Genomic DNA, 56,781 nt, shown 5'->3' on the forward strand with positions numbered 1-56,781 from the left:
TTCATGAAGGTCCTGAGGGATGAAGTATCCCCGTTCATCTGCTTTGCCATGAAAAGCCTTATTGGGGCTTCAGCCTTCGTATAGGCTTCCTGAAGGGTGATTTCATTATCAGACAAAGGCTTGAAGGCATCATCGTAGACAGTCCTGAAGGTAGGCCACATGCAGAACAAAGTCATGAAAAGCGCAATGCCGTTAAGGACTGCCGTTGGAGGAACCTGCTGAAGTGACAGTGCCCTCTTAATAAAATCAAGGACAATGGAGAATCTCAGGAAACAGGTTGCAAGGATGAAGAATGTAGGAGCAAGTGTCAGCAAAGTAAGGAATAGCAGAAGCTGGACACTGAATGCTACCTGGGAACCGTTTCTAGGAGAAGTTGCGCTCAAGGTGATGTTAGGAAAATCTATGCCAGTAACATTATGTCCAAGTTCAGTATTACCTCTTGTGCTCCCCTGAGGAAATGAACTTTGAGAAGACAACGGAAATGCACATGCAAGGGAAATTAAAGCTGCTATTACTGCTCTAAGGATTTTTTTTCTCATTGTTCTTCTCCACTACCATTGTCCGATTCATCATCAGCAATTCTTTTTCTTCTCAAGGAATTGATAAGATCCTGAGTAGATGTATCGAAAACTTTACCTGCCGCAGTCCTTTCCTGAGCACCAGGCGCAGAATTGCCGTTGTCTTTTCGTGGCATGAACATTTCAAGAACTTCAGCAAAATTCTTTGCCTTGAACTGGTTTGTCGTCTTGTCGGAATGAAGGTTCATTGCGTTGATCAATTCCTTGTCATCAACTTCTGCAATGAGATTGACTGAATCATCTGAAACACCAAGGATATAGCATTTGTCTATAAGGGTGACTATCTGCACAGATTTACCAGGGCCAAGGGTTATTCCTGCAACCTTTCTGAGGAAAGGATCATTATCTGCACCAGGCTCTATGGTCTTTTTCATAAGCCGAAATATGAAATAGATTACAGCAACAACCAGACCAAGAACAAGGATCATCCTTACAAAAGCCCAGAATCCGCTGACAGGCCTAGGAGCAGAAGCAGCAGGACCATCAAGGTTACCGTCAAAGGTGAACTGGGATTCCTCTATCTGAGACTGTGATAAATTCTGTGTGTCTTGAACTGTATCTGAAGAAGCATTCTGTGCAAAAAGCAATCCTGCACAAAGCATGAAGACAGCAAAAACCGCTGTAAACCTTACTTTTGAGTAATTCATTTTCCCACCCATCTGCTGAAATTAGCTAGTTTTTTATGGACCCGCTATCCCCATATCAAATCCATAAAAATTTGGGCTCAACTGACATCATCAGCGAGCCCTTTAATATTACATTGAAGATGCAACGTGTTCAAGTGACGGAAGGATTTCTGTAACACGAACACCGAAGTTTTCATCGATAACTACAACTTCACCCTTTGCTATCGGCTTGTGGTTGACAAGGATATCAACTGGTTCACCAGCAAGCTTATCAAGCTCGATGATTGTACCTTCACCAAGTCCAAGAATGTCCTTGATAGTTTTCTTTGTGCGACCCAGCTCTACAGTCATTTCCATGAAAACATCCATGATAAGACTGGTGTTTCCCTGTTCTGCAGAAGAGATTCCCTGAACAAAGTTAGGGAACTGCAAAGACTGAACATTTGGAGGTGTCTGCATTGGCATTCCACCCATCATCTGTGGCTGAGCCATACCCATTCCGCCCATCATAGCGCCTCCCATTGGTTGCTGCATGCCCATCTGCATCTGTGGCTGAGCCATACCCATACCCCCCATCATCTGTGGCTGAGCCATACCCATTCCACCCATCTGCATCTGAGGCTGTGCCATTGCTGGAGCTGCGTTCATTCCACCAAGATCCATTGCTGGAGCCGCAGCCTGAACGCCACCACCAAGAGCCTTTGCCATACCGTCGGCAACAGGTCCAGAAACAGCCTCCCAGATTGTATAGCTTTCACCAGCCATGGTAACTGGATATGTAAAGAGAGCAAACGTGCCCTGTGGCATTCTGATCATAGCCTTTGGCTGATTTACAGCCTCAGGAGGATTTGTTGCAAGTCCTGGAAGTTTACCAGATTTGCTGAGTTCTGTGATTTCTGAACCAGAGAAAGCAGAAACTACTTCTGAGATTACAGATAGTCCCATGTCATCAAGAGCTGGGTTTTCTTCCTGGTTGATGAAGCCAACAAGCTTTGTTGCCATTTCGGAAGACATGAGGAAAAGGTGATCTCCACCAAGACCAGCATTGTAATCTGCCATGACAGCGATGACAACTTCAGGAACCTTTGCAAGGAGCTGATCACGGCCAGCAGTTTCGACTGTCGGTGCTCCGCAAGAAATTTCCTGCTGTGTCATGTTCTTGATTACTTCAGCAAGTTTATCTGTCATTCCATTTGCAAAATTCTGCAAAGTTGGAACATCAATGCTAACTTCAGGTCCGGATGAAAAAGAACCGCCTGAACCAATACCACCTACGTCTACGCCAGACAAAAGTGCGTCAATTTCTTCCTGTGATATAGAACCTTCGCTCATAGGTTATCATCTCCTTCCGGGGTTAATTCTTCAAATTCTTCTGTATCCTGCTCATCAATCTTACCGATGATCTGAACAGCTATTTTTTTACCTACATTACCAGCCTGACAGTAGAATTTCTTCTGGCTGCCAACGCTTAAAGTCAGCGGCTCGCCGACCTTGATCGTATTCAACCTTACAACATCACCGCATCTAAGGTTGAGGACATCCCTGATTGGAACATTGATTGAACCGATATCAGCAACAAGCTCCATTTCAACATCAGAAAGCTTTTCCTTGAGTGTACCAAGGTACTGTGTGGTTGAGCTTCTGCGAACAGAAGAGAACCAGAATGATGATGAAAGCTTTGAAACAATCGGCTCAATAGTAATATATGGAATACAGATATTCATCATACCTGCTTCTTCACCAATTTTAACTTCAAGTGTAATAAGGATAACCATTTCGTTCGGTGGAACGATCTGAGCAAACTGAGGGTTTGTTTCAATCTGCTGCAGACGAGGACGAAGGTCGATTACCTGTGTCCATGCCTCGCGCATGTTGGCAAGGATACGAACAATGATGCCTTCCATAACCGACTGCTCGATATCCGTAAGGTCACGGTTAACCTTTCCACCTGTATCACCCTTTCCTCCAAATAGGCGGTCGATGATGATGAAGGTGATTTCTGGAGCGATTTCAAGAACAGCATTGCCCTTCAAAGGGTCCATGTTGATGACAGCAAGTGTTGTCGGTGTTGGAATGGAACGAATGAATTCCTCATATGTAAGCTGGTCAACAGAGGCTACATGAACATGAACCAAGGTACGAAGCTGTGCTGAAAGGCTTGTTGTCGTAAGACGGGCAAAAGATTCATGCATGTTGGAAACTGTACGAATCTGTTCCTTAGAGAACTTGTCCGGTCTGCGGAAGTCATAAATCTTAATGCGTCGGGTGTCGGTGACTGGCTTGAACTCATCGGCTTCGCTTTCGCCTGTGCTTATAGCCTGGAGGAGCTGGTCAATTTCATCCTGTGACAGAACTTCATTCATGTCTTATCCCACCTTAAAAATCAGCGTTACTGCTGAACTACGTCTTTTCCTGTAAAGCGAACATCACGGATTCTTGAGTTGCTCAAGATATCATCGTTGATCTGATCGCGAATCTGCTGTCTAAGCAGCTCCTCGTTCTGAGGCTTGAGATCTTCAACAGTCTGTTCCGAGAAGAAACGGCGAAGGAAGTCGATGATTTCGATGCGTCTTTCTGTGATTTCAGAAGAAGCTGTCTTGTCATCCTTCTTGTAACCGAGGGCAATAGTAACGCTTACGCTTGCTGGCACTGGGTCACTTGTTGAAGTTCTGATCTGATCGAGGGAAGTATACCAGTCATAGGATTCACGCTTAACTGTGTATTCTTCGCTCACTGGAATGGAAGTCTGCTTGCTTCCACCTTTATTAAGGATTGCAGTTGTAACTACTACGATTGTAACAATGAAAATTACAGCAGCAACACCAATAAGAATCATCTTGAGCAACTGTGGGAATGCACCCTTTACACCGCCCTTCTTACCTGCTGGTGCGTCACCTTCGAGACCGTCACCAAGGTCGTTTGCGTTGTCTTCGTCTGCCATAACATCCTCCCGAATTTATAAATATTCACTCACTTTTTATATCGGTAAATGAAAAATATTTCTTAGTATTTTTTTATTTTTAACGATCCCTTGAACTCGAGAAAATTAAAAATGTCCGTCATCAAGAATTATGACGTCAACCCTTCTGTTTCCAGCACGTCCTTCAGCAGTGTCATTGCTGTACTTAGGTCTTGTATCCGCGTAACCTGCAATGGAGAACTGCTTTTCATCCACGCCAAAATCAGCAAGATAATGAAGTACATTTGCAGCTCGAGCAGCGGACAGTTCCCAGTTGCTTGGGAAAACCCCACCGCTGACGACAGGTCTGATGTCAGTATGTCCTTCAATACGCCATCTGCGACCCGCAACCTCTGGAGCTTCAAAGAACTTTGAAAGCCTGAGCAAAGTCTCGCGTGATTCCTCGATGTTCAAATCTGCACTTCCTTCCTCAAAGAACGAATCGGAAGCAAGGGAAATGATGATACCACGCTCATCGCTTGTGATGGTTATCTTGTTTGACTTAACTTCTGGAGCAAAACTTGAAATGGCCTTCTTCATGGCAGGTCCAAGGGCCTTTCCCTTCTCCATTGAAGGAAGAGCGCTTACGACATTACCAAGGTCTGCAAGGCTACCAGGGCTGACAGAAATTCCACCACCTGGATTATTGTTTGAAAGAGAAGCAGACAGTGCAGCCATCTGGACCGCATCAGATTCCGATGGGTCATAGAGCATAACGAAGAAGCAGAGCATGAGTGTGATCATGTCTCCGTATGTACCTTGCCACGCGGTACTTGGCTTCTCCGGTTCTTTCTTTTCTTTTGCCATAATTAGTCCTTAAGAATGTCAGCTTCAATAGCCTTGCGTGATTTTGGATCAAGGTATGTAAGGAGCTTCTGTCCAAGAACACGAGGGTTGTCACCCGCCTGGATCGAAAGGATTCCTTCAAGAACCATTTCCTTTGAATTCATTTCGCGGCTGTTCTGTGCAAGAAGCTTTGTAGCAAGAGGTCCGAAGAGCCAGTTGGCAAGCATGGATCCATAAAGTGTTGTAATCAAGGCAACGGCCATGTTAGGACCAAGGGATGACTTGTCTTCAAGGTTGTTCAACATACCGATAAGACCGATAACTGTACCAAGCATACCCCAACCTGGAGCGTAACCTGCCCACTGATTAAGGATACCTGCCCACTGCATATGACGGGCTTCAGTCTGTGCCATTTCATTTTCAAGGATTGCGCGGATTGCGGAAGCATCATTACCGTCGACCATGAGACGAAGACCTTCCTTCAAGAACGGATCATCAAGATCATCAAGACCTTCTTCAAGGGCAAGGATACCTTCACGACGAGCCTTTTCCGCAAGGGAGACAAGGTTCTGGACAATATTCTTTTCACCGTAATCAAAGACCTTCATTGTTCGACCAATGATTCCCCAGATTCCGATAACCATGTTCAAAGGAGATGAAATGAACAAAGCCATGTAGGAACCACCGATAACGATGATAACAGACGGAATATCAATAATACCACCGACAGAAGAACCTGATGAGAAAACACCAAGCAAAACCATGGCAATACCACCAATGAAACCAATTATTGTCGCCAAATCCATTTAGATTCCTCCCAAAACAAACAGAAACGGTCCAGTCTTCTTATGGAAGCTAAAGTTCCTGCATGCCTATTTTTTTTCTGTAGGATACGATTCTTTCAATGATTTCTTCAGGAGTTTCGTGAACTACAACTTTTTTTCCTGACAGAAGAGTAATCGTAAGATCTGGGTTTTCTTCCATAGATTCAACCTGATGAGGATTAATCCAGTACTTTTTCCCATTCAAACGAGTGACTTCAATCATAGTTCTACAATAATGAACTGTAAACACCGAATCGTCAAGTATATTGTCGGATAAATTCAGTACTATCTTAAATACAAGCGGTAAATTGTACCTTCAAACTTCTTCTTTTAACAAATTTTTTGTTATAAATATAACAAAGACCAGAATTTCTATTGCAAATATGGGACTTTGAATTTAAAGTTATTTTCATGAAAACACAGATACTTGTAATTGAAGATCTCCCAGACATGTCACAGCTTATTTGCCTGTATATGACAAATGCAGGATATGAAACGACAGCCTTTGAAAAAGCCGAGGATGCGCTCGTAAAGATGCAGGAAGGATATATCCCTGACCTTGTGCTCCTTGACCTCAATCTTCCTGGGATGAGCGGCTTCGAATTCCTTAAGAAATTCAGAAGCGAATACAAGCCTACAATTCCTGTCATGATCGTATCTGCAAGAGATGCCGACGATGATATCATAGAAGGACTTGGCCTTGGAGCCGATGAATTTGTCACAAAGCCTTTCAGTCCTAAGGTTCTGGTCGCCAAGGTACAGGCTAGACTTGCACGTCTCAGCGCTACCGAAGCATCCGTGGAAGAAACAATCAAATTTGGTCCATATACCCTATTCTGCAACAGCTGCGTCCTTAAGAGAGGATCTGAAAAGATCGCCCTTTCCGCAAAGGAGTACGAGGTCCTCGAATACCTTGCACGCAACAGTGAAAAGCCTATTACTCCAGAGCAGATATACAACGCTGTATGGAAATCCCAGTTTGGCGACATGACTGCAGTCGGTGTCTACATCCAGAGGCTCCGTAAAAAGATAGAAGACGACCCATCAATGCCAAAACACATCGTCACAATGTTCGGCATGGGTTACAAATTCAACGCATAGAAGTTCCATCTTGAACGAGACATAAAAGATGCAGATAAAAAAACAGATTTCCCTGCTCATAATCACCGTCCTGCTGCTGCCTTTTGCCTGCATCCTTCTCGTTCCTATGTTTGTCTACATCCATTCATCGGATTCAACGCTGATGAAAAGGTATCTGGATGAAAGACAGAAGAATCCAAACACTTTATCCACCCACAACTGGAATCAGATACAGGAATACATTAGCACCACTCCCCACGACGTTGAGATATTACTGGTGCACCATAAAAAAATCCTGTTCTCAACTTTCCCAGATTTTCCAAAGGGAAATGAGGTGACACTTGAAGAGTTCTTTCCATATATGAGGGACACGTTTTCAAGCTACAACTATCAGATCCAGTCCTTCTACATAGTTGACGACGAGCTTTACCTTACGGACCAGGCTAAAATCAACATGGGGAAAGACATAATGAACAACAGCGGATTCATCATAACCCGCCGAAACATCAATTCAAGACCAAAAAGCAGGCTTGTAAAATCAAGATTCATGATTCCGTTCTATTTTTTGATAGTCACGATGGAAATCATATTCATCGTATTTGGAATCCAAGTCATAAGGACCATATCAAACTCGGTGATCAGGTTGAAATTCGCAACTGAAAACATCATCAGCGGAGACATGGAAACTCCTGTAGACACATCCTTAAAGAAGTCGGAGGCAGAGGAAATTTCAGGTCTGGCAGAGAACCTGGAAAAAATGAGGATTTCCCTCAAGGAAAGCAAGGAACGAAGAACCAGATTCATCATGGGAATAAGCCACGATTTAAGGACCCCAGTTGCCCTAATAAAGGGATATTCTGAAGCCATTGAGGACGGAGTAATCACAGGAAAGGATCTTACAAAATCTGCATGCCTCATAAACCAGAATGCAGTCCGCCTTGAGGAAATGATCAATGATCTTATCAATTACGTTAAGCTGAACAACTCGGACTGGAAGCAGAAGCTCGAATTAATTGAACTGAAACCAGTGCTTGAAACATATCTATGCAACATGCGGTGCGCCGCAGACATGTACAGAAGACAGGTTTCTGGAAATCTAGACATACCTGAGCACATCAAGGTAAAGATGGACACGAATCTCCTTCAGCGCGTAATAGAAAACCTGTTTACAAATGCTCTTCGCTACACAAAGGAAGGAGATTCCATATCGCTTAATTCTTATTTGAACAAGGAAGGTCATCCTGTAGTAACAATAAAGGACACAGGCAGCGGAATTGCAAAAAAAGACCAGCAGAAAGTATTTGAACTTTTTTACAGAGGAACAAACTCAAGACGAGAGGATGGAATGGGCATTGGACTCGCCGTAGTAAAAACCATCATCGACAGCCACGGTTGGAAAATAGACATCAAGTCAGAACTCAAAAAAGGTACGGAATTCATCATAACACTGAGCTGATGAATTTTCCCACCAGGGCTACTACGGTTTCAACATCGTCAGCGTCAACTGTCACAGCTCCTGGTATTCCACGCATGAAGGTATATTGCTTCTTTGCATAATGATGGCTGTCATTTTTTATCTTTTCCTTTATCTGATCGATTGAAAGACCTTCAACAAAAAATTCACTGTAGCCTATTGCCTTCATGGCAGGAGTATCCTTTGCATACCCCATGGATTTCAGACGCTCGATTTCTTCAGCCAACCCTTCATCAAACATTCTATCAACACGACGGTCGATTCTATCATAAAGTTCTTCCTTGTCTCTGTTGAAAATAAGTGTAAGGAATTCATACTGTTTTCTTGGAGCTTCTGGCAAAGCAAAGGAGCTTAAAGGCTTACCTGAAGCGTAGAAAACCTCAAGAGCCCTGCATATCCTGTATTCATCATTTACATTGATTTTTCCAGCACTGACAGGATCTATGACCTTGAGTTCAGCATGAAGGGATTCTTTTCCGACCTGTGCAAGGCGTTCTTTTATCTGCCGCCTGATATTTTCATCGCTTTCGGGAGTTTTGGGAGAGCCAAGAATGAAGTTTCGCGCATAAAAGCCTGTTCCTCCGCAAAGAACAGGAACTTTCTTTCGTGACCATATTTCATGACAAAGGGAATCTGCCATTTCCATGAATTCTCCGAGACCAAACTGTCTGTCTGGCTCCACAAAATCAATCAAATGGTAAGGAACGGCGTTCCTTTCTTCTGCAGTAGGCTTTGCAGTGCCGATGTCAAAATATCTATAGACTGCCTGGCTGTCACAGCTTAATATCTCTGCCTTGTCTTTAAAATCAAAAAGACTGCCCCTCCCAAACAACTCAAGAGTCAAGGCAGTCTTTCCTGTGGCTGTAGGTGCAAAGAATACGATAACTGGAGTTCTTGCAGAATCAGCCATGAAAGTTAGTTTTTCTTTTCTTCGATAGCGTACTGAACTTCACCAGTAAAAAGCTGACGTGCAGCAAGGCTGACAACCTTACCATCGTTCTCATCAACAATGCTGGAAATATCTGGATCATTATACATTGCAAGGTTAGCAAGCTGAAAGGCACGGCGGCTTGCAGCCACTGTGATTCCATACATTCCACCCTTGAATTTTGAAAGTTCTTCTAATGGAAAAATCATCGGTAACACCCCTCAAATAAAGTAATTCATTATAAGATTTATTTAGACCTATTGCAATACAAAAAATATCATCATATATAAAAAAGCGGCACAAACGAGGGTTCATCTGTGCCGCAAAGGTTGGGTATATCTAAAAACAGTTGATACTATTGTTTAGCCGTTATTAGCGCTTGAGGCTGAGGACTGTCTCAAGGAGGCTGTCTCCAGTCTGGATTGTCTTAGCGTTTGATTCAAATCCACGCTGTGTAACAATCATGTCTGTAAGCTGTTCTGTAAGGTCAACGTTTGACATTTCGAGAGTACCGGCAATAATCTTACCCTTACCCTGTGTCGAGCTTTCGCCTACATTTGCCATACCAGAGTTGATTGATTCTGCGTATGTATTGTCACCCTTCTTTTCAAGACCACCCTGGTTTGTGAAGGATGCCATTGCAACCTGACCGATTGTGCGTACAGAACCATTTGAGTAAACGCCTGTGATTACACCGCTCTGATCAATCTTGAAGTTGTCAAGGTAACCGAGCTTGTATCCGTCCTGGAAATTAGCCTTTGTTGTAGACTTAGAAGCAGCCTGTGTGATTGTGTTTTCCATGCTGCCGATTGTTCCAAGGTTAAGGTTGAATGTCTGGCGGTATGGGTTTCCATCAGCATCTGCATTTGAATCTGCTACTGTGTAAGAAGCCTGGAGAACGATTTCACCTTCTGGATTTGACTGGTTTCCTGCGCTGTCTGTAACAGAAGCAAGCTTGCCTGTGTTGTCAAAGTTAAGGATGTATGTGTTTTCCATTCCGTCTGTTCCACCGAAACCGATTCTTGTCTGTGTGAATTCAGCGTTGTCTGGATCTACATTTACTGTAACTGACCACTGGTTAGGATTTCCAGGAACCTTTGCAAAGTTCATCTGAACCTGATGTGCGTTACCGTAGCTGTCGTAGATGTTGATTTCTGTCTGCCATGTTCCTTCGAGAACCTGATCTGCTGTTGGGTTCTCAGGAATTTCTGGAGTATTCTTGTTAAGGTTGCAGAAATACTTGACGTTTTCTGTTGCCTTTGGAGGATCCTTCTGTCCTACAGGAATCACAAGGTCTGTAGGAGTTGCAGAAGTTCTTACGATCTGACGACCATTTGCATCCTCTGCCATCCATCCCTGTACTCTCATTCCGTTTGCAGGATTTACGAGTGTTCCGTTTGAATCTGTACCGAAAACACCTGCACGTGTATAATATGTCTGGTCTCCGTTTTTCAAAACGAAGAAACCGTTACCCTGAATAGCAAGGTCAGTTCCGTTACCAGTTGTCTGAAGATTTCCCTGTGTAAAGATTGTGTCGATAGTTGCGACACTCATACCAAGACCAACTTCCTTAGGGTTAACACCACCCACTTCTTCTGTTGGACGAGCAGCACCATTAAGCTGCTGGCTGATCATGTCCTGGAAAGTTGCACGGCCTTTCTTAAAACCGTATGTGTTTACGTTGGAAATGTTGTTTCCAATAACATCCATTCTTGTCTGGTGATTCTGTAAACCTGAAACACCTGCGTACAATGATCTCATCATAAAGATACCCTCTTTTGATTTTTTTGTTTTTATTTACCCAATATATTCAGTCTGCAAACTGCAGGCTTAATACCAATTTTAGTTGCCGTATACGGCTGTGATCTTCTTCATGTCGTAGTACATGTTGCCAACGCGAACCTGTGGGTTCTGTCCGTAAGTAACCGCTTCTACAACACCAGTTGTCGATGTATCGCCGATAGCAATATCGACAGTTTTACCGATTGTATTAACCCCCTGTGCAGAAACAAGCATCTGGTTCATTTTTGCAAACTCCTGATTCATGTTTGTCATCTGTTCAAGGGAGCTGAACTGAGCCATCTGAGCAATCATCTGTGTGTTGTCTGTTGGCTTTGTAGGATCCTGATGTGAAAGCTGAGTGATCAAAAGCTTAAGGAAGTCATCCTTACCAAGTTCATGAGATGGCTTTCTGCCTTCCACAACAAGCGACTTGTTGAATGAATCAACCTGCATGTTGAGGGCTGCCATTTCCTGAGCATTCAACTTTGAACTAACTTCATGAATTCCTTCCATACTTTTATCCCCTTTTATGCTACGATGCTAACCTGCTTATCAAGACCTGTTTCATAAGAAACCGATTCAACGCCGTAGTCATCAGAATCAGCGGAGGCAGCATAGTTGCTGTACGCCTTGTTGCCAAAGAACTGTTCACTGCTCTGATGTCTTTCACCCTGTTGTGCAAAAGCACCAGAAGATGAATTGTCTGCAAAACTAAGATTCAAGTCAGCATTCTCAAAACCGCTTTCCTGGAATGCCTGTCTCAAGCTATCCATGTTCTGCTTGAAAGCTTCAAAAGCTTCTTTGCTATGTACAGTTATCTGCCCTGTGATGACATTATCGGTAACCTGAAGATTAATCTTAACATTTCCTAAAGATTCAGGCTTTAAAATCATGTTTACGGTTCCCTGGTTGTTGTCACGTAGAACTATATTTCCTGCCTTAACAAAATCTGGAACATTAGTCTGTACCTGTTGTGTAAGCATTTCCTGGAAAGTTGATCCTGTAGCCCCCGCAGTCTGATTATTTGTAGAAAGAATGTTCTGGGCTGCATTGTCAGACATACTCAACGCTAGGTTTATATTGTTTTCTGATGCATTTTCAGAGCTCTGATTGACCATAGATTTAAACTGAGCGATCTTATCTTCCACGCTACGGTTGTCTGTCACTGTAAAGATATCCTTGAAAAGAGATGTAGCTTCTGACTTTACTTCTGAACCAGAATCTGCAACCTCAAGCTTAAAGGCAGGTTCTTCTTTCTTTTCGTTCATCACAACAGCATCCAACTGCTGTCCGATATCACCAAAAGCAGCGACATTGACTTCTGAAGCTTCAGAATTTTCATTTGCTATCTGCCGTCCATCAAGGAATTTTTCAGGATTTTCAAGGGATAGATTCTGCGCATTTATTACAAGATCATCCTTGCTTTCATATTCAATTGCATTTTCAATTATCGCAAGAGGATCATCATTTGAAGAAGCCTTCATCTTAAGGAATGAGAATTCAGAATCGTTTACCTGAATTTCTTCTTCAGAAACCTCATTATCTAGGAATGTAAGCTGTCCATTGATTTCATTCTTTACAGTAAAATCCGAAGGTATCATTTCAACAGAAACAGCTTTTACCGCTGTTTCAGAAGCTTCAACCTCAAGCTTATCTGCAGCCTCAAAATCATCTTTTTCAGCAAGCTTTTCAGCATCACTGTTTACGGTCTTATTTTTTGGATTTTCATTTTCTACAGTACGGACATCCTTTCTTGGATCAGCGTTTTCGACATTCTGTGGTTCTGAAATTTCCTTTGAGGATATTTCGTACTTGATATCTGTGGTTTTAGGAGATGGATCCTTCCTTGACACCTGTTTGATCATGTCGCGGAACGAAACCCCTGGCTTTGGTTCATTCTTTAATGAAGAGAAATTCTTTGGCTGATTCTTTGAGTTCTGTGTTTCGAGAAGCTGTAAGTTCAAGGCCTGCATATGTTCCTCCAAAAGATAAACAAGGAAGCAACTGCAAGCCTTTCAACGGATTTTAGTTGATAGAAAGCGGCTTATTGGCCATCTTGCGCTGAATCTCAGCAGCCCTTTCTCCAGGCATAAGTGACAGCCAGTAAGCAACTGTTGAAGCCTCCCCGCTTGCAGCAGCAACTTCATCAGCCTTGCGCAGAACGTCTATTACGTCCTGATCATCCATGGCTACAAGAATCGCTACAGCATTCTTAGGTGGCATACCGTTAAGGTTTGCAACAATTTGCTCAATGTTTACACTTCTATCATCGTACTTTTTAACTAAATTATTAAATGTTTTTTCACGTTCTATGAGAGTTTTTTCTTTATCTTCAAGTTCAAGGGCAACCTGGGCATTGGCATCTTCCGCAAGCTGTACGTCAGATTCACGCTTTGAAAGCTCTTCTGCACGTATCTCAAGGGCTTCAAGCCTTTTTGCAAAACGGTCATTGTCAAGATCAGCCTCTACAAGCTGTTTTGAACTACCAGCAGTTATAGATGTCTGTGGTGCAAGTCCTACCATCTTGAAAAGAGGTGCAAAAGTCTTTTTTGCATGGATGATGCCAAGATAGTCAAACCAGAGCATTCCAAACAAAACAAGAATCACAATGAGAATTATGAGAAGGATTGATTTTCCTAAAACTTTTGCACCTGACACTTTCTACCCCACCTGAAATAAAACTATTTTCTTAGTCTATTTTCGGTTTTTTATCGTAAAAGATTACAATTATCTTGTAATGAGACCACCGATGGCTGTTCCAAGGGTGATGTCGTTTTCACGCTCGATGATGTCAAAGTAGATTCCGCGCTGGCATACAAGAACATCTTCAAGATATGCTTTTACGCGGCTGTAAACCTTGTAAAGCTTGAAGAATGTAGATCCGTTGCAGAGCATGCATACAGGCTTAGCGGCATCCTTTCCTTCACCGCTCTTGATTGCACAGGCTGCAAGAATTGAAGCTGCCATGCGTGCACAGCGTTCAACAAGGGCATCCATAAGCTGGAAGAGGATTTCCTGGTCTTCTGCAGTTCCGTCCGAAATCATTGCACCAAGCTTGTTGTTTGCTGAATGAGGAGCAACAAGATAGCATGAAACATCGATTGTAGTAAGGGCATCAAGGGAAGCAAATTTTGCAGAGACAGCATCAGAGAACACCTTTTCCTTTCCTGCAGCTACAAGCATTTCGTATGCAACAGGACCAAGATATGCACCAGAACAAAGCTTTTCCATGATTCCCATGCCAGGTTTGTCAGACTTCTTGTCGAACGCATAGTCAAAATCGCTTCTTGCAACCTGATTGAACTTTCCGCATTCGCAGTTGATGATCTGTCTCTTGAGTCCAGGATATGCTGCGTCTTCCTTCTGGATGTAGGCACCGTTCATGCCCGTACCAAGGATGAAGCCGATGTATGAAGAATATTCCATGCCTTCATCTGGATTAGCGGCACCTGCAAGCAAAGCAGAAACTGTATCGTTAAGAAGTGTAATGTTGAGCTTGTCGTTCCAGCCGTGTTCCTTGAGGGCTGCGGCAAGTTCCTTTCCGATCGTACAGCCTTCAACTTCAGGAGCCTTTACTTCCTTTGTAAAGTTGATGAGAACGCCGTCTCCGTCTTCAAGGATTGTAACAGGATAAGAGAAACAGAAACCGATGTTTGCCGACTTTCCCTTAAGGTGTTCAAGGTTTGATGCAATCTGATCAAAGAATTCCTTTTTTGAAAGTTCCCTTTCGATTCCAGGCATCTTTGTTTTTTCAAGGTCTGTGATTGTAGGAGTTCCGTCTGCGGCAAAAGAAACAAGGCATGAGCGGAAATTGGTTCCACCTGCATCGATAACGATTACCGACTTGCCTGCTGCTGCCTGTGAAGGAGGAGTTGTAAAAGTACGGATCATTTCTGAACCTACTTTTTTACCCTTAAGCCCCATGTCAAAATCATAGAGCATGGCATTTACAACGCCGTTGATATCCTGATGAACAGGAAAATTGTGTCTGCCCAAGAATGCAGCAACTGAATTATTCATATACAAACTCCATATAATAGTAACAATGTACACATTATATCATAAGAAAACACTCGTTTTCAATTATGAATTATGAATTATGAATTATGAATTATGAATTATGAATTATGAATTATGAATTATGAATTATGAATTGTGAATTATGAATTATTACACTATATTATACGCCTATGTCACTGGAAGAAGAATTAAAAGATAAATTGAACCCTGAACAATATCGCGCAGTCACAACCCTTGAAGGACCTATCCTGATCATCGCTGGAGCTGGTTCAGGAAAGACACGCGTAATCACATATAGAATCGCAAACATGCTTGAAAAAGGCATTCCTCAGAGCGCCATCCTTGCACTAACCTTTACAAACAAGGCTGCAAAGGAAATGGAAGACCGCATCAAGGACCTTACAAACAGAAAGCTACAGAACCTTACTGTCAGTACATTCCACGCCTTTGGTGTACGCATCTTAAGACAGGAAATAGAAGCCCTTGGGTATAGACCTAATTTCTCCATATATGACGAAACCGACAAAAAAGCCCTCATAAAGGAAACGGGACAGGAACTTAAATTCACAGCAGACGCCCTTGACCTGTACAAAATAAGCGTCCTTTTCAGCGACATAAAGACAGGAAGAAAAACATGGTGCGGAGAAAACGACATGTACAGGGAGCTTTACGAAGGCTATCAGGAAGGACTTAAGCTGTACAATTCTGTTGACTTCGATGACCTTATCGTTCTGCCAATAAAACTATTCAAGGAACATCCAGACATCCTGCAGCGTTACAGGGAACGGTTCAAATACATTATGGTCGATGAATTTCAGGACACAAGCCATCAGCAGTATGAGTTCATGCATCTTCTTGCTGACAGGAACGTCGCAGTCGTAGGAGATGACGACCAGAGCATATACAGCTGGCGTGGAGCCGACTACCAGAACATCGTGAACTTCGAGACAGACTTTCCTGACGTGCAGGAAATCCGTCTTGAACAGAATTACCGTTCAACAGGAACGATTCTTGCGGCTGCCAACGGAGTGATCAAGAACAATACAAACCGCAAGGACAAGGAACTTTGGAGCGGCAACGGAACGGGAAAACCAATAGAAATCTACATGCCGGAAAATGAAGCGGCGGAAGCTGATTTCATCGCAGAAGGAATCCAGGGAATCTGTGCAGAAGAAAAAAGAAACTATGCGGATTTTGGAGTCCTTATCCGTGCCAACACCCAGACCCGTGCCATAGAAGAAGCCTTTCTCGAAGCCAACATTCCCTACACCGTCAGCGGCGGAACAAGCTTCTTTGAGAGAAAGGAAATAAAGGACATCATCAGCTACCTTCGTGTCATTGCAAACCACGATGATGACATCAATCTGATAAGAATTCTCAACACTCCCCGCCGAGGAATAGGAAGAGCCGCCATCGAGCAGATCAACACAGTAGCAAAGAACATGGAATATTCCCTTTGGGATTCCATTCAGGCAATCATTTCATGTCCACCTGAAGAATGTCCTGTCACAGGCAATGTTCTGGATAGCCTTAAGGAATTCAGCGAAATAATAGAAAAAAACAAATCCATGCTCGGAGGAAAAGGCTTAAGCAAGAAGGTCCGTGAGATGGTAGATGAGATAAATTACTTTGATTTCCTCATTACAGAAAATCCAAAAAGCGAAAAAGCCGCTCGATTCAAGTACATGAACATAGAAAGCCTTATAAAGAGCATGGAGCAATGGGAAAACAATCCGAACTACGAAGACACAAGCCTCTATGCATACCTTAACCGCATTACCCTTTTAAGCCGTGACGACATGGACGAAGAAGAAAACCAGGGAAAGGTAAACCTGATGACAGTCCACGCAAGCAAAGGCCTTGAATTCCCTGTTGTTTTCATTGCAGGAGCCGAAGAAGGTTTGATGCCCCACGCCCATGCCGTAGAAGAAGGCGGAGATGCAGCCGTAGAGGAAGAAAGAAGATTGTTCTATGTTGCGGTAACCCGTGCACAGAACAGACTGCTTATTTCAGCATGCAGGCAACGAAGACGAATGGCAAGCACCGTAGACTGCGAACCAAGCAGATTTCTTGATGAGATTCCTTCAAATCTTGTTGAATACCACGAACCATCAAAGGAAGTGAGTGAAGAAATGGCACATGAGCTTCTGCAGAACATGCTCAAGAACATGGCAAAACCTAGAGTCCCTAAGCTTTGACATTCCGAACAAATAGAAACAGGAAAATAATATAGGGCATCTCTAAAAATTGCAATTTTTAGAGCCTCCATATATAAATTATGCCCCTCTTATTCCGATAATGAAAGGGAAACTATACATGGAGAAAAAAAATGAAGATCTTAAAAGCAGCAATAAATACAGCAGTCATTTCATCACTCCTTCTTGCCTTTGCTTCATGCCAAACAAATAAAAAGAAGGATTTCCTTATCGTTACAGACCAGCAGGTGCTTCCACCTGTAATGGAAACGATTCCTGTAGTTGAATACAGCGGAATCGGGATAAAATATGAATGCGAGACGATGTTCCTCCACAACAGCGCCGTCCTTCAGGACAACAGTGCAAGCGGAAAATTCTGCATCAGACTTATTGAAGATTCATCGTCGGCAACAATGAAAGTTAAATTTCCTGCAGGAACCTATGAATGCCTCATAAAGGAAAAGGCTTCGGACAAGGACCACAGCGCTTTCTATGTTTATCTTGATGGAATATCTACAAGAGTCTATCCAAACAATCCTCCATCAGGGGAATGGGAATTGACGACAAGAGTACCTGTTTACTTTACCCTCGAGGAACCAAGAACAATAACCGTTGCCATCACACCACATTCAGACTACGATACAGGTTCGACAGGAATGGATCTTGACTACATTCAATTTGTAAAACGCTAGGTAAAAAAACATAAATACAATATAGGGGATGTCCCAGGAGAGTTTCACGGTGACCGCACCAGAAACAATTCCTTTGAGGACATCCCCTATTTTTTTTCCATAACCCAACGCTAAGATATAATACGCATAAAAAAAACGCCAGCACACCAATGATGCACTGGCTGAGGTATAAAAACTATGATTTTTAATTCAATCTATCAGCGCTTGAGGGCAGCAGCTGTCTGAAGCATGTTGTCAGATGTCTGGATTGCCTTTGAGTTGAATTCGTAGGCTCTCTGTGCAACGATCATCTGTACCATTTCATTCACAATTGAAACATTGCTCATTTCAAGGAATTTATGCTTAACGATACCCATGCCATCCTGACCTGGACGGGCAGCAATCGCTTCACCAGATGCATTTGTCACCTTATAAAGGTTGTCTCCTGTATTTTCAAGACCAACACTGTTTGGAAATCTGTAAAGTTCAAGCTGACCTATTTCAATTGGATCAAGCTGACCGTTGACCTTTACATTTACACGACCTGTATCTGAAATTGAAAGTGTTTCAAGCTGAAAACCTTCAGGCATGATGATTTCTGGCTGAACGCGAAGACCGTTTGCATTCACAAGCTGGCCTGTAGAATCAACCTTGAAAGAACCGTCGCGAGTGTAAGCCCATGAACCGTCATACTGCTGAATGCGGAAAAATCCGTCGCCTACAATGGCAATGTCAGTATCAACACCAGTTGCCTGGAGAGATCCCTGGCTCATGATACGCTGGGTAGCCCCAACCTTGACACCACTACCCATCTGATGGCCAACAGGAGTAACTGTATCCTCTGTTGCAGGAGTTCCCGCAAGCTTAACGTTCTGATAGATCAGATCTTCAAATTCTGCACGATGCTGCTTGAAGCCTGTAGTATTGACGTTTGAAAGATTGTTTGAGATTGTATCGATATTCATCTGCTGACCGTTCATTCCAGTTGCAGCATTCCATAAGCTTCTTACCATTTATCTATCCCCCATTTTACAATTCATGACTATCTGTTTACCGTAACAACTTTAGACCAGAGTGTGTCCATCATGCTGTCCTGTGTCTGGACCGACTTCTGATTTGCTTCATAGGCGCGGTTGACCTCAATCATCTGCACCATTTCATTTACAACATTTACATTGCTTGTTTCTGTGTATCCCTGAAGAAATCTTGGACGCTCATCGCCTTCCGCAATGTGGGCCTGTCCTGCAATGTCATTTGTATTCCAAAGGGATGAACCCTGTTTTTTGAGATAGCGTTCATTATCAAAACGAACAACCTTTATGCGGTCAACAAGGGCGTTGTCTTCCTTGTTGTAGATCATTCCATCCTGATTGACAAAAAATCTGTCATCCTCTACATGGATAGGGCCGTTTTCTCCCAGAACTGGATATCCTTCCTTTGTAAGAAGAATTCCTTCTTTTCCAAGATGGAAATTACCGTTGCGAGTATAGCGTTCTCCCGCTGGTGTCTGGACTGCAAAAAAACCTTCGCCAGCAAGAGCCATATCTGTCTTGGTATCTGTATTCTTAAAAGATCCCTGCTGGAAGTCAGTAAAAATTTCATTTGTCTCAACACCGATTCCAATAGAACCGATGATTGGTGCCGCATCACAAGATCCGCCTGGAACCTTATAGACACCATCTGCCTGAGTCCTTCTAAGAAGAAGCTCACTGAATTCCTTGCTTACAGGAATTTCTTTCTTAAATCCTGTAGTGTCTACATTTGCAAGGTTATTGGAAATTGTGTCCAACCTGTTCTGCTGGGCATTCATTCCGCTTGCACCGATGTACCATCCTCTAATCATATACCATACCTCTTTCCTATTTATCGGAATTTAAAGATTTCCAGTTTAGGAATTTATAGACTTTTGATGATAATTGCATTTTTTTTTGATTTTTATTGCTTTTTTACAAAAGCAGCCTTATACTTTAAATATGGGTGGAGATTAGTATGTAAAGTTTGGTTAAACACTTTGTTTTATCAGCTTATATTAGGATGGAGATGGACAAGATTCCTGCTACTTTTTTTCACAGCATCACCTCATTCTACCTGCAGATCACGGTCCTGACTTTTGTCCTGTTCATAATCACCCTTCTTCTATTTATCCTGCGAAAGAAAAACCATCAGATTGATTTTGATTCAGTAACTGGTCTTCCAAATTTCGAGCATTTCAAGAAAAACGTCTCAAAGATACTTGCAACGGCAAATCCAAGGGAATACATGATTCTTTCCTTCAATATAGACAACCTGGGGTTAATAAACGAAACCTACGGCACCCGTGTCGGCAACGAGGTTCTGAAACGTGTAGGAAAGCACTTTGCCAAGCATTGCGGAAAAAATGAATACGTACTTCGCTTTTTTGCGGACAACTTCATATTCTTTACAAAGAATCCTGATTTTTTCTGGAATGTTGAAGAGCGGGTCTTCATAATGACAACGGTAAAGGAAAGCCTAAAGGACATTCTTCCAGAACGCTATAACTTCACCTTCACCACCAGCGCCTACTACATAGACAATCCAGCAGATTCAATAGATTCCATGATAGACAAGGCAAATCTTGCACAGAAGCTTTGCCGTCATACCCACGCAACCCACCGTGTAATAGAATACACTGAAGAAATGCGCAGTTCCCACGAATGGAACCGTGAAATCACATTGACAATGGAAAACGCTTTCCTGAACAAGGAATTCGAGGTCTTCTACCAGCCGAAATTCAACTTTTCAAACGAAATCGTCATGGGAGCGGAAGCCTTGATCCGATGGAACAACCCGAGAAAAGGCTTCCTCCAGCCAGGAAAATTCGTACCTTTATTTGAAGACAACGGATTCATTGAAAAGATAGACAAATTCGTATTCAAGAAAGTCTGCAGCTTCCTGGACAGCTGGAACAAAAGCGAGGAATCAAAGAAGCTGAAACCACTTACAATCTCTTTCAACCTTAGTCGATACCACCTGTACAACCCAAACCTTATCCGTGAACTAAGGGATATTGCCGCAGAATATGACATAGGGGAAAACAAGATCGAGGTGGAACTGACTGAAAGCATCATGTTCGACAACCAGCAGCGACTGATCAAGGTAATGAAGGAAATCAAAAACGCAGGATTCTCCGTTTCCGTAGACGATTTTGGATCAGGCTACTCTTCCCTCAATCTTCTCAAAAGCATGCCTGCAGATGTCATCAAATTGGACAAGGAATTCCTTTCCGTAACCCCAGAGAACCAGAAGGAAAACATAATCATCACATCTGTAATTGAAATGGCAAAAAAACTGAAGATAAAGACCGTTGCGGAAGGTGTCGAGACAAAGGTTCAGTCTGACATGCTCAAGAGCATCGGATGTGATATAGCCCAGGGATTCTACTACGCAAAGCCTATGCATGAGTCAAATTTCCTCATTCTCCTAAACGAGACGGCGGCAAAGCTTTCTAGCTAAAATTCTTCACCAGACTTTTACATAGATAAGTGCATTTTTTGTTGCATTTTGATAAAACTGATTTATAATGAATTCATACACTTAGTTTTAGGCTTTTACGGAGGAATTTAATAATATGTCAGCAAAAAACAAAGAAGAACCAAGAGTTCTTGCTATCATTCTCGGTGGTGGAAAGGGTACACGTCTTTATCCACTTACAAAGGAACGTTCAAAGCCAGCAGTACCTTTTGGCGGCAAGTACAGAATCGTAGATATTCCAATTTCAAACTGCATCAACTCTGGATATAAGAAAATCTATCTTTTGACTCAGTTCAACTCGGCTTCACTTCACCTTCACATCAACAATTCCTATAACTTTGACCGTTTCTCGGGCGGTTTCGTAGAAATTCTTGCTGCTGAACAGACACTTGAACATTCAGGCTGGTACGAAGGAACAGCAGACGCAGTTCGCAAGAACTTTGGTCACTTCCGTGTACAGAAGCCTACACACTACATCATTCTTTCAGGCGATCAGCTTTATAAGATGGACCTCAAGGAATTCATGAATGAACACATTGAAAGCGGCGCAGAAATCACAATTGCAGCAAAGGCTGTAAACCGCCGCGATGCAACAGGTTTCGGTATCATGCAGGTTGACGATACAAACAGAATCACAGCCTTCATGGAAAAACCAGCTGCAGACCTTAACATCGACCACTGGAAAATTCCAGAAAAATCACGCGGAGATCTTCCTGCAGACCTTGAATACCTTGCATCAATGGGTATCTACATCTTCAATGCAGACACAATGGAAAAGCTCCTTGACAACGAAAAGACTGACTTCGGTAAAGAAATCATTCCTATGGCAATCAAGGACCATCAGGTAAACAGCTACATCTTCAACGATTACTGGGAAGACATCGGTACAATCCGTTCATTCTATGAAGCAACACTTGACCTTACAAATCCAGTACCAGCATTCAACATGTATGAAGAAACAAAGCCTGTTTATACACAGATGAGCAATCTTCCTCCAAGTAAAATCAACAACGCTACACTTAACTCTACCCTCGCCAGCGAAGGATGCGTAATTACCGACAGCAGCATCAAGAAGTCTGTTATCGGTGTTCGCTCAATCATCCGAGAAGACTGTGACCTTAAGGGCGTTGTAATGATGGGTGCCGACTTCTACGAAACAGAAGAAGAAAAGGCAGCAAACAAAAAGAAGAAGGTTCCTGACATGGGTATCGGTAAGGGCTGTAAGATCGAAAGAGCAATCATCGATAAGAATGCCCACATCGGAAATAACTGCTGCATCAATGTAAGCGGAAAGAAGTACGATGACGGTGACCACGGTCTCTTCTACAGCGCAGAAGGTATCATTGTCATCCGTAAGGGTGCAGTTATCCCTGATGGAACTGTAATCTAAAAAGCAATGTAATCCCCGCTTACAAGGAGATGGGGAACACATATACGGGTTTCAAAAGAAGCCTTGTTGAGAAAGCACAGTGTTTGTTCTGGGTTGTGTTTAAACACGTTGAAACCCTTTTCAAAACTGTGCTTTTTTATTTTCTAAAGATTTTCACTGATTAGATTATAGGCATCTACAACCTGGCGGGTTTTGTCTGTTGCAACCTTTTCAAGAATTGGATTTCCAATGTGTTTATCAGGATGATAATACTGAAGTTTTTCCTTATAGGCTTTCTTGACATCATCCTTGGATGATCCCATTGGAATTCCAAGAAGACGGTAGGCACGTTCAAGCTCAGGCGAAACATATTTGATTATGGTTCCAGTTGCTTTCTGCCCACTGGCATAGGACTTTTCATATTCCGTAGAATTTTTCTTTTGACCTCTGTTTTCAGTCCGGGTCTGTCCTAATTTTTCTTTTTGAGCGTCAACCTCAGGCTCTTTAACAGAAGGTTCCTTTTTTTGCGACTGATTATCAGAAATCTTTGGCTTGACAAACTTTACATGTCCTGCTTCAAGGGTTTCGCTAAGCAGGTCTCCAAGTCTGTCATACATTGTTTCCATGTTTCATTCCTCGGCATCAGCGCCGTCGCTTTCTTCAATACCCCACTCTGCCAGCTTTCTTTGCAAGGTCTTTCTTCCGATTCCAAGAATTTCCGCAGTCTTAGTCTTGTTGTTCTTGTTGGCGGCAAGGTTCTGCTCGATGACGATTCTTTCAGCAGCATCAAGTGTAGTTCCAAATGGTATCTGGATGCTATCTTCACCGCTATTACATGCTACATTCGGAGGCAGATCATCAAGGGTGATTTCATCACCACTACACATAACAACCGCACTTTCCACACAGTTACGCAGCTCTCTGATATTTCCTGGCCAATCGTATCTGTTCATGGCAGCCTTAGCCTTGTTGTCAAAGCCTTTTATGGATTTTCCATTTTCTTCGTTGAAGGAATCAAGGAAAGAAGCCATCAATAATGGAAGGTCGCTCTTTCTTTCCCTTAGGGGCGGAACATGTATGTGGATGACATTGAGCCTGTAATAAAGATCCTCACGGAAACGGCCAGCCTTTATTTCTTCTTCAAGGTTCTTGTTGGTGGCGGCAACGACACGAACATCAACATTGATGGTCTGTTCTCCACCTACACGTTCGAATTTCTTTTCTGCAAGAACACGGAGAATCTTTATCTGGACGCTCTGATTGATTTCGCCGATTTCATCAAGAAAAATTGTACTTCCGTGGGCACGCTCAAAGCGCCCTTTCTGAAGATGGTCGGCACCTGTAAAGGCTCCTTTTTCATGTCCAAAAAGTTCGCTTTCAAGAAGAGTCTCACTAAGAGCCGCACAGTGGACATCCACCATATTCTTATCATGCCGATTGGACAGCTCATGGACAGCACGGGCAACAACTTCCTTTCCTACGCCGCTTTCTCCTGTGATAAGGACGCTGGCTTTTGAACTTGCCGCCTTGCTGATGGTTTCCTGGATTTTCACCATGGCAGGAGATTTTCCGATCATGCCCTTAAAAGCAGCCTTTGACTGTACTGATTTCTTAAGCTCCTGATGCTCAAGCTTCATCTCTCGGCTTTCAAGAGCGCGTTTTACAATCATTCCAAGCTGATCAAGGTTAAGGGGTTTCGTCAAAAAGTCATAGGCACCGTGTCGCATGGCATCAACAGCAGCATCAATGCTTCCATGGCCGGTAAGAATGATTACTGGAATACCTGGAGTAACCGTTGCGACATGTTTTAAAACTTCTTCTCCGCTTATGCCTGGCATGCGAAGATCCGTAATGACAAGGTCGATGTCTCCTTTGGAAATAAGTTCAATTCCTTCTTCTCCACTAGCTGCAGTCTTTACGTTGTAGTCTTCCAGTTCAAAGTTGGCTGCAAGTCCATCACGGATATTTTTTTCATCGTCGATAATAAGCAATGTGAATTTCATTATTTGCCTCCTTCAAGAAGCATAGTGGACTTCTGAGGAACAGGAATGGAAACCGTAAATACAGTACCCCTGTTCTTTTCCGAAGTAACTGATATGTCTCCACGGAATTCCTTGATGATCTTGTACACAGTAGTAAGCCCCAGTCCAGTTCCGTTGGATTTAGTCGTATAATAAGGCTCAAAGACGTGTTCGCATGTATCACGTTCCATTCCACAACCATTGTCTGCCACCGTAAGAATGTACCTATCATTCTTGATGAAGGACTTTACCATGACTTTCGCACCGTCATCATCTATTCTTGATTCTACCGCGGACTTGGCGTTCTGGACAAGATTTACGATAACCTCACGGAGAAGTTTTTCATCAACAAGGATTCTTGCATCATTACAAAGCTCAACATTAAGAGAAATGCAATGTTCTTCAAGTTCGGGTCTAAAAAATTCAACAGTCTTTCCAATGACTTCATCAGGATTTGAAAGAATCAATTGAACCTTTACTGGGCGCACGGCAAAAAGAAAGTCCATGACGATCCTGTTGAGATTATCTATTTCCTCGTTGACTACATCCAGATAATTTTCCATGAACTTTTCATCAGGAAGATTACCATCGCCCTGTCGGCATTTCTTTACGGCCTTCTGAAGCAATTGAATATGAATGCTGATGGCTCCAAGGGGATTTTTTATTTCATGGGCAACAGAAGCCGCAAGATTTGTGAGGCTTTGAAGACTTTCCATTCTGTGAAGAAGAATCTCCTGCTGCCGCTTAGCGGTCATATCTGTGATGGAAATGATGGAACCCGCGATTTCTGAATTCTTTACAAGAGGTAAAATTGAAACCACGATGAAAGTAACGGAATTCTCGGTAACGATGGAAAATTCTTGGCTTACATTGAAAACATTGGATGCAGCAGTATTTTTCAAAAAAGTTCCAATCTCTTCATTGTCTATGAGATTCCAAAGAACATCTTTTTTTTCCCTATAGTTGGAAAACAAGGGAACCAGATGCTTAACAGACTTGTTGCTTTTTATGATTTTCCAGTTTCTGTCAACAACTATGATTCCAGAAGAAAGACTTTCAAGGATTGAATCAAAGATATCATTTTCTTCCTGGATGGTTGCTATCAGTCGTTCAACCTGCTCATCAGAAAGTTTCTTGAGTTTTTCAGATGCCTTTCCTACAAAGTCACTCACTTTTCTGACCTCTCAGTATTCCATTATTCAGAAAATTCAACTGCATTATGCTTCTTGTAAGCTCTTCAAGGACAGCCGCAGGATTCTGGTTGTAGACGGTGACACTGTTCCATGCACCTCGTATCAACTCTAAAAGCTTTGCTGATGTTTCAGCTCCTTGTCCTGATGAAAGAAGAGGTTTTTGAACTTCAATGATTCCCTGAAGAAAAATCTTGAAAATGACCCGCGGTTCAAATCCACTGCAGGCAGACACCAATGCAGGAACATCAGGAATATGTCCTTCCGCTATCTTGTTGAAAAAGGATTCGGCAAAAGAAAAAACTGTATCAGGTGCTACAGGAAGATAAGTCTGAAGAAAATCATTTATGCTTTCACAAGGTTCACCGTTAAGGGAAGCCGTCGTATGAAAAACACGCTGAATCAATTCCTGCTGCTGTTCTACGGTTCGCTCTACAAAACCATATGTCCTTAGTCGGGACAGAATTGTAGGAAGCATTGCCCCCTTCTGAGTAGTCGTAAGGATGAACATTGTATCACGAGGTGGTTCCTCCAGAATCTTAAGAAGAGCATTTTTTGAACCATCAAGCATACGGTCAGCATTCTCTATGATCACAACTTTTTTTCCTTTGCTCGAGCTTGAAGAAGTAAGGTGTGCCCACGAAGAGAAATTCCTTATCTGAGAAACAGGAAGGGAATCATAAAGATAGGTGCTTTCAAGTTTTGTGCAGTCACTTGAAATCGCATCGACAATTTTCCGAAGCTCAGAATCGTCAGGAAGAACTTTTCCAGGAGAAATCAATTCAAGATTGTCGTTGATGGATTCAAGCAAAGGTGCAAATTTTGCAAGCTTGTCTTCACCTTCCCAAAGCACTGGACTGAATCTTGCGGTCAATTTTCTTACGGCACGGATAAAAAGATATCTGCTTGCCTCAAGATGTCGTGAATTCTGGATATTCATGACAAGCAGGCTGTTTTTGGCGGCATTGATTTCCAGTATCTTGTTTCCAGGTCCTGTGATGAGGACATTCTGGCTTACAAGAGCCTTGTGCTTAAGGCAGCTAGGACAGGTACATGTCCATTCACCATTTTTTTCGCATGAAAGTACCCTGGCAGTTTCCAATGCACAGGAAAATTTTCCTGAAGCGGCAGGGCCATAAAAAAGAATGGAACCAGGCAACCTGTTCTTGAGAATATCATCCTTCAAAAGATCTGTAGAATTCTGCCAGATTATGTTGTCAAACATTCAATGCTCCATTTCCAGCAATGAATGCGGAGGCATCCTTGACAGATTCAGTAATTGCATCTGCAGGAATAGAAATCAGCGGATCAAGATATTTAAGGAATATGCTTCCTGCAAGCAAAGAAGATGTGTCAAACCAAGGCTGTGTCCTCAACACAAGAAGAACGATACAGACGATGGCTACGCCTTCAACCGCACCAAAAACAAAACCAAGGAACCTGTCCAGGGATTTAAGGATAGCAGCGCTGAATATTTTTTTTAGTATCGCCTGGATGATCTTGAGCACTATGAATACAACAATAAAAACAATCAGGAACGCACAAATTACGGCAGCAACATGAAATTTGACATGAAGCTCCAAAGGTCCCACAAGATGTCCAAAGGTCATGAAAGCGATCCAGATTGAAGCAATCGGAATGACCTTTCCAAGAACTTCATTGAGGAATCCGTTTATAAGTCCCATTATGGCAAGAGCAAAAATTATGATTATGAAAACAAGATCGATAATCGGAAGGTTCATAGACCTATTTCCTCCAGTACTTTAGAAGCGATTACATTGACAGGTCTTTTATCGCCATATAGAGCGGAACATTTCATCGACATGTCGCGCCGTGTTCCTTCATCCGTAAATTCAAGAATCTTGACCAGGAGATTTTCCTTAGTCGCATCATCACCAACAAGAACAACAGCAGCACCCTTCTCTTCAAAATACCTGGCGTTGTCAACCTGGTCACCACGAGTTCCAGAACCACACAGAGGAACCAGAACCATAGGCTTTGCGCAAACTGCACATTCGGAAAGAGAATTGGCACCGGCCCTAGAAAGGACAACATCTGCAGCCTGAAGTACAGAAACCATTTCACTATAGATGAATGCATAAGGCTTATAGTTTTCATCACCGCTGTTCATTACTTCTGGATGTGCATCCGCAAAGGCTTTTCCAGTCTGATGGACAACGATGAAATTCTTTTTTAATTCTTCAAGACATTCAACCACAAGGCTGTTGATCTGAAGGGCGCCAAGGCTTCCGCCGATAACGAGCAGAACAGGCTTCTTATTGTCCTCAGGGATTCCAAGGAATTTTCTACCTTCCGCTGCATGATCAGAATAGAATACAGGGCGAACAGGATTTCCAGTTGCAAGGCATTTTGACTTTACAGGTTCTGAAAAATATTTTTTTGTATCTTCGTAAGACACGAGAACATTCTTTGCCTTTTTGCTGTTGATCCTTGTTGCAAGTCCCGGTGTAAAATCACATTCATGGGTAAAGAAAGGAATCTTAAGGATTGAAGCTGCCATGCATGGCGGAACACTTACGAAACCACCTTTTGAAAAAAGCACATCTGGCTTAAGTTTTGCAAGTACGAAAAAGGCCTTTACAAAACCCGCAAAAATCCTGAACAGATCCACGAAATTCTGAAAGGAAATGTAGCGCCTGAGTTTACCGCACGGAATACCGTGGAAAGCATCGATGCTGCCACCGTTAGAGACAAAACTTTTTTCAACCAGAGTTCTGTCCATTCCCTTTGATGAACCGATCCAATGGATCTTAAGGTCAACATCAGCGTCCTTTACAAGATTTCTGATTTCATCGGCAACGGCGATGCCAGGATAGATATGTCCACCTGTTCCACCGCCAGTAATTGCAATCACATACTTTTTTTTATTTTCAGACATTTTGGCTTTCTACTCTTTCTTTGGAAATTTTTCCATAAGTTTCATGATATCAGTTTTCTTGAAAAGGTTTGCATAGCCTCTTGCGCTCATCCCCATTCCATCCTTGATGTCAGGATCAGCACCAGCTTTAAGGAGAACTTCAACAATCTTTGCATTTCCGTTTCCAACAGCAAGAACAAGAATAGGCTGTCCATCTGAACTCATGATTCCAAGATCAGCACCCGCCTTGATGAAAAGCTTTACCATTTCAAGATTCTTTTTCCATACGGCATCCATTACAGGAGAATATCCGCGGTCCTTTGAGATGATGTTTACATCAGCATTGCGCTTGAGGAGCCACTTGACATATTCAACCTTGTCACATCTGGCAGCAGCACAAAGAACAGGAACTCCGTCTTCTGTCCATGAATTGATATCAAGGCCTGCATCATAGACAAGCTCAACGATTTCAGGTTTGTCCTTTTCAATGAAATGAACCATGCAGTCGGCGTTGAAAGGAAGACCACGGGATAGAAGGTCATTGAGAGCAGAGCTTTTCTTGTCCGCAGCATAGTAGTCCTTGAAGTCAGATTTCAAGACCTTAAGCACCTCTGCCTTTGTTGAACCATAGACAAACTTTTCCGATTCTCCTGACAATGACTTAAGCTCATCCACATTCTTTCCCTGGACAAGAATAAACTGCCCCCTTTCCGAAATAAGTCCATAGAGATAAAGGAATTTAGGATTATCTGCAAGGACATTTGAATCACTGACAAAGAAATTCTTTGCACCTTTGATTTCAGAAACAAGGGAACTGTAGTCAGAATCGATGTCGACAATAGAAACCTGGCAGTTCTTTGACTGGAGGTATATTGATATTTTTTCAGCATTATCTGCCGAATGTTTAAGAATTAACCATTTCATTGCATAATTATACTCCAAAAATATCCATTTAACAAGAAAGACAACCTTTTCAAAAAATGATATAACATATACATGTTAAGATACGCAGCTATTTGTCTTATGGTAGGTCTTGCAGGCTTCGTGGATTCAATCGGCGGAGGCGGTGGTCTTATTGCGCTTCCTGCATACATCATGGGTGGAATTCCCGTCCATCAGGCACTTGCCACAAACAAGCTTTCCTCCTCATTAGGAACCAGCGTCGCAGCCTTCCACTATTTAAAATCAGGATACATGAAATGGCAGTATTGCATTCCTTCCGTGATAATGGCAATAGCGGGTGCTTTTCTTGGAAGCAACCTTAGCCTTGGAACGAACGAAAAAATACTATCCCTCTTCCTTATGCTCCTCCTCCCGTTAATAGCCCTCTATGTAATCTTTGGGAAAACCCTGGAAGAATCTACAGAAAGCAGATATTCCCTAGGTGCAACAATTGCAATATGCGCAATTTCTGCCCTTGTAATCGGTTTTTACGACGGTCTTTACGGACCTGGAACAGGAACATTCCTGATGATCGTCTTCAGCGGAATCTGCCACCTGACATTAAACGAGGCTGCAGGAACAACAAAAGCAGTCAATCTGACATCAAACTACATTTCACTTGCCGTGTTCATATACAACGGACAGGTATTCTATCTACTTGGAATCTGTGCTGGCATCTGCAGCATGATAGGCTGTTACATCGGAAGCCACAGCTTCTCAAAAAAAGGCTCAAAGATAACACGTCCCATAATCGTCTGTGTCCTTATACTTTTCCTCGCAAAGATAATCTACGAAAACTTGATAAAGATAAATTAAAATTAAAGGAAAAACAAAAGGGCTATGTACATAAATAGTATTGCTGCGCCGATTGGACACGGCAACGTAGTTTCCTTGATGCCGCCTGTCGAAATCAAGCAATATCCACAAAATATGTGGTAGTTTCGAGAGCCTCAACCACCACATATCATATAGTAACACTTCCTACGGACTCAGCCAACAAAAAAGAAAAAAAAAGACTTACCAATTAGGTAAGTCTTAACAATTGCCAGCGATCAGAATCGAACTGATGACATAAGGATTTTCAGTCCTCCGCTCTACCAGCTGAGCTACGCCGGCAAGTGATGATTAGATAATATACAATAGACCAAATTGTGTCAATAGCAATTCTCAAAAAAAATTAAAACTTTTCCTAAAAATTGCTACAAAAACAGGTCTACTGCTGTTCCCTTGCCTTGTTCTCAAACTTTGTGTAGCTGGAAAGGAACTGAACCTCGACATCACCAATAGGACCGTTACGCTGCTTTGCAACGATGATTTTTCTCTGCTGAACAGGATCATAGCCTTCATTGGTTTCCTTGTTTGCCTTACGGTCACCGTGTATGAACATTACGACGTCCGCATCCTGCTCGATGGAACCAGAACCGCGAAGCTGTGCCAGATTAGGTTCATCACCTTCTGCAGCACGGGCAACCTGACAGAGGACAACGATAGGAATGTCAAGCTCACGGGCAAGGCTTTTGAGAGACTTTGAAATCGCAGACTGCTGCTCAAACATTGCCTGTTCAGGATTTTCTGAAGTAATAAGACCGATATAGTCAATGAAAATGATCTGAACCTTCTGGTTGACCTTCATGCGGCGTGCCATGGCACGGATGTCAAGAAGCTTCATGTTAGGAACATCAACGATATAAAGCGGTGAATTGTAAATGACTCCCGCCGCATCCTGGATTTTCTTGAAGTCCTCAAGCTTAAGCATACCGTTACGGATCTTCTTACCGGAAACACGTGCAACCTGGGAAACAAGACGCTGACCTATCTGAAGTCCAGACATTTCAAGACTGAAGAATCCACATGGAATTTCACGTTCTATGGCAATGTGCTGCATCATGGAAAGAGCCAAAGCCGTTTTACCCATGGAAGGACGCGCACCGACGATGATCATTTCGCTGTTCTGGAAACCTGAAGTCATGCTGTCAAGCTCGGTGATACCTGAAGGAATGCCTGAAAAGGCACTTTTGTTCTTGTATCTGGTATCGATCATCTTGATGGTGTCAGGCATGATTTCACCCATGGAAAGAACCTTTGTCGTCTGGTTTCCATCAGTAAGGCGGAATATTTTCTGTTCCGTCTCTTCAAGAATTTTACGGCTGTCCTTAGTCTCGTCAAAGCTTTCTGCCTTTACTTCCTGAGACAAAGAAATAAGGTTTCGCCTTGTAGACTCATCCTGAACGATCTTTGCATAGTAATCAATGTTGGCGGAAGTCGGAACAACATCCGTGAGGGAAGAAATATAGGCAGCCCCACCAGCCTTTTCAAGATTACCTGATTTTGTAAGATCATCGATGAGGGTAAGGATATCCCCGCGTATTCCAGCGGAAAAAAGATGCATAAGGGACTCAAAGATTATCTGATTCTGTGGACTATAGAAATTATCTGCCCTAAGGTACTGTACAACTTCATTTACAGCACTCCAGTCAAGCAAAAGGGCACCAAGCGTCGCTTTTTCAGCCTCAAGGTTATGAGGTGGTATCTTATCCTTTAATTCCATGGATAAGATTATATACAAAAACCAGGGAACAGGAAACACTATATGTGAAAAAAAGAAGACCCTCAACACTACTGAGCAAAGGCCTTACCGATTGTCTTGCAAACAAGAAAATGGCATAAAAAAAACGCTATGTCCCTAGAAAGTGTTGCTGCGCCGATTGGACATGGCACCGTAGTTTCCTTGATGCCGCCTGTCGAAATCAAGCAATATCCACAAAATATGTGGTAGTTTCGAGAGCCTCAACCACCACATATCCTATAGCAATACAATTTCCGGACACAGCAAAAAAAAAACCGGAGGCAGTCAAGCACATCCGGTTCAATCTGGAAATCAGTGAGATTACTCAGCCTTTTCTTCAGCTGGAGCTTCTTCCTTTGCTTCCTTCTTTTCAGCAGCAGCCTTCTTAGCTTCCTGCTTCTTTGTTTCTTCTGAAACCTGTCCAGTAACAACAACCTTAACTTCTGCTACAGAACCTTCATAGAGGTGAACCTTAGCTGTGAAGTTTCCAACAGTCTTGATTGAGCTGCCTGCGATTTCAATCTTCTTGCGTTCGATTTCATAACCGTTCTGAGCATAGAAGTTCATGAGTGTTACAGAAGTAACAGCACCAAAGAGCTTACCATTGCTTCCTGCTGGCATCTCAAGCTTGATTTCAAGTGCTTCAAGCTTTTCCTTGAGACTTGCAGAATCCTTTCTCTTCTGTTCCTTGCGTGCTTCAATCTCTTCCTTCTTTGTTTCGAAGTAAGCGAGTGCTTCATCTGTGCATGGTACAGCGAGTCCACGTGGGAAAAGATAGTTGCGGAAGTAACCCATTGCAACATTCTTTACATCACCCATTTCACCAACGTGCTTTACGTCATCATTAAGAATAACTTTCATTTTCGAGCTCCTAAAAAATTTACAGCAGTTTTACCGGGAGTCGGCAAAACTGAATTATTTTGATTTTATCCTATCGTGCCTTAGACCAAGAGATTAGTCTGCTACGTAAGGAAGAAGGCAAATTGCGCGAGCACGCTTGATTGCTACTGCAACCTGCTTCTGGTGCTTTGCACATGTACCTGTGATGCGACGTGGAAGAATCTTACCGCGTTCTGTTGTGAAGCGGCGAAGTCCATCAGCATCCTTGTAGTCGATCTTTGCCTTGTTTGAACAGAAACGGCATACCTTCTTGTGGAAGAAAGCCTTTCCCTTTCCGCGTCCACCACGAACTTCGTCTTCGCGGCCAGAATCCTGCAACTGTTCCTGTGTTGCGTTTGTATTTTCGTTTACAGCTTCCATGTTTTCGTCTGCCATAGTATTGCTCCTTTATTAAGAGTATTTTTTAGAATGGGATGTCCTCAGAGAAACCTGAAGAGTCACCGCCAAAGGAATCGTTCATATCGAATCCGCCCATGTTACTTGAAGAACCCTGGTTCATAGATGGCTGTGAATAGTTTGGACGCTGCTGAAATCCCCCATTGAAATCAGAGCCTGCGCCACCTGAATATCCACTACCATTGGAACCTGAATTTCCACCGAGCAACTCAACTGAATCAGCAACAATAACAACCCTGCTCTGCTTCTGACCGTCTTTTTCCCAGCGATTCTGTCTCAATGATCCCTGAATTGCAATCTGCTTGCCCTTTGTAAGATATGGTTTTACCGCCTCTGCACCCTTTCCGAAGTAAGAAACATCAAAAAAATGTGCTTCGCTGATCCACTGATCGCCTTCTTTCTTGCTGCGGTTTACAGCAATCGACATAGAGGCAACGGCATTTCCGTTATTCATGTACTTTAATTCAACATCCCTTGTGAGACGTCCAACAATGATTACAGAATTGATGTCAGAATTTGCCATATCTACTCCAGTTTTTCAGATTATGCGTTCTTTTCTTCTACGAGTACGAAGAGGTACTTGAGGAGGTTGTTGTTGAACTTGAACTGTGCGTCCATTTCTACGATCTTTGCAGGATTTGCCTTGATTGTAAGAAGAACAAATCTACCACGCTTCTGGCGCTTTACTTCGTATGTGAGGTCGCGGTCACCGTATGGTTCTTCCTTTTCGATCTCTGCGCCGAATTTTGCAAGGTCTGCCTTAAGAGCTTCAAGACCAGCCTTGTACTTATCCTCTTCCAAAGGATAAATTGTCATAAGTTCATACTTTCTCATCTGTATGGTCTCCTTATGGTCTAAAATGGGAATTACATACGTAATTCCAAGGGGTACGAGATAATACCATTTTGCCTAACCTTGGTCAACGGGGAATGCCCATTCTACCCTAGAATCCTGTCATCCCACCTAAAAAAAAATAAACATATACTGTTTAAAACAAAAAAGCCCTCGAAGTTATCGAGAGCTTTCTGCACTTATCGGGATGACCCTCGTAGCGCTTGAGTCCGCTAAACCCATATTCCTGGGACCGTCAACTTATCTGGATTCGCCCTCCTTTCGCAGACCTCCTGTCTGCTCTCTCCAGGCCGGCCTTTGTCGCTGTCGCGGGCGTCCTGCCCGCTTTTCCTCCCCCTGGTCGGCGCTCCTTCGGCTTCGAATCCTGTCATCCCACCTAAAAAAATAAACATATACTGTTTAAAACAAAAAAGCCCTCGAAGTTATCGAGAGCTTTCTGCACTTATCGGGATGACAGGATTCGAACCTGCGACCCTCTGGTCCCAAACCAGATGCGCTACCAGCTGCGCTACATCCCGTGGATGGAGGATGAGGGGATCGAACCCCCGACATTCTGGGTGTAAACCAGACGCTCGTACCAGCTGAGCTAATCCTCCAAGCAAGTGACTAGATACTACTTAATTACTTGTTTTTAGTCAATAGCAAAATTAAAAAAACTTTGATTTTTTTTAAGATTTATTTACTCAGGAATCAGTGATGCTTACCACCTATTCCTGACAATGTCTCCTCTGCTTTATTTTCCTTTGTCAATGAAGCAATTTCATCTTCTGCAACGGCAAGCTCTTTTGTGGCCTCACGGAAAATCTGCGAAGTAAGGTCTGACGGAAGCATTCCAAGCGTATTCATTATGGCTTTCAAGGATTCGTATTCAGGCCAGGACTGACCGCATTCGATGTTGGAAACTGTAGTCTTGGTTACACCAGCAAGGACCGCAAGATCAGCCTGCCTCAGGTTCTTCCTCATCCTGAAATACCTGATATTTGAACCAACTATCAGACCAAGTTCCTCTACACTTTCATTTTCCATGAGGTAATTTTAAATGTCCCGACTATCGAACAATTCAAATTACACCCGGCATAAGCACCTTTAGTTCAAATTCAACTTGAACTAAACCCATCAAAGCATAAAAAAAGAGGCCGCCATAAGCAACCTCTTCCGCAAAAATGCATCGACCTGAAATCCTCAGGAATTATTTCTTGTTTACCAAATCCTTAAGTGCCTTTCCTGGCTTGAATTTTGGCGACTTAGAAGCAGCAATCTTGATCTTTTCCTTTGTCAAAGGATTGATACCTTCACGTGCAGCTCTCTTTGCTACTGTGAATGTTCCGAAACCTACAAGCTGAACATCATTTGACTTTGCGAGTTCCTTAGAAACAATTGTTGTGAAAGCTGCAAGAGCCTTCTCTGTGTCCTTCTTTGTAAGACCTGTTTCTTTTGCCATCTTGTCAATCAATTCTGATTTGTTCATTTTAATCTCCACTTAGTATTGATTTGCACCGTTTGTTTTAGGAGTGCAATATTCACATTATATTATACTTTCGTGGAATAATCTAGTGAATAAATTTAAAAAACGCCCTTATCATGCCACTTCCAAGCATTTGCAATAAGTCCCCACTATGCTATATTGAAGGAATGAAGATAAGAATTCCCCAATTTCTGGAAGAAAAAGACACCATAGCAATCACGGCTCCTTCATTCGGATGTACGACAGAGCCTTACATCTCCAAGTTCAACACTGCAAAAAAAACAATCGAAAGCATGGGATATTCAATAAAAACAGGTGATACGGTTAAAAAATCCGATGGACTTGGAATATCAACAAAACCAGGAACATGCGCCGAAGAGCTTGTGGAATTCTACACCGACCCTTCCACAAAAGCAATTATTTCTGCTGGTGGCGGTGAAATGATGTGCGAAACGGCAGGACACATTTCTTTCGAAAAACTTGCTTCATCAGCGCCAAAATGGTTCATGGGATATTCAGACAACACAAATTTCATATTTCCTCTGGTGACCATAAGCCATACAGCAGGCATCTACGGTCCATGCATCTCTGGATTCGGTAAAAAATGGGAACAGAGCGAAACCGATGCCTTCGATATCCTTGAAGGAAAAACAAATATCGTACGGGGCTATGGAAAATTCCAGCGCCCAGAGGATGACACAAATCCTGAAGATGGCTTTGAAAATTACACCTACACCCTCAGCGCAGAAAAAGTTCTTTCGTCATTCATCCCAGACATGAATACGCTGTCAAAAGTACAGGATCCAAGACAGATAGAAATGGAAGGAATTCTCCTTGGAGGATGCCTTGATGTCCTTGCAAACCTGTGCGGTACCAGACTGGACAAAGTAATGGAATTCATGGACTACATTGGCAACCAGAAGATTATCTGGGTGCTCGAAAGCTGTGATGCAAATCCCATGGAACTGAGACGTCAAGTATGGCATCTTAAGAATGCAGGATGGTTCAGAAACACTGCAGGATTCCTCGTAGGACGGCCTCTTGCATCCTTTGAACAGGAGATGATGGGGGTAAACCAGTACAATGCGGTCACAGACATACTTGGAGACCTGGGGGTTCCTGTCATCATGGACTGCGACATAGGACACATAGACCCTGCGATGCCTCTTGTAATGGGAGCATGCTCAAAGGTCAAGGTTTTTGGCAACGAGATCACAGTAGAATTTAGACTCAGCTAACGAAAAGTCACATATCCATACAAAGCCGTGATGAGGAATGACACTAATTTGTCCCCAAAATGAAATGAAACTTGAAATATTGCAATTCCATACTATAATTGAAGTAAGGAATAATGAACGGCATAGATCATAAATTTCTAAAGCGAAATGTTTCTCAGGTCAACGGAAAGGTCCAGAACATATATATGTCTCTGAACTTACTGCCGCTGGCGCTTTATCTTGGAAACTTGGGAAACGCCTGGCATATACCTGAAATATACCTTGTTAAAATTCAGGTCTTGATCACCTCCCTCTTCCTGCTGAATTTCCTGATTTTCAAATTCGCCAACATGCCGAATCTTTCGAAATACCTTGGAATATTTGCCTGTACAACGATCGTATCCATAATTGCCGCCAATGGCCGCGTTGCCATATACATCTCATACGGATTCTTTCCTTTTCTTGCTTCCCTGTACTTCAGCAACAAATGTACCCGCATAGTTTCCCTTTACAGTTGGATTGCAATGATGGTTTCACTTTATATAAAAACAAGAATCACAAAGCAATGCGAACCTTTTACAGGAGAGATCTATTCTCCAAACCTTTTCTTCATCCGTTTTTCCATAGGCTTTACAATCGAACTGTTCTTTACCCATCTTCTAGCAATGATGATGACAAGGCAGAACCAGAAAAGCCTTAGGAACCTGATAAGCAACATTGACAGCGTCAACAACATGAACATTTCCCTCGCGGAAAAGAACATTGAGCTTGAGGAAACCCAGAGCAAGATCATCAAATTCATCTCAACGATCCTCAACAGCCACGATATGTTTACAGGCAACCATGTCCTTCATACGCAGACTTACGTAGGCATCATCGCAAGAGAACTTCAGGAACAGGGCCTCTATCTTGCAGACCTTACCGACGAAAACATCAGCATGCTCTGCAACGCCGCCCTTCTCCACGACATTGGAAAGATCCACATTCCAGAAGGCATTCTGAACAAACCTGGTAAATTTACCCCTCAGGAATTCGACATAATGAAAAGCCATCCAGAAGAAGGTCATAAGATCCTTGAGGTCCTTCCACCAATCGCAGACGGAAAATTCAACAGGATCGCGGAAGAAGTTTGCCTTTACCACCATGAAAAATGGGACGGCACAGGATATCCTTCAGGGCTTTCAGGAAAAGACATTCCTCTATTTGCAAGAATCATGGCGGCGGCAGATGTCCTTGATGCCCTTTTAAGCCGCCGACTTTACAAGCAGCCTATGAGCATAGATAAGGCAATGGAGATTTTCAAGGAATTGAAGGGAGTTCAGTTTGAGCCATGCATTTCCGATGCTGTCCTTGCTAAAAAGGAAACCATCGAAAACTGCGACAATTACTTCAAGCAGGAAGAAGACAAGAACAACGTTACCGAACTTGCCTGGTGGAAGAAATACCACGAATACATAGACAGCCAGAAACAATGAAACATAAAAAAAGGATTTCAGTTAACTGAAATCCTTTTTTTATTCATAACATCTTAATCAGCCCTAAAACCTGATCTTTTTGTCAGTACCTGCGTAGTATTCCTTGCGCAGTGCCTTAACCTGTTCATCCTTAAGGTAGTCATCAAACGGCATCATGCGGTCGATTACACCCTTTGGAGTGATCTCTATGATTCTGTTTGCGATTGTAGAAATGAACTCGTGGTCATGGCTTGAGAACAATACAACGCCAGGGAATTTAACGAGACCTTCGTTCAAGCTTTCGATTGATTCAAGGTCAAGATGGTTTGTAGGGTCATCAAGGATGAGAACGTTTGCACCGCTGAGCATCATCTTTGAAAGCATGCAGCGTACCTTTTCTCCTCCGGAAAGAACCTTTACTTTCTTAAGGCTGTCGTCTCCAGTAAAGAGCATGCGACCAAGGAAGCCACGCACATAGGCATCATCCTGATCAGGTGAATACTGTTTGAGCCAGTCAGTGATTGTAAGCTCATTGTTGAAGTAGTCGTTGTTGTCACGTCCCATGTATGTCTGCTTTGTTGTCTGTCCCCAGTTTACAGTGGCACCATCGCATTTTTTTGTTCCACTGATGATGTCAAAGAAAGAAGAAATGGAATTGTGTTCCATGCCGACGAAAGCAACCTTCTCTCCCGGGTGGATTGTAATCTCAAAGTTGTTGAGGAGAACATTTCCTTCGCTGTCTTTTGAATTGAGATGCTCGGCTGTAAGAACAAAGTTACCGATCTGGCGTTCGCTCTGGAAATTTACATATGGGAACTTTCGGCTTGTAACAGGAAGCTCTTCAAGCTGCATTTTTTCAAGCATCTTCTTTCTTGAAGAAGCCTGACCTGCCTTTGAAACGTTTGATGCAAAGCGTTGGATGAACTGCTTGAGGTCTGCCATCTTGTCTTCGCGCTTCTTCTGCTGGTCCTTCTGCTGCTTCTGAAGGATCTGGCTCATCTGATACCAGAAGTCGTAGTTGCCTGTGAACTGAGTTATCTTTCCGTAGTCGATGTCGCATGTGTATGTACATACGGCATTGAGGAAGTGACGGTCATGGGAAACAACGATGACGCAGTTTTCAAATTCAAGGAGGAAGTTTTCAAGCCATGCAATCGATTCAAGGTCGAGACCGTTTGTAGGTTCATCGAGGATAAGGTAATCAGGATTACCGAACAATGCCTGTGCCAAAAGAACGCGAACCTTCTGGCTTTCGTCAAGGTCGCTCATCATCTTGTCATGGTTTTCTTCTTCAAGACCAAGACCTGAAAGCATCTGCTCGATCTGGTTTTCAGCTTCGTATCCACCCAGTTCACCGAATTCTGCCTGCATGTCGGCAGCCTTCATTCCGTCTTCATCAGAAAAATCTTCCTTTGCATAGATAGCATCGATATCCTTTTCAAGCTGGTAAAGCTTTGGATAACCCATCTTTACAGTTTCCTTTACGGAATATTCATCATACTTAAAGTGGTCCTGGCTCAAAACAGCAAGGCGTTCACCTGGTGTGATGCTGATGTCGCCCGTGTCGCGTTCAAGTTCTCCTGAAAGAAGCTTGAGGAATGTCGATTTACCTGCACCGTTGGCACCGATGATTCCGTAGCAGTTTCCCTTGAGAAACTTGATATTTACATCCTTGAACAGCGGTTTTTCGCTGAACTTAAGTGATACATCTGTTACATTGATCATTTATCTATCCCCTAACTAAATTAAATAATTAAACTATTTTTTTCCAAACAAAGACTTAAGCTTTCCAAAGAATGATTTCTTTTCATTTGTCTTCTTTGGCTGCTGCCCCTTGTTTACAGACGAACGGTTGTTATTAGGCTTATTGTTGCCCTTCTTCTTTCTATTGTCACCTTTCTTATAACTACCGTTAGTCTGTTCCTTACGGCCATCATGTCCGTCCTTTCTAGCTGCCTTAGCATTGGCTTTACCAGCGTACTTTTCCCTATAAATCTTCATTCTCTCTTCAGAAGACATGGAAGCGAGCATATCGTCATCGGCAGGATTATATACGCGTCTATCCCGCTTGTATTCTTTCTTAGCTTCTTCGTTTCTTGAAGAATATCGTCCGCTGCCTTTTTGACCGCCATGACTGCCGTGCTTCTTTCCACGACCGCTTCTTTCGTACTGAGCCTGACGCATACGACCGAATTCGCTTTTGTCATTGTATTCTTCGTGGTAAGAGTCAGTCTTGATGTACATGTCCTTGGACTTGTCCTCCGCCATCATGCTTTCCTCTGCAACGCGTGAAGGAATCTGCTTTTCAATATAGCGTTCGATTGGTGGAAGTGAATAAACATCCTGTTCACTGCAGAATGTATATGCCTTACCGCTTTTGCCAGCACGGGCTGTACGACCAATGCGGTGAACATAGTTTTCAGCTTCATTAGGAAGATCATAGTTGATGACCATGGCAAGATCATTAACGTCGATACCGCGGGCAGCAACATCTGTAGCAACAAGGCACTTTACCTGTCCCGCCTTGAACTTGTCCATGATTGCAAGACGCTTTTTCTGAGGAAGGTCACCGATGATGAATTCAGTTTCAATTCCATTGATGCGGAGCCTCTTGGCTATGACCTCACAGGTTCTTTTTGTATTGCAGAAAATGATTAGGCTTTCAGGTTTTTCAGAATTGATGATGCCAAGCAAAAGCCTTGTTTTGTCTGTTGAGGATACATGGAGAAGTTCCTGATCGATTTCATCAACTGTAATGTTTTCCGCGGCGATCGTAATTTCTGCAGGATCCCTTGTGTATTCCCAGGCAAGGTTTTTAACATAGGAATTCAATGTTGCACTGAAAAGCATTGTCTGTCTTTTTTCGCTTGCAGGAAGAACCTTGATGAGCGTGCGGAGATCAGGATAGAATCCCATGTCGAACATGCGGTCCGCTTCATCGATTACAAGAAACCCAACGTTTGCAAGATCCATCTGACCGCCCTGATTGAGATCGATCACACGTCCAGGAGTTCCTATGAGAATGTCTGCACCCTTCTTGAGGGCGGCGACCTGCTTATCGTAGCCTACACCGCCATAGAAGCTTGCGCACTTCAATGTGCTTCCGCTGCAAAGTTTTTCTGCTTCTTCCTGAACCTGAACCGCAAGCTCACGGGTTGGAACCATAACAAGGGCCTGCTTGCCCTGAACATCTGTCCTTGATAAAAGCTGCTGGATTACGCTTGTAAGGTAAGCGCATGTCTTTCCTGTTCCTGTCTGAGACTGAACATACAAATCTCGACCTTCAATGATGGCCTTTAAAACCTGTTCCTGAACCGGTGTACATTCAACATAACCGGCCTTTTCAATTCCCTTCTGAAGGTCTTCATGTAAAGAAAATTCAGTAAATTTCATGGATAAGAATATATCAATTTTTCTATAATAAGTATATACTTGGTCCATGGAAAACAAGAACGCATACCAGGCAGAACTCTTTTCAAACAGACTTTCTAAGAACTACAAGCAGCTTAAAAAGTGGGCACGAAAAAACCGCGTCACCTGCTACAGGCTATACGACAAGGATATTCCTGAAATTCCACTTTGCGCAGAAATCTATACATTCCTTCCATACGATATCGATACAAAATTTGAAGCCGCAAAGCATTATGCAATGATAAATTCAGCAGTAAGCGAAAACAGACCAGAGGCTGCAAACCTTCTTGCACAGGAAGCCTCCCGCACTTACCTTCACCTTTACCTTTACGAACGCCCTTATGAAAAGGATGAAGAAGAAGAAAACCAATGGCTCAAGGAAATGGCATCGGCAGCGGCAAATGTACTTGGAATTCCAGAAAAAAATGTAATTACAAAAACCCGCAAAAAGCAGACTGAAAACAAAAAGCGGGCCCAGTATGAAAAACAGGAAAATGAAACTTCAATAAAAGGTGTCGTGTTTGAGCAGGGACAGCTTTTCCATGTGAATCTTTCAGACTACATCGATACCGGTCTTTTCTTTGACCACAGACCTTTGAGGGCAAAAGTCCGCGAGCAATCCCAAGGAAAGCGCGTATTGAATCTTTTTTCCTATACCTCAAGTTTTTCAGTTTATGCTGCGGAAGGGAAAGCTAGCTATGTGGAAAGCGTAGACCTTAGCAACACCTACACCGAATGGTCAAAAGAGAACATGAAGCTCAATGAATTTGAGGATTCTGACAGATATAACTTCATTTCTACGGATGTAATCCATTATCTGTATGATCGGGAAAAGGAAGCAGACCACAATCAGGAATTCAAGAAATTTGACATCATTGTCCTTGATCCACCAACCTTCAGCAACTCAAAGAAAACCGACACCATGCTGGACATAAACCGCGACTGGTGCGAACTTGTACGCCTTTGTTCAAAGATTCTTTCAGAAGACGGAATCCTTTACTTCAGCACAAACAGCCGTAAACTTGTATTCGACGAAGGAAAACTTCCGACAAACGCCATATGCAGAGAAATGACACAACAGACTATCCCAGAGGACTACAGAAATACAAAAATCCATAGAGTCTGGGAAATCAAGTTCAATAAAGAATACTGATTACATGAATTTGAATCTTGCATACACATTGACGGCGTTATGCAAGGTCCACATGTCAGGCACATTGTCATAAAGGGCTTTCTTAAAGTAAAGCTCGTCCGCTACGCCAAGGTAGACATTCTTCTCAACAGGCATTTCCAGAGAAAGATCGGAGAAAGCAAGGAATTCCCAGCCAGTATCATCCCAGTCCTGCTTCTGCCCTGGATATTTCCAGAATGCATAGGAATGCAAAGTCCAGTCAAACTCAATTCCAGCCTTCTTTGCGGCGGCAACTTTCGAAACAAACTCAACGCCAGTGGTATAACCGTAGTCTCTGTACACGCCTTCAGGCTTAACGATGTTACCTCGCCTTAGGTAATAGAAATCAGCAGTTCCCATAAGAACACAGGAAAGTCTAAGCTGATATGCGGTCCAGGAGTCTGTTCTATTAAAGCGCTGCTTAAAGGCAAGACCAGGAGCAAGGGAAGAAAATTCCATGAAGGAATTCCATACAAAGTCATACTCCATGCAAACACCAAAGGTAGAATCCACGTTCTCGCCGAAATCAGGGGATCGGGAAACGATCATTCCGTCGCTGAAAATATGAACATCATACATAAGTTTCTGTTCCGTTGAATCAGCACCTTCTCCGCTTCCCTTTCCACCAGCACCACCGAACTCAAAGTAGAACTGGCTGTATGGATCGTTGGAATCATGTCCATAAGGATCTGCATATACAGCACGGAATTCACCGCCTACGAAAATAGGGAATACTTCATTAAGACTTTCATCCTTTGCCTTTGATGTGGCAAGGGCCATTCCCATCATAGCCTTGATGGAACAGTCCTCAAGCATTCCTGAAGGTCCCTTTGGTGCATGACCTTGAGCAAAGTCCGAATAAAGTCGAACAGGATTTGCAATGAAAGACAGGACACTATGATTCTTACCTTGAGCCTCCAGGGAAAGCCTGTAAAGCATTTCTCCTGTAACCATTCCACCTACTGAAGTATAGACAAGGTCATTTGTGGAAGGTGCGTTTGTCTCAAAGAAATATTCCCATACAAGGGATCCTGAAGCAGTATAGAGGAAAGACTCAAAAAGATTGAGGTTTGCATTTCTTGCAGCAAGATAATAAAGTCCACCCTGATATGGATGAAGGACAAAGTTTGTCCAATACCAGTCGGCATCGAATTTCACAGCCTTTTCCCAAGGGTTCTTCATGTCTTCAAGACCGACCTGTGCCCAAGGAGCGCGGCATACAAAACGGTTCCAGCTGCCTATCACGGCATTGACACCCATGGCGCCTATAAAACCAATGACATAGTGTTTTTTATCACAATCCTGCTTAACGACGTCACTTGAAAATTCCTGAGCATTAACTGTACCGCAGAACATAAAAGCCGCAGCAATGACTAGAACAATCTTTCTAAACTTCATTTTCCCTATCCCTTTATTTTTTAATCAAAAAAAAAGACCGGCTCAAATAAAAGCCGGCCATTTGAGCAAAGAACAAACTTACTTTGTTTCTGCTGTTGACTTAACGCCATAGCGCTTGTTGAAGCGATCGATACGACCTGCTGTGTCAACGAGCTTCTGCTTACCTGTGTAGAATGGGTGGCAAGCTGAACAGATTTCAACATGGATGTTTTCTACTGTTGAGCGTGTCTCGATAACATTGCCACATACGCAAGTAATCTTTGTAAGTGTGTAGTTTGGATGTGTATCCTTTTTCATTGTGTAACTCCTATGTTCTTGCCCGATACTAAAGAAAAGCCGGTCAGCACTACATACACTAAAAAAGGTAGTGTTGTATCATTCCCCCACCGTTACAAATCAAGTTAGTACCACAAGAAAATTTTGTAAAAACAATATATATAAAATATAAAGTTTAATCAAGTAATAAATTGATCTACAAATTCCTATCAGTCAATGGCGGCCATACCAGGATTCATTGAATTAAGGAAGGCATTGTTGTCCTTTGTCTTGCGCATCTTGTCCATAATGAGTTCAAGCATGTCAGCATCTTCCATAGGATTAAGAACCTTGCGGAGAACCCACATTCTCTGAAGCTCAGCCTCTGTAAGAAGAAGCTCCTCGCGCCTTGTTCCAGACTTCTTGATGTTGATTGCAGGGAAAAGCCTTCTTTCTGCAAGCTTGCGGTCAAGATCGATTTCACTGTTACCAGTTCCCTTGAATTCTTCAAAGATAACTTCATCCATGCGGCTGCCAGTTTCAATCAAAGATGTCGAGATGATTGTAAGAGAACCGCCTTCCTCGATATTACGGGCAGCACCAAAGAATCTCTTTGGCTTGTGGAGAGCATTTGAATCAACACCGCCGGAAAGAACCTTTCCTGATGTTGGAACTGTAACGTTGTATGCGCGTGCAAGACGGGTGATTGAATCAAGGAGGATTACAACATCACGCTTGTGTTCTACTAGACGCTTTGCCTTTTCGATTACCATTTCAGCAACCTGTACGTGGCGTGTAGCCTGTTCGTCGAAGGTAGAAGAAATAACTTCACCCTTGATGGCGCGTTCCATTTCAGTAACTTCTTCAGGGCGTTCGTCAATGAGAAGAACGATGAGGTGTACTTCAGGATTGTTTTCAGTAATTGCATTTGCAACCTTCTGCATCAATGTGGTCTTACCTGCTTTTGGAGGAGCAACAATAAGAAGACGCTGACCTTTACCGATAGGTGCAAAAAGGTCTACGATACGGGTACTCATTTCTGTGGCTGTAGTTTCAAGCCTGAGCTTTTCGTTAGGATACAGAGGAGTAAGGTTTTCAAAAGGAATGCGTGTCTGTGCAACGCTTGGATCTTCATAATTGACGGTTTCAATACGGAGCAAAGCAAAGAATTTTTCACCGTCCTTAGGACTTCTAGTCTGTCCATATACAGTGTCACCAGTCTTAAGATTGAAGAGCCTGATCTGGCTTGGGCTGATGTAGATGTCATCTGGACCTGGAAGATAGTTGTTCTGAGGACTTCTAAGGAACCCGTAACCGTCAGGAAGGATTTCAAGGGCACCTTCTGCAAAGATGATTCCGCCATGTTCCGTGTGTGCCTTAAGGATGCAGAAAATCAAATCCTGCTTCTTCATCGATGGAAGGTCTTCGCCAGAAAGTCCGTATTGGGCTGCAAGCTCGCGAAGCTCCGGCATGCTCATCTTTGTAAGATTGTTGATTACAAGACGAGGCTTTGATTCGTATTCTTCTGGATTTTCAATTTCCTGAGCCTTTCTTACAGCTTCCAATCGAGCCTGAAGGTTCTTTTCATAGTTGTTGTTGTTTCTTCTGTTATTGTAGTTGTTTCTGTTGTTGTTTCTATTATTGTAGTTGTTCCTATTGTTTCCATTCCAACCGCGGTCCCTATTATCGTTGCGGTTGTCGTTTCTTCTGTTGGAAATGAAACTGCGCTTACATTCACCCTCGGAAGCCTGAGTCTCATTTGACTCGCTTGAAACGCCACCTTCCGACTGCTGAATGCTTTCTCCAGCAGAAGGCTCTGTCTGTACGGGTTCTGCCGAAGTGTTTTCAGTTGAAGCATCTGACACCGACACGATAGCATCAGAAACAACTTCCGCAGAATCTGCACTTTCTTCCGCCGCAGCCTTTTTTAGCACTCTTCTTTTTCTTGGTTTCACTGCCTTTTCTTCACCATTGTCAACACCATCCGCATTTCCTGCTTCCTGTGTTTCTGCAGCAACTTCCTCTACCTGAGAATCCTGGGACTGAACACTTTCCTGTTCCTTTGCTTTACGGCCTCTGATAATCGCCATAAGGTACCTCTTTATTCGCTTGTTTATTTGCTTTTATTCATTAACTGATTATATTTAATGTGCCTCGTTACTTCTCAAATACAAAGATTTTTTGAATTCCTCAGAAGCAACTGAAAAAATATCTAGATCTGGAGCCTGTTCAATCATGGAAACCTGGCCTTCAAATTCAACATTGTCTGCAATCCTAAGTTTTGCCGCAGAAAGATCTCCCTTAACATTGCTGCCAGAACAAAGCTCAATATGGTTCTTTGCTTCGACATTGCCTTTAACCTGACCAGAAATAATCACGGAATTTGCGGAAATCGTATCAACATCACATACAGCGGACTTATCTATTTCAAGATCTCCCGTAGCCTTGATGGTACCATGAAATTTGCCTGTGATTACAAGGTTATCTGTAAATTCAAGGACACCGTCAAATTCAGTTTCCTGTCCAAAAACTGTAAGATTGCCATTTGAATTGGATGCCATAACTATTCTCCATGCATTTAACCAACATGCAGTATTTTATTATCTAATCGAAAAGACGATTTAAAATTCAAATTTATTATATGATTTTTTAATTATTGGTTTTCTTTTACAGGAAGTTCTAGGAGGGATTCTTTCAGATCCTTACCAGACCTGAATACAACCACATAATGAGGAGCTGAAGAAACTTTTGCTCCATTCTTTGGATTGCGGGCATTCTCCCTGCCCTTTCGAAGTCTAAGCTCAAAGGTGCCAAAGCCACGGAGTTCTATGGTATTTCCTTCTGACATAGAAATCTTCATCTGTTCAAAAAGTTCATCGACAACCTTCTGAACAATCTGCTTTTCGCATTCTGTCGTCTTGTATACTGCTTCTACCAAATCTAATTTAGTGGTTTTAGACATAATGACTCAACAAAAGTGAAAAAACAATTAAAGGATGCCGTACTGACAACAGCATCCTTTTATAGAAAACTATAGAAAACTATTCTGCCTTTGCAAATGTCTTGTTAAAGAGCTTGTACATGCGGCTCTTCTTACGAGAAGCTGCGTTAGCCTTAACAACACCCTTGCTCTTTGCTGCGTCGATTTCTGCCTGAAGGCTCTTCAAGCATTCTGCTGCAGCGGCCTGATCCTTAGCCTTGATAGCTTCAAGGAACTTTCTTCCGCTTGTATGAACCTGAGACTTAACTCTTCTGTTGCGCATACGGCGAACAAGACTCTGTGCATGTCTTTTGTCTGCTGATGAATGTACTGACATTAAGATTACCCCATTCTAAAAATTATAAAATATTTTCAGCCACCCAAGGCTGAGTGAACGTCAAAAATTCGTGAACCCGATTATTATTTGAAATCCTTTGGTCTGCGTTCTGTGCGCTTGCACTTGCTGCATACTGCCTGGTTCTTGAGCTTGCCGTTCTCGAAAAGTGTCTTCAATTCGATTTCTCCACCACAATCAGGGCAGATAAACTTCTGTGTAGCAACAGTTGTACGAGAGTTTTTACTGGCTCCGGCCATCGTCTTCCTCCATAACTAATTTCTTTATAAGTTCTAAAAATATACAAGATTATTCAAGTGCGTGTCAATAAACAAAACACCTAAATAGCGAAAAAAACTACACTTCAAGGGAATTTTCTGGGAGTTTACGCCAGACATCAAGCTGATTCTGAATCAATTCCCTTGACTCCTCGAGAATCTTTTTTTCTTCTTCCTTGTCCTTTGGCGCATCATAGATCTTGAGCACCTTCACTCTATAGGCACCTCGGCGGAGATTCTTAAAAATTGAATCCATATTTGAAATCTTCCAGCCACCATCAAGGGCACACACAGCAACAGGAAGCCTAGTAGCAGCAACAAGCCGTCTGAAACCCGCTGAATAGAAGGAATTAAGGTTGCCGTCCTTGCTTCTTGTTCCTTCTGGGAAAATCACAGGATACTGCTTTTTTTTCAATATATTCACACCAAATCTATCGATGGACTTCATGGCGACACTAGGACTACCCTTTCTTGGAATCATGCAATGCTGCTGGCTCTTGAGCATCTTGCCCACCATAGGAACCTTAGCAAGATTATCCTTTGCGACAAAACGAGCCTTAAGCCCCCCGAAGAATTTAAGATATGCAACTATGTCAAAAAGACTCTGATGATTGGAAATGACAATAAACTGTTCTGGAAGCCTGTCCATTTCTGAATAGTCACCAAGGAAATTGAACTGTCTGTACATCTTGAGGACAGCAAAAACCTGGCGTGCACACACACATGTTATATAGTTGGAAACAGCCACGGCAGCTCTTCTGCTGAAAGGATACACAAGGCACAAAAGCAATGTGGGTGGCAGAATGACACCGAATTCACATAAAACAGTAATTAAACTAAGCATGGCAGGTATTATACACCAATTCCAATTTTTCCTCAATCTCGAAAACTCATCCTATGAAGCACCAGGGAACCGTCCTCATTCAGGTTCAATACATAAAACCAGTCTTTCCCAGTATGAAGAATAAAAGATATTCCAAAAAATCTTTTTTTTGTTTGTATATCTTCTATTTCCCCAGCAGCAAGATCAAATTCTTCTTCAAGACAGACTGAATGGACGCCATCGGAAGCTTGATAAATCAAAACATGCTCGGGAATCGATGGATCATAAGGGCTCTGTACTTTTTCTATCGATGCTGAATATCCCTTGCATCCAAAAAACAGAAAGCATAAGGCAAAAGCAGGCATATAAAAATTGAATTTTCTCATACCTACTATATAAACGCTAAAAAAACAAAAAAGGCCTCTGTTTAACACAGAAGCCTTCATCATTCACAATATTTTAAGAATTATTTTCTTTTAAGGAATGCGTCCTTATATCCGAATGCCTTGAATTTGGCAAGAACCGCAGCATATTCATCAACACCGAGTGGACCAACAAGAACCCTATAGGCACCCTTTCCATTTGGAACAAGCACAATAGGATACTTTGAATATTTCTTTACAGTCTTTTCAAGATTCTCAGGATTTCCAAGTGAAGCAATCTGGACATACCAGCATCCCTTCTTGAGGCTGTCTTCCGAATCCACGATAAGGCTTTCATAGGTTTTAGAAGAAACAACTGGAGCAGGAGCCACAACAACTGGTTCAGGCTCAACGACCACCTCAGGCTCTTCGACAGGAAGGCTTTCTACGGCTCTGGTAGATGCAGCTACTTCTACAGGCTCAAGCACTTCTTCTTCAACAGCTTCTGGTGCGACAGGTTCTGCTGGAACAAGAACGATAGGAGCATACTCATCCTCTACAGACTCTTCTGCAACTTCTTCCGAGGTGCTTTCTTCCATTACTTCTTCTACAGGCTCAACTGCAACAGCTTCCTCTTTATCCTCCACAAGAGCAGGAAGTTCTTCCTCTTCAACAGCTTCGGCAACAGGTGGAAGCTCCTCTTCTTCTACCGCCTCCACAGCGACAATTTCTGCCACAGGAGCAATTTCATCTTCAGCAACGGCTTCTTCCACAGCGGCAAGCTCTTCTGCTTCCGACATATCCGCAGGAGAAGGCTGTTCAACAGCAGATCTTGTTTCAGCAAAGGCAGCATTTTCATCCTCGTAATCTTCAACAAGCTCTTCTTCCACCGCTTCTTCTTCAACAGGTTCTACGACAGGAGCTGCAGCAACAACAGGAGCCACAGGTTCCTCGAGGATTTCTTCTGCAACAACTTCCTCTTCTACAGGTTCTTCAATTGAAGATGTCTCTGCGATTTCTTCCATAGGTTCTTCAGCAACAGTTTCCTCAGAAGCTGATTCTTCTTCCTCAACCTCTTCTGCGATGATTTCTTCTTCAGCGGTCTCTTCTGCAGGTTCTTCATCGTTTTCAAAAAGAGGAACACCTGCAACAGGAGCGGCAGCAACGGCTGGCAAAGCTTCAACCACGGATGGTGCTTCCACTTCTTCCACTACAGCTGGTGTTTCAGCAGGAGACTCAACCGTCCTTGGCTTTTCCAAATTTCTTGTTTTCTTTGCAAGAGCGGCATCCTCAGCATCGATAACAGCCTGACCGATTACAGTTTCATCAAATCCACCGTAGCGCATGTTAAGCTTACAGCGCATGCCAGAGCCTTTTTCTATACCGAGAGTCTTTGCAGATTCATCAGAAAGAAGGATGACAATTCCATCAGCTGAATCAAGAGTTCCAAGATTCAGGAACTGGAGAGTCACTCCACTTTCAGGATTTGTAACAAACACACTGTCGCCAGGAAGATAACCTGCAGCCTGACCAAAGTGACCCGTCGGGAATTTTCCAGACTCGGCAACCTCGATTACACCGTCAACAACTTCCCTGGAATCAGCGAACATGGTCACTGCCAGCAACAAAACTAAAATGCCAGAAAATATCTTTTTCATTGCGCCCCTACCTACGAATGATTTTGTAAATATCACCTGCTATTCCGAAAGAAAAATCCGCAACACCCTTTTCTGCCTTTCTATAGTTTCGGGCAGCAGGTGGAACCCTCTTTCCAGAACCAAGAACCTTGTCCGTGTTCAGGTCAATCACTTTCCAGGTTACCTGCCTGATGTTTTCAAGCAAGGCAGCCTCTGGATTAGTTGAACCTGAAACGTCATATTCACAGACAATTTCTACGAAATATTTCACTCCACCCTGGCTTGCTTCCATCATGGACTGGTTGAACATCACTTCCCGTTCAGACTCATCCCTGGTAACAACCACCGGCGAATTTGAAATCACAATTCCTTTGTCAAAGAAAAAATCAAAAAGACTTGTCTCCATCTGATAGCAGGCAGTCCTTACATCCGATTCCGATTCCTCTTGCTGCGCAATCTGGAAAGCAACGGGAACTGCATTCACCGATGCAAGGCAGCAGGAAACTGCAAAAATCATCAGGGCTCTTCTGATACTCATCTGGATGACCTCTCAATCAACTAGCTTTGACAAACAAATAGTCCTTTTATTTTTCGGAATCTCAAAAAAAATGTTTAGTTTTTTTTAATTCATTGTTTTCTCCCCTCATTTCTACCACCTCATATTTTTTTAGACTTTTCATATTTCTCTATTGACACGACAGGTCGGTTCTGATATAGTCTAAACCATTCAAGGGGGCATAGCCCAGTTGGTAGAGCAACGGACTCATATTCCGTGTGTCATAGGTTCGATCCCTATTGCCCCTAAGATACAAAAGGCTTTCTAGGTTTCTGGAAAGTCTTTTTTGTTTTTACTTGAAGCACTGTGGATTCATTAGAGATTCACTTTAATGCATAAATATACAATTTCTATTGCTCTTTATGCATAATTATGTATAATCAGTTATACAAAGTCCCTGAAATCGGATTTTCAAGGCACGCTATTATTTCATGACAGGGGTTATTTTATGAAAGCAGAAAAATTCAAGAGTCCATTTAAAGGCAGAAGCCTCCTCAACTGGATCGACTGGACACCGGAAGAAATCAACCAGATTCTTGACTATGCTTTTCTTGTAAAAAAGCAGTCCCACAAGGGTGAAGTTCACCAGAGATTCCTAGGCAAGACCATTGCCCTTATTTTTGAAAAACGCTCTACCCGTACCCGTTCTTCTTTTGAAACAGCATTTGGAGAAGAAGGCGGTCATCCTGTATTCATGTCTACGGACGACATTCAGCTTGGAGAAAAGGAAAGCGTAAAGGATACTGCACGCGTTCTCGGAAGAATGTTCAGCGCCATTGAATTCCGCGGATTCAAGCAGAAGCACGTTGAAGAACTTGCAGAATATTCGGGTATTCCTGTAATCAACGGACTTACAGATGACTTCCACCCTACACAGGTACTGGCAGACATCATGACCCTCAAGGAACACTTTGGTCACCTTAAGGGGCTCACCCTCTGCTTCTGCGGTGACGGACGCAACAACATGGCACGTTCCCTCATGCTCATCTGTTCTAAATTCGGCATCAACTTCTCTGTTTTTGCCCCGAAAGAACTTTCTCCGGATGCAGAAATCATCAAAATCTGCACTCCATTTGCGGAACAGTCTGGAGCCAAGATTACCGTCTCAGATGAAATTTCAGTTGTCAAAAACGCAGATGCGCTTTATACTGATGTATGGGTTTCAATGGGAGAAGAAGCGTTAAAGGAAGAACGCATTAAACTTCTCCAGCCATACCAGGTAAACAAGGAACTGATGGCCGCTACGGGAAAGCCTGATACCATTTTCTTGCACTGTCTCCCTGCCGTAAAGGAACAGGAAGTTACAGAAGAAGTCTTTGAAAGCGAAGCAAGCAAAGTTTGGGATGAGGCAGAAAACCGCAAGCACACCATCAAGGCAATCATGCTTGCCCTTGTATAAGCAACCTGTTAGTTCGGTAGAAACACCAAGGAAGGAATTTATGAAGAAACTTTTATTGGCTCTTGCATTTGCAGCCGCAATGGTATTCTCTGCATCAGCTGAAGAATCAAAGGAAAGCACACCTCGTGTATGGGATCACGGCGACAACATCTCCAGCATCACATATCAGAATGTTCGCTTCTATAAAATCTACGATGCCGCTGACGCATATGTGATCCTCTACGAAAAGCAGGGTGTAAAGATTGGAACAGCAGTCCTCCCAAAGAAATGGGTAAAGAACACAGAAGGCCATAGAAAGCTTCTGTTCCGCAATGCACCAGCAAAGATCGGTTCATACCTTACAATCATCAAGAAGGACGGAGAATTCCAGAAGGTTCTCGTTACTGTTCCATCAAACCGTTGGAATCCAATTTGGGCAATGGCTCCAAGAAACATGGAAATCAATGGAACAGACGCAGACTCTCTTGAAATTGAGCTCTAAACGCTTTTCACTGTTCTGAAAGGATTCAAAACTCCAGTTGCTTGACTGGAGTTTTTTTTTTATAATGCCAGCAAGGTTTTAAAATGATCATTATTTCAGACAAACAGATTGAAAACTTCAAGAAATTCCTTGACTCCCACGAGACCTTCATCATTGCAGGACACAAGGAACCTGACGGCGACTGTGTTTCATCATGCATGGGACTTTCCTACATCCTTGACAAGACAGGAAAGCCTTACATCATGATCAATGCAGGTCCATTCAAGAGAAACGAGATAAAGAACTACGCGGAATACTTCAGGAACGACATTCCGTTCATGACCCAGGATGAAAGAGACCATTGTGGACTGATCATCACAGACTGTTCCGAGATTTCAAGACTTGGAGAGATTGATGGTGACCTTAAAGGCTTCGACACCTTTATAATAGACCATCATAAGACCGCAGATGTTGCTGGAGAAAACAACATCATCGACCCTACCTCCCCTGCCGCAGCCTGCCTCGTCCTTCAGCTTTTTGAAGCCATCGTAGGCAAACCGACAAAGGAACAGGCAAACACCATTTTCTTTGGGATATGCACCGACACGGGCTTTTTCCGCTTCCTGACGGACAACAGCGCAGAAGTGTTCAGAAGCACGGCAAGGCTTGTTGAATCAGGAGCCGATCCCCGCACGACATACCAGAAAATGACAAGCGGAAAGCCATGGAGCACAAGAAAGCTTCTTTCCATCATGCTTGACCGTGCAGAACGACATTGCAACGGAAAACTTGTTGTTACCTACGAAACCATGGAAGACACGCGCAAGCATGGGCAGGAAGGAAGGGACAGCGATGCATTCTATTCCCTCATGCTTGAGGTCGAGGGAGTTGAGGCTGTGCTTTTCGTAAGGCAGGAAACGGAACATTCATGCACCCTTGGATTCAGATCCCGCGAAAAATGTGATGTCAGCGCGATAGCCCAGAAATTCGGAGGTGGAGGTCACAAAAATGCTTCAGGAGCAAGCACGGAAGGAAGGACCGACACTTTGATTCCACAGATAATCAAGGAATTCTCAAAGGTTCTGTAAATTTCCAACTTACTATGTAAATTTCCAACAGGTTCTGTAAGATTATTACAGGACCTGTTGTTTTTTTTACTTGCCTCCCCCATTTTTAACCAGATTTTTTCCAAAGGACATCATGTACCACTTGGCATGTTCCTTGCATACAAAAAAGCATGGAAAACGCTATTAAAATATGGACCAACTACAAGTCAGGAGCGATTTCAGAAAGGAAGGCAGTAAACCTTCTTCTGGAAATGCTTTTCAAAAAGAAATATGAATTCGGACTTGCCGCCTTTGACGACGACAGCTTCTCTGATTTCATAGTATTCATGTCAAACCGCTTTGAAACAGTATTAAGGAAATACGACCCCGACATAAGCGATTTCAAGACCTACCTACACAGCGTGATTAACCTTACCGCCTTCTGGTGGAGAAAGAAAATCCATGAACGAGCCGAAAAGAACCTGTGCTGCCAAAGAATGTGCACCGAGGAGAACTTCGATACCCTTGACTTTTCGACAAAAGAAAAAGATTTCTATATCGAGGAACCTTCAACAGACAACCTCATACCCATACCCGATCTTGCCGAAGACGCCATGAGAAACCTGGACATCCGAAAAGAAAAAAACAAGGTCATAACAAAAAAACGGGCTCAGGAGATCATAAAGGTACTGGCACTTAAATCCTGCAACAACATTACAGACCATCAGGTTGAAATAGCTGCCGAAATCACGGGGATTCCTGCTGAAGAATTCCATCGGATGGTACAGCAAGCTGAAGATACCCTTAAATTCAAAAAGGACAGGATTTCCATACTTCAGAACAAGAGGAATTTTGCCTATTTCCAGAGAAAAAAAAGAATCATGAAGGAAAACTGCATGAAAGATCATTATCCCGACATATATCTTGAAAAGCAGGTTGAAAAGGCTGAAAAAAGATGGGAAAAGGCAGTGGAAGACCTTTCTGCTGCAGCACCTCTGCTTGTTCCATCCAATAAAACCGTCGCAAAAATCCTGAACATGTCGCCAAGGAAAGTAAAAGTCATTTTAGATGAGGCAAAACAAAACTTTAAATGAGAAAGCATTGTATACCCATTAAAGTCGTGTTATATTCAAAAGCATGAAGATATATCTTGCAACAGGAAACATCAACAAGAAACGAGAGGTTCAGGAACTTTTCCCTGAACATACAGTAGTCATTCCTAAAGACGAAGGAATTGAATTCGATCCTGAAGAAACAGGCACGACCTTCTACGAAAACAGCCTGATCAAAGCAAAGGCACTTTGGGAAATAGTACACTGTCCAGTCCTTGCAGACGACTCGGGAATCTGTGTTGATGCATTGGACGGAGCACCAGGAATCTATTCATCCCGCTATGCAGGACCTGAATTCATGAAGGGAAAGCCAGACGGAAGCAAGACTCCCCAGGAAGAACAGAACAGATTCATCATCCAGCAGACCAATGATGCAATACAGAAAGGTTTCAAGGGCGGAAGAAAAGCCCACTACACCTGCGCCATGGTGCTTTACCTGGGAACTGACCGTCTTTTTGTATGCCAGGAAACCATGGAAGGAGAAATTCTTTCGGACATTGCTGATGCCCGCGGAAACGGCGGCTTTGGTTACGATCCACTGTTCTATCTTCCAGACCAGGGAAAAACAGCAGCAGAACTTACAGCAGATGAAAAAAATGCCATATCTCACCGTGGCAAGGCAAGCCGCCTCATGAAAAAACTTGCAGGAGATCTTATATGAAAATGAAATTCTACCAATCGTACAACTTCAAGATTGTAGGTCTTGTTGTGTTCTTTATCGCCCTGCTTTCAGTCGTTACTACAGTAGTATCAACCCGTGCCGTAAAGAATACTGCACTCCGCGTATTCAGCGACCAGGGAATGAAAGTCGTAAAAAGAGCACAGTACAAGATTGATCCTGAACGCTTTGAAAAGCTTGCTAGGTCAATGGATGACTCGGACCCTTACTATGAA

Annotated in this window: 60 protein-coding genes and 4 tRNA genes (2 of these 64 running past the window's edge); 17 read left to right on the top strand and 47 right to left on the bottom strand. The window is 42.9% G+C overall.

All coding sequences use genetic code 11. The features are described 5' to 3' along the window. The 8 genes from fliP to ACKI39_RS12135 form a co-directional block, all read right to left on the bottom strand. Window positions 1-539, bottom strand: partial view of a flagellar type III secretion system pore protein FliP gene (gene fliP, locus ACKI39_RS12100; RefSeq protein ID WP_407400879.1) — the 5' portion only. It extends 316 nt beyond the left edge of the window; the window shows 539 of its 855 coding nt (coding positions 1-539); it begins with the start codon at window positions 537-539; the stop codon falls past the left edge of the window. Next, on the bottom strand, window positions 536-1,225 hold the full coding sequence (locus ACKI39_RS12105) for a FliO/MopB family protein (protein WP_407400880.1): 690 nt from the start codon (window positions 1,223-1,225) through the stop codon (window positions 536-538). The genes fliP and ACKI39_RS12105 overlap by 4 nt, the downstream gene beginning before the upstream one ends. Before the next feature lie 108 nt (window positions 1,226-1,333). Continuing rightward, a complete protein-coding gene (fliN, locus tag ACKI39_RS12110; protein ID WP_407400882.1) occupies window positions 1,334-2,536 on the bottom strand; it encodes a flagellar motor switch protein FliN in 1,203 nt (400 codons plus the stop codon). Further along, window positions 2,533-3,567, bottom strand: a complete 1,035-nt coding sequence (gene fliM / locus ACKI39_RS12115; protein ID WP_407400884.1) for a flagellar motor switch protein FliM — start codon at window positions 3,565-3,567, stop codon at window positions 2,533-2,535. The genes fliN and fliM overlap by 4 nt, the downstream gene beginning before the upstream one ends. A gap of 26 nt (window positions 3,568-3,593) precedes the next feature. Continuing rightward, complete coding sequence (locus tag ACKI39_RS12120) at window positions 3,594-4,145, bottom strand: flagellar basal body-associated FliL family protein (protein WP_407400886.1); 552 nt, start codon at window positions 4,143-4,145, stop codon at window positions 3,594-3,596. Window positions 4,146-4,250: 105 nt separating this feature from the next. Then, on the bottom strand, window positions 4,251-4,970 hold the full coding sequence (gene motB / locus ACKI39_RS12125) for a flagellar motor protein MotB (RefSeq protein WP_407400888.1): 720 nt from the start codon (window positions 4,968-4,970) through the stop codon (window positions 4,251-4,253). Between the two features lie 2 nt (window positions 4,971-4,972). Continuing rightward, entirely contained in the window at window positions 4,973-5,755 is a 783-nt protein-coding gene (locus ACKI39_RS12130; RefSeq protein WP_407400890.1) for a motility protein A, read from the bottom strand. A gap of 49 nt (window positions 5,756-5,804) precedes the next feature. Further along, a complete protein-coding gene (locus ACKI39_RS12135; protein WP_407400892.1) occupies window positions 5,805-5,996 on the bottom strand; it encodes a flagellar FlbD family protein in 192 nt (63 codons plus the stop codon). A 188-nt stretch (window positions 5,997-6,184) separates the two neighbouring features. Between ACKI39_RS12135 and ACKI39_RS12140 the strand changes: the two genes are divergently transcribed. Together ACKI39_RS12140 and ACKI39_RS12145 are read left to right on the top strand one after the other, a co-directional pair. Next, complete coding sequence (locus ACKI39_RS12140) at window positions 6,185-6,874, top strand: response regulator transcription factor (RefSeq protein WP_407400893.1); 690 nt, start codon at window positions 6,185-6,187, stop codon at window positions 6,872-6,874. Window positions 6,875-6,902: 28 nt separating this feature from the next. Further along, on the top strand, window positions 6,903-8,309 hold the full coding sequence (locus ACKI39_RS12145; protein WP_407400894.1) for a HAMP domain-containing sensor histidine kinase: 1,407 nt from the start codon (window positions 6,903-6,905) through the stop codon (window positions 8,307-8,309). Here the strand turns inward: ACKI39_RS12145 and miaA are convergent. The 7 genes from miaA to ACKI39_RS12180 all read right to left on the bottom strand — a co-directional run bounded on the left by miaA (window position 8,293) and on the right by ACKI39_RS12180 (window position 15,057). After that, window positions 8,293-9,237, bottom strand: coding sequence for a tRNA (adenosine(37)-N6)-dimethylallyltransferase MiaA (gene miaA / locus ACKI39_RS12150; RefSeq protein ID WP_407400895.1), 945 nt, complete (start codon window positions 9,235-9,237; stop codon window positions 8,293-8,295). The two genes, ACKI39_RS12145 and miaA, sit on opposite strands and share 17 nt — an antisense overlap. A gap of 5 nt (window positions 9,238-9,242) precedes the next feature. After that, a complete protein-coding gene (locus ACKI39_RS12155; RefSeq protein WP_407400896.1) occupies window positions 9,243-9,464 on the bottom strand; it encodes a DNA-directed RNA polymerase subunit omega in 222 nt (73 codons plus the stop codon). 163 nt (window positions 9,465-9,627) lie between these two features. After that, entirely contained in the window at window positions 9,628-11,019 is a 1,392-nt protein-coding gene (gene flgE / locus ACKI39_RS12160; RefSeq protein WP_407400897.1) for a flagellar hook protein FlgE, read from the bottom strand. Window positions 11,020-11,097: 78 nt separating this feature from the next. Beyond that, window positions 11,098-11,550: a flagellar hook assembly protein FlgD gene (gene flgD, locus ACKI39_RS12165; protein ID WP_407400898.1), complete on the bottom strand. Its 453-nt coding sequence runs from the start codon at window positions 11,548-11,550 to the stop codon at window positions 11,098-11,100. 14 nt (window positions 11,551-11,564) lie between these two features. Further along, window positions 11,565-13,010: a flagellar hook-length control protein FliK gene (locus ACKI39_RS12170; protein WP_407400899.1), complete on the bottom strand. Its 1,446-nt coding sequence runs from the start codon at window positions 13,008-13,010 to the stop codon at window positions 11,565-11,567. Window positions 13,011-13,062: 52 nt separating this feature from the next. Beyond that, complete coding sequence (locus tag ACKI39_RS12175) at window positions 13,063-13,695, bottom strand: periplasmic-type flagellar collar protein FlbB (RefSeq protein ID WP_407400900.1); 633 nt, start codon at window positions 13,693-13,695, stop codon at window positions 13,063-13,065. 69 nt (window positions 13,696-13,764) lie between these two features. Next, complete coding sequence (locus tag ACKI39_RS12180) at window positions 13,765-15,057, bottom strand: hexokinase family protein (protein ID WP_318691783.1); 1,293 nt, start codon at window positions 15,055-15,057, stop codon at window positions 13,765-13,767. Between the two features lie 170 nt (window positions 15,058-15,227). Between ACKI39_RS12180 and ACKI39_RS12185 the strand changes: the two genes are divergently transcribed. After that, on the top strand, window positions 15,228-17,255 hold the full coding sequence (locus ACKI39_RS12185; RefSeq protein ID WP_407400901.1) for an ATP-dependent helicase: 2,028 nt from the start codon (window positions 15,228-15,230) through the stop codon (window positions 17,253-17,255). Window positions 17,256-17,386: 131 nt separating this feature from the next. After that, window positions 17,387-17,944 (top strand): hypothetical protein, encoded by a 558-nt coding sequence (locus ACKI39_RS12190; RefSeq protein ID WP_407400902.1) that lies wholly within the window; start codon window positions 17,387-17,389, stop codon window positions 17,942-17,944. A 197-nt stretch (window positions 17,945-18,141) separates the two neighbouring features. Here ACKI39_RS12190 and flgG read toward each other — a convergent pair whose 3' ends face one another. Both flgG and flgF read right to left on the bottom strand, forming a co-directional pair. Next, window positions 18,142-18,936, bottom strand: a complete 795-nt coding sequence (gene flgG / locus ACKI39_RS12195; protein ID WP_407400903.1) for a flagellar basal-body rod protein FlgG — start codon at window positions 18,934-18,936, stop codon at window positions 18,142-18,144. Window positions 18,937-18,965: 29 nt separating this feature from the next. Further along, the gene (flgF, locus tag ACKI39_RS12200) at window positions 18,966-19,766 is read right to left on the bottom strand and encodes a flagellar basal-body rod protein FlgF (protein ID WP_407400904.1); all 801 of its coding nucleotides are present in this window, start codon (window positions 19,764-19,766) and stop codon (window positions 18,966-18,968) included. 197 nt (window positions 19,767-19,963) lie between these two features. Here flgF and ACKI39_RS12205 point away from each other — a divergent pair, with 197 nt between their 5' ends. Then, window positions 19,964-21,397 carry a putative bifunctional diguanylate cyclase/phosphodiesterase gene (locus ACKI39_RS12205; protein WP_407400905.1) on the top strand — a complete coding sequence of 478 codons (1,434 nt, stop codon included), beginning with the start codon at window positions 19,964-19,966 and terminating at the stop codon, window positions 21,395-21,397. A gap of 115 nt (window positions 21,398-21,512) precedes the next feature. Next, entirely contained in the window at window positions 21,513-22,805 is a 1,293-nt protein-coding gene (locus ACKI39_RS12210) for a glucose-1-phosphate adenylyltransferase (RefSeq protein WP_407400906.1), read from the top strand. A gap of 143 nt (window positions 22,806-22,948) precedes the next feature. Here the strand turns inward: ACKI39_RS12210 and ACKI39_RS12215 are convergent, their stop codons facing one another. From ACKI39_RS12215 to ACKI39_RS12245, 7 genes are read right to left on the bottom strand one after another with little or no spacing between them, the layout of a single operon-like run. After that, window positions 22,949-23,410: a J domain-containing protein gene (locus ACKI39_RS12215; RefSeq protein ID WP_407400907.1), complete on the bottom strand. Its 462-nt coding sequence runs from the start codon at window positions 23,408-23,410 to the stop codon at window positions 22,949-22,951. A 3-nt stretch (window positions 23,411-23,413) separates the two neighbouring features. Then, window positions 23,414-24,787, bottom strand: a complete 1,374-nt coding sequence (locus tag ACKI39_RS12220; protein WP_407400908.1) for a sigma-54-dependent transcriptional regulator — start codon at window positions 24,785-24,787, stop codon at window positions 23,414-23,416. Next, entirely contained in the window at window positions 24,787-25,977 is a 1,191-nt protein-coding gene (locus tag ACKI39_RS12225; RefSeq protein WP_407400909.1) for a two-component system sensor histidine kinase NtrB, read from the bottom strand. The genes ACKI39_RS12220 and ACKI39_RS12225 overlap by 1 nt, the downstream gene beginning before the upstream one ends. Further along, window positions 25,970-27,220: a DNA polymerase III gene (locus ACKI39_RS12230; protein ID WP_407400910.1), complete on the bottom strand. Its 1,251-nt coding sequence runs from the start codon at window positions 27,218-27,220 to the stop codon at window positions 25,970-25,972. Before ACKI39_RS12230 ends, ACKI39_RS12225 begins: the two co-directional genes overlap by 8 nt. Continuing rightward, on the bottom strand, window positions 27,213-27,737 hold the full coding sequence (locus tag ACKI39_RS12235; RefSeq protein ID WP_407400911.1) for a CvpA family protein: 525 nt from the start codon (window positions 27,735-27,737) through the stop codon (window positions 27,213-27,215). Before ACKI39_RS12235 ends, ACKI39_RS12230 begins: the two co-directional genes overlap by 8 nt. Continuing rightward, entirely contained in the window at window positions 27,734-28,894 is a 1,161-nt protein-coding gene (murG, locus tag ACKI39_RS12240; RefSeq protein WP_407400912.1) for an undecaprenyldiphospho-muramoylpentapeptide beta-N-acetylglucosaminyltransferase, read from the bottom strand. Before murG ends, ACKI39_RS12235 begins: the two co-directional genes overlap by 4 nt. Before the next feature lie 9 nt (window positions 28,895-28,903). Then, window positions 28,904-29,797 carry an ankyrin repeat domain-containing protein gene (locus tag ACKI39_RS12245; protein ID WP_407400913.1) on the bottom strand — a complete coding sequence of 298 codons (894 nt, stop codon included), beginning with the start codon at window positions 29,795-29,797 and terminating at the stop codon, window positions 28,904-28,906. Between the two features lie 72 nt (window positions 29,798-29,869). On the opposite strand from ACKI39_RS12245, the gene ACKI39_RS12250 reads away from it, so the two are divergent. Beyond that, window positions 29,870-30,631, top strand: a complete 762-nt coding sequence (locus ACKI39_RS12250) for a sulfite exporter TauE/SafE family protein (RefSeq protein WP_407400914.1) — start codon at window positions 29,870-29,872, stop codon at window positions 30,629-30,631. A 227-nt stretch (window positions 30,632-30,858) separates the two neighbouring features. On the opposite strand, the gene ACKI39_RS12255 is transcribed toward ACKI39_RS12250, so the two are convergent. The 10 genes from ACKI39_RS12255 to ACKI39_RS12300 all read right to left on the bottom strand — a co-directional run bounded on the left by ACKI39_RS12255 (window position 30,859) and on the right by ACKI39_RS12300 (window position 35,997). Further along, window positions 30,859-30,931: transfer RNA gene (locus tag ACKI39_RS12255), tRNA-Phe, on the bottom strand. A gap of 97 nt (window positions 30,932-31,028) precedes the next feature. Then, the gene (gene dnaB, locus ACKI39_RS12260) at window positions 31,029-32,363 is read right to left on the bottom strand and encodes a replicative DNA helicase (RefSeq protein ID WP_407400915.1); all 1,335 of its coding nucleotides are present in this window, start codon (window positions 32,361-32,363) and stop codon (window positions 31,029-31,031) included. 339 nt (window positions 32,364-32,702) lie between these two features. After that, window positions 32,703-33,242 carry a 50S ribosomal protein L9 gene (gene rplI / locus ACKI39_RS12265; RefSeq protein WP_407400916.1) on the bottom strand — a complete coding sequence of 180 codons (540 nt, stop codon included), beginning with the start codon at window positions 33,240-33,242 and terminating at the stop codon, window positions 32,703-32,705. A gap of 93 nt (window positions 33,243-33,335) precedes the next feature. Next, window positions 33,336-33,656: a 30S ribosomal protein S18 gene (gene rpsR, locus ACKI39_RS12270; RefSeq protein ID WP_318689771.1), complete on the bottom strand. Its 321-nt coding sequence runs from the start codon at window positions 33,654-33,656 to the stop codon at window positions 33,336-33,338. Window positions 33,657-33,684: 28 nt separating this feature from the next. Further along, window positions 33,685-34,200, bottom strand: coding sequence for a single-stranded DNA-binding protein (locus ACKI39_RS12275; protein ID WP_407400917.1), 516 nt, complete (start codon window positions 34,198-34,200; stop codon window positions 33,685-33,687). A 20-nt stretch (window positions 34,201-34,220) separates the two neighbouring features. Beyond that, a complete protein-coding gene (rpsF, locus tag ACKI39_RS12280) occupies window positions 34,221-34,511 on the bottom strand; it encodes a 30S ribosomal protein S6 (protein WP_318691921.1) in 291 nt (96 codons plus the stop codon). 463 nt (window positions 34,512-34,974) lie between these two features. Further along, window positions 34,975-35,047, bottom strand: a tRNA-Pro gene (locus ACKI39_RS12285). Window positions 35,048-35,051: 4 nt separating this feature from the next. After that, window positions 35,052-35,125: transfer RNA gene (locus ACKI39_RS12290), tRNA-Val, on the bottom strand. 94 nt (window positions 35,126-35,219) lie between these two features. After that, a complete protein-coding gene (locus tag ACKI39_RS12295; protein WP_407400918.1) occupies window positions 35,220-35,555 on the bottom strand; it encodes a helix-turn-helix domain-containing protein in 336 nt (111 codons plus the stop codon). 163 nt (window positions 35,556-35,718) lie between these two features. Beyond that, on the bottom strand, window positions 35,719-35,997 hold the full coding sequence (locus ACKI39_RS12300; RefSeq protein ID WP_407400919.1) for an HU family DNA-binding protein: 279 nt from the start codon (window positions 35,995-35,997) through the stop codon (window positions 35,719-35,721). Between the two features lie 164 nt (window positions 35,998-36,161). On the opposite strand from ACKI39_RS12300, the gene ACKI39_RS12305 reads away from it, so the two are divergent. Both ACKI39_RS12305 and ACKI39_RS12310 read left to right on the top strand, forming a co-directional pair. Further along, window positions 36,162-37,232, top strand: coding sequence for an LD-carboxypeptidase (locus ACKI39_RS12305; protein WP_407400920.1), 1,071 nt, complete (start codon window positions 36,162-36,164; stop codon window positions 37,230-37,232). Between the two features lie 113 nt (window positions 37,233-37,345). Continuing rightward, window positions 37,346-38,686 carry an HD-GYP domain-containing protein gene (locus ACKI39_RS12310; RefSeq protein WP_407400921.1) on the top strand — a complete coding sequence of 447 codons (1,341 nt, stop codon included), beginning with the start codon at window positions 37,346-37,348 and terminating at the stop codon, window positions 38,684-38,686. A 63-nt stretch (window positions 38,687-38,749) separates the two neighbouring features. Here ACKI39_RS12310 and ACKI39_RS12315 read toward each other — a convergent pair whose 3' ends face one another. Then, complete coding sequence (locus ACKI39_RS12315; RefSeq protein ID WP_407400922.1) at window positions 38,750-40,390, bottom strand: ABC-F family ATP-binding cassette domain-containing protein; 1,641 nt, start codon at window positions 40,388-40,390, stop codon at window positions 38,750-38,752. Window positions 40,391-40,423: 33 nt separating this feature from the next. Beyond that, on the bottom strand, window positions 40,424-42,058 hold the full coding sequence (locus ACKI39_RS12320; protein WP_407400923.1) for a DEAD/DEAH box helicase: 1,635 nt from the start codon (window positions 42,056-42,058) through the stop codon (window positions 40,424-40,426). A 46-nt stretch (window positions 42,059-42,104) separates the two neighbouring features. Between ACKI39_RS12320 and ACKI39_RS12325 the strand changes: the two genes are divergently transcribed. Further along, window positions 42,105-43,229 (top strand): class I SAM-dependent methyltransferase, encoded by a 1,125-nt coding sequence (locus tag ACKI39_RS12325; protein ID WP_407400924.1) that lies wholly within the window; start codon window positions 42,105-42,107, stop codon window positions 43,227-43,229. Here ACKI39_RS12325 and ACKI39_RS12330 read toward each other — a convergent pair whose 3' ends face one another. The 11 genes from ACKI39_RS12330 to ACKI39_RS12380 form a co-directional block, all read right to left on the bottom strand. Then, a complete protein-coding gene (locus ACKI39_RS12330) occupies window positions 43,230-44,645 on the bottom strand; it encodes a DUF3943 domain-containing protein (RefSeq protein ID WP_407400925.1) in 1,416 nt (471 codons plus the stop codon). It abuts the gene before it with no gap. Between the two features lie 78 nt (window positions 44,646-44,723). Further along, the gene (rpmE, locus tag ACKI39_RS12335) at window positions 44,724-44,942 is read right to left on the bottom strand and encodes a 50S ribosomal protein L31 (RefSeq protein ID WP_407400926.1); all 219 of its coding nucleotides are present in this window, start codon (window positions 44,940-44,942) and stop codon (window positions 44,724-44,726) included. A gap of 188 nt (window positions 44,943-45,130) precedes the next feature. Further along, entirely contained in the window at window positions 45,131-46,990 is a 1,860-nt protein-coding gene (gene rho / locus ACKI39_RS12340; protein ID WP_407400927.1) for a transcription termination factor Rho, read from the bottom strand. 54 nt (window positions 46,991-47,044) lie between these two features. Beyond that, on the bottom strand, window positions 47,045-47,461 hold the full coding sequence (locus tag ACKI39_RS12345; protein ID WP_407400928.1) for a bactofilin family protein: 417 nt from the start codon (window positions 47,459-47,461) through the stop codon (window positions 47,045-47,047). A gap of 92 nt (window positions 47,462-47,553) precedes the next feature. Continuing rightward, the gene (locus ACKI39_RS12350; protein WP_407400929.1) at window positions 47,554-47,862 is read right to left on the bottom strand and encodes an HU family DNA-binding protein; all 309 of its coding nucleotides are present in this window, start codon (window positions 47,860-47,862) and stop codon (window positions 47,554-47,556) included. A 79-nt stretch (window positions 47,863-47,941) separates the two neighbouring features. Continuing rightward, window positions 47,942-48,217 carry a 30S ribosomal protein S20 gene (rpsT, locus tag ACKI39_RS12355; protein ID WP_407400930.1) on the bottom strand — a complete coding sequence of 92 codons (276 nt, stop codon included), beginning with the start codon at window positions 48,215-48,217 and terminating at the stop codon, window positions 47,942-47,944. Between the two features lie 83 nt (window positions 48,218-48,300). After that, on the bottom strand, window positions 48,301-48,474 hold the full coding sequence (locus ACKI39_RS12360; RefSeq protein ID WP_318687229.1) for a hypothetical protein: 174 nt from the start codon (window positions 48,472-48,474) through the stop codon (window positions 48,301-48,303). Between the two features lie 97 nt (window positions 48,475-48,571). After that, window positions 48,572-49,336, bottom strand: coding sequence for a lysophospholipid acyltransferase family protein (locus tag ACKI39_RS12365; protein ID WP_407400931.1), 765 nt, complete (start codon window positions 49,334-49,336; stop codon window positions 48,572-48,574). Between the two features lie 32 nt (window positions 49,337-49,368). Continuing rightward, a complete protein-coding gene (locus tag ACKI39_RS12370; protein WP_407400932.1) occupies window positions 49,369-49,701 on the bottom strand; it encodes a hypothetical protein in 333 nt (110 codons plus the stop codon). An 80-nt stretch (window positions 49,702-49,781) separates the two neighbouring features. Continuing rightward, entirely contained in the window at window positions 49,782-51,335 is a 1,554-nt protein-coding gene (locus ACKI39_RS12375) for an SPOR domain-containing protein (protein WP_407400933.1), read from the bottom strand. Window positions 51,336-51,342: 7 nt separating this feature from the next. Continuing rightward, entirely contained in the window at window positions 51,343-51,852 is a 510-nt protein-coding gene (locus ACKI39_RS12380; protein ID WP_407400934.1) for a hypothetical protein, read from the bottom strand. A 193-nt stretch (window positions 51,853-52,045) separates the two neighbouring features. On the opposite strand from ACKI39_RS12380, the gene ACKI39_RS12385 reads away from it, so the two are divergent. The 7 genes from ACKI39_RS12385 to ACKI39_RS12415 form a co-directional block, all read left to right on the top strand. Further along, window positions 52,046-52,118: transfer RNA gene (locus ACKI39_RS12385), tRNA-Met, on the top strand. Between the two features lie 200 nt (window positions 52,119-52,318). Beyond that, the gene (gene argF / locus ACKI39_RS12390) at window positions 52,319-53,269 is read left to right on the top strand and encodes an ornithine carbamoyltransferase (protein WP_318691938.1); all 951 of its coding nucleotides are present in this window, start codon (window positions 52,319-52,321) and stop codon (window positions 53,267-53,269) included. Between the two features lie 40 nt (window positions 53,270-53,309). Next, a complete protein-coding gene (locus ACKI39_RS12395) occupies window positions 53,310-53,750 on the top strand; it encodes a hypothetical protein (protein WP_407400935.1) in 441 nt (146 codons plus the stop codon). A gap of 83 nt (window positions 53,751-53,833) precedes the next feature. Then, window positions 53,834-54,817, top strand: coding sequence for a DHH family phosphoesterase (locus ACKI39_RS12400; RefSeq protein ID WP_407400936.1), 984 nt, complete (start codon window positions 53,834-53,836; stop codon window positions 54,815-54,817). A gap of 149 nt (window positions 54,818-54,966) precedes the next feature. Further along, a complete protein-coding gene (locus tag ACKI39_RS12405) occupies window positions 54,967-55,869 on the top strand; it encodes a hypothetical protein (protein ID WP_407400937.1) in 903 nt (300 codons plus the stop codon). A 43-nt stretch (window positions 55,870-55,912) separates the two neighbouring features. Next, the gene (rdgB, locus tag ACKI39_RS12410; protein ID WP_407400938.1) at window positions 55,913-56,548 is read left to right on the top strand and encodes an RdgB/HAM1 family non-canonical purine NTP pyrophosphatase; all 636 of its coding nucleotides are present in this window, start codon (window positions 55,913-55,915) and stop codon (window positions 56,546-56,548) included. Next, window positions 56,545-56,781: the 5' end (the start) of a methyl-accepting chemotaxis protein gene (locus tag ACKI39_RS12415; protein WP_407400939.1), read on the top strand. The gene runs 1,590 nt beyond the window's last position; 237 of the gene's 1,827 nt are visible here — the first part of the coding sequence; it begins with the start codon at window positions 56,545-56,547; its stop codon lies beyond the right edge, outside the window. The genes rdgB and ACKI39_RS12415 overlap by 4 nt, the downstream gene beginning before the upstream one ends.

The sequence above is a fragment of the Treponema sp. genome (assembly GCF_045641405.1).
In the GTDB taxonomy this organism is placed as follows: Bacteria; Spirochaetota; Spirochaetia; order Treponematales; family Treponemataceae; genus Treponema_D.

Excerpts from the sequence above, each read along its gene's own strand:
- motB (WP_407400888.1), bottom strand. The coding sequence starts at position 4,970 with ATGGCAAAAGAAAAGAAAGAACCGGAGAAGCCAAGTACCGCGTGGCAA.
- ACKI39_RS12245 (WP_407400913.1), bottom strand. The coding sequence starts at position 29,797 with ATGAAATGGTTAATTCTTAAACATTCGGCAGATAATGCTGAAAAAATA.
- ACKI39_RS12405 (WP_407400937.1), top strand. The coding sequence starts at position 54,967 with ATGGAAAACGCTATTAAAATATGGACCAACTACAAGTCAGGAGCGATT.
- ACKI39_RS12365 (WP_407400931.1), bottom strand. The coding sequence starts at position 49,336 with ATGCTTAGTTTAATTACTGTTTTATGTGAATTCGGTGTCATTCTGCCA.
- fliN (WP_407400882.1), bottom strand. The coding sequence starts at position 2,536 with ATGAGCGAAGGTTCTATATCACAGGAAGAAATTGACGCACTTTTGTCT.
- ACKI39_RS12135 (WP_407400892.1), bottom strand. The coding sequence starts at position 5,996 with ATGATTGAAGTCACTCGTTTGAATGGGAAAAAGTACTGGATTAATCCT.
- ACKI39_RS12185 (WP_407400901.1), top strand. The coding sequence starts at position 15,228 with ATGTCACTGGAAGAAGAATTAAAAGATAAATTGAACCCTGAACAATAT.
- ACKI39_RS12120 (WP_407400886.1), bottom strand. The coding sequence starts at position 4,145 with ATGGCAGACGAAGACAACGCAAACGACCTTGGTGACGGTCTCGAAGGT.
- ACKI39_RS12235 (WP_407400911.1), bottom strand. The coding sequence starts at position 27,737 with ATGAACCTTCCGATTATCGATCTTGTTTTCATAATCATAATTTTTGCT.
- rpsR (WP_318689771.1), bottom strand. The coding sequence starts at position 33,656 with ATGGCAGACGAAAACATGGAAGCTGTAAACGAAAATACAAACGCAACA.
- dnaB (WP_407400915.1), bottom strand. The coding sequence starts at position 32,363 with ATGGAATTAAAGGATAAGATACCACCTCATAACCTTGAGGCTGAAAAA.
- ACKI39_RS12300 (WP_407400919.1), bottom strand. The coding sequence starts at position 35,997 with ATGAACAAATCAGAATTGATTGACAAGATGGCAAAAGAAACAGGTCTT.
- ACKI39_RS12305 (WP_407400920.1), top strand. The coding sequence starts at position 36,162 with ATGAAGATAAGAATTCCCCAATTTCTGGAAGAAAAAGACACCATAGCA.
- rplI (WP_407400916.1), bottom strand. The coding sequence starts at position 33,242 with ATGAAAGTTATTCTTAATGATGACGTAAAGCACGTTGGTGAAATGGGT.
- fliM (WP_407400884.1), bottom strand. The coding sequence starts at position 3,567 with ATGAATGAAGTTCTGTCACAGGATGAAATTGACCAGCTCCTCCAGGCT.
- ACKI39_RS12180 (WP_318691783.1), bottom strand. The coding sequence starts at position 15,057 with ATGAATAATTCAGTTGCTGCATTCTTGGGCAGACACAATTTTCCTGTT.
- ACKI39_RS12155 (WP_407400896.1), bottom strand. The coding sequence starts at position 9,464 with ATGATTTTTCCATTAGAAGAACTTTCAAAATTCAAGGGTGGAATGTAT.
- ACKI39_RS12310 (WP_407400921.1), top strand. The coding sequence starts at position 37,346 with ATGAACGGCATAGATCATAAATTTCTAAAGCGAAATGTTTCTCAGGTC.
- flgE (WP_407400897.1), bottom strand. The coding sequence starts at position 11,019 with ATGATGAGATCATTGTACGCAGGTGTTTCAGGTTTACAGAATCACCAG.
- ACKI39_RS12215 (WP_407400907.1), bottom strand. The coding sequence starts at position 23,410 with ATGGAAACAATGTATGACAGACTTGGAGACCTGCTTAGCGAAACCCTT.
- rpsT (WP_407400930.1), bottom strand. The coding sequence starts at position 48,217 with ATGTCAGTACATTCATCAGCAGACAAAAGACATGCACAGAGTCTTGTT.
- ACKI39_RS12360 (WP_318687229.1), bottom strand. The coding sequence starts at position 48,474 with ATGGCCGGAGCCAGTAAAAACTCTCGTACAACTGTTGCTACACAGAAG.
- rho (WP_407400927.1), bottom strand. The coding sequence starts at position 46,990 with ATGGCGATTATCAGAGGCCGTAAAGCAAAGGAACAGGAAAGTGTTCAG.
- murG (WP_407400912.1), bottom strand. The coding sequence starts at position 28,894 with ATGTCTGAAAATAAAAAAAAGTATGTGATTGCAATTACTGGCGGTGGA.
- argF (WP_318691938.1), top strand. The coding sequence starts at position 52,319 with ATGAAAGCAGAAAAATTCAAGAGTCCATTTAAAGGCAGAAGCCTCCTC.
- rpsF (WP_318691921.1), bottom strand. The coding sequence starts at position 34,511 with ATGAGAAAGTATGAACTTATGACAATTTATCCTTTGGAAGAGGATAAG.
- ACKI39_RS12170 (WP_407400899.1), bottom strand. The coding sequence starts at position 13,010 with ATGCAGGCCTTGAACTTACAGCTTCTCGAAACACAGAACTCAAAGAAT.
- flgG (WP_407400903.1), bottom strand. The coding sequence starts at position 18,936 with ATGGTAAGAAGCTTATGGAATGCTGCAACTGGAATGAACGGTCAGCAG.
- ACKI39_RS12140 (WP_407400893.1), top strand. The coding sequence starts at position 6,185 with ATGAAAACACAGATACTTGTAATTGAAGATCTCCCAGACATGTCACAG.
- ACKI39_RS12345 (WP_407400928.1), bottom strand. The coding sequence starts at position 47,461 with ATGGCATCCAATTCAAATGGCAATCTTACAGTTTTTGGACAGGAAACT.
- ACKI39_RS12275 (WP_407400917.1), bottom strand. The coding sequence starts at position 34,200 with ATGGCAAATTCTGACATCAATTCTGTAATCATTGTTGGACGTCTCACA.
- ACKI39_RS12105 (WP_407400880.1), bottom strand. The coding sequence starts at position 1,225 with ATGAATTACTCAAAAGTAAGGTTTACAGCGGTTTTTGCTGTCTTCATG.
- ACKI39_RS12130 (WP_407400890.1), bottom strand. The coding sequence starts at position 5,755 with ATGGATTTGGCGACAATAATTGGTTTCATTGGTGGTATTGCCATGGTT.
- ACKI39_RS12395 (WP_407400935.1), top strand. The coding sequence starts at position 53,310 with ATGAAGAAACTTTTATTGGCTCTTGCATTTGCAGCCGCAATGGTATTC.
- ACKI39_RS12320 (WP_407400923.1), bottom strand. The coding sequence starts at position 42,058 with ATGAAATTTACTGAATTTTCTTTACATGAAGACCTTCAGAAGGGAATT.
- ACKI39_RS12250 (WP_407400914.1), top strand. The coding sequence starts at position 29,870 with ATGTTAAGATACGCAGCTATTTGTCTTATGGTAGGTCTTGCAGGCTTC.
- flgD (WP_407400898.1), bottom strand. The coding sequence starts at position 11,550 with ATGGAAGGAATTCATGAAGTTAGTTCAAAGTTGAATGCTCAGGAAATG.
- rdgB (WP_407400938.1), top strand. The coding sequence starts at position 55,913 with ATGAAGATATATCTTGCAACAGGAAACATCAACAAGAAACGAGAGGTT.
- flgF (WP_407400904.1), bottom strand. The coding sequence starts at position 19,766 with ATGATTAGAGGATGGTACATCGGTGCAAGCGGAATGAATGCCCAGCAG.
- ACKI39_RS12315 (WP_407400922.1), bottom strand. The coding sequence starts at position 40,390 with ATGATCAATGTAACAGATGTATCACTTAAGTTCAGCGAAAAACCGCTG.
- ACKI39_RS12325 (WP_407400924.1), top strand. The coding sequence starts at position 42,105 with ATGGAAAACAAGAACGCATACCAGGCAGAACTCTTTTCAAACAGACTT.
- ACKI39_RS12190 (WP_407400902.1), top strand. The coding sequence starts at position 17,387 with ATGAAGATCTTAAAAGCAGCAATAAATACAGCAGTCATTTCATCACTC.
- ACKI39_RS12210 (WP_407400906.1), top strand. The coding sequence starts at position 21,513 with ATGTCAGCAAAAAACAAAGAAGAACCAAGAGTTCTTGCTATCATTCTC.
- ACKI39_RS12350 (WP_407400929.1), bottom strand. The coding sequence starts at position 47,862 with ATGTCTAAAACCACTAAATTAGATTTGGTAGAAGCAGTATACAAGACG.
- ACKI39_RS12375 (WP_407400933.1), bottom strand. The coding sequence starts at position 51,335 with ATGAAAAAGATATTTTCTGGCATTTTAGTTTTGTTGCTGGCAGTGACC.
- ACKI39_RS12145 (WP_407400894.1), top strand. The coding sequence starts at position 6,903 with ATGCAGATAAAAAAACAGATTTCCCTGCTCATAATCACCGTCCTGCTG.
- miaA (WP_407400895.1), bottom strand. The coding sequence starts at position 9,237 with ATGGCTGATTCTGCAAGAACTCCAGTTATCGTATTCTTTGCACCTACA.
- ACKI39_RS12295 (WP_407400918.1), bottom strand. The coding sequence starts at position 35,555 with ATGGAAAATGAAAGTGTAGAGGAACTTGGTCTGATAGTTGGTTCAAAT.
- ACKI39_RS12330 (WP_407400925.1), bottom strand. The coding sequence starts at position 44,645 with ATGAAGTTTAGAAAGATTGTTCTAGTCATTGCTGCGGCTTTTATGTTC.
- ACKI39_RS12400 (WP_407400936.1), top strand. The coding sequence starts at position 53,834 with ATGATCATTATTTCAGACAAACAGATTGAAAACTTCAAGAAATTCCTT.
- ACKI39_RS12205 (WP_407400905.1), top strand. The coding sequence starts at position 19,964 with ATGGACAAGATTCCTGCTACTTTTTTTCACAGCATCACCTCATTCTAC.
- ACKI39_RS12230 (WP_407400910.1), bottom strand. The coding sequence starts at position 27,220 with ATGTTTGACAACATAATCTGGCAGAATTCTACAGATCTTTTGAAGGAT.
- ACKI39_RS12370 (WP_407400932.1), bottom strand. The coding sequence starts at position 49,701 with ATGAGAAAATTCAATTTTTATATGCCTGCTTTTGCCTTATGCTTTCTG.
- ACKI39_RS12220 (WP_407400908.1), bottom strand. The coding sequence starts at position 24,787 with ATGAAATTCACATTGCTTATTATCGACGATGAAAAAAATATCCGTGAT.
- rpmE (WP_407400926.1), bottom strand. The coding sequence starts at position 44,942 with ATGAAAAAGGATACACATCCAAACTACACACTTACAAAGATTACTTGC.
- ACKI39_RS12380 (WP_407400934.1), bottom strand. The coding sequence starts at position 51,852 with ATGAGTATCAGAAGAGCCCTGATGATTTTTGCAGTTTCCTGCTGCCTT.